The 45,455-nt window shown below is 66.1% G+C and carries 53 protein-coding genes, 1 tRNA gene and 1 pseudogene; 36 read left to right on the top strand and 19 right to left on the bottom strand.

All coding sequences use genetic code 11. The features are described from left to right. The 13 genes from AC3A84_RS06575 to AC3A84_RS06515 all read left to right on the top strand — a co-directional run. A partial coding sequence (locus AC3A84_RS06575; RefSeq protein ID WP_198556962.1) for an EF-Tu C-terminal domain-related protein occupies window positions 1–76 on the top strand: 76 nt, incomplete at its 5' end. A 24-nt stretch (window positions 77–100) separates the two neighbouring features. After that, window positions 101–412, top strand: a complete 312-nt coding sequence (rpsJ, locus tag AC3A84_RS06570) for a 30S ribosomal protein S10 (RefSeq protein ID WP_005796953.1) — start codon at window positions 101–103, stop codon at window positions 410–412. A 265-nt stretch (window positions 413–677) separates the two neighbouring features. Next, a complete protein-coding gene (gene rplC, locus AC3A84_RS06565) occupies window positions 678–1,352 on the top strand; it encodes a 50S ribosomal protein L3 (RefSeq protein WP_092940981.1) in 675 nt (224 codons plus the stop codon). Continuing rightward, the gene (gene rplD, locus AC3A84_RS06560; protein WP_092940980.1) at window positions 1,352–1,972 is read left to right on the top strand and encodes a 50S ribosomal protein L4; all 621 of its coding nucleotides are present in this window, start codon (window positions 1,352–1,354) and stop codon (window positions 1,970–1,972) included. Before rplC ends, rplD begins: the two co-directional genes overlap by 1 nt. Continuing rightward, window positions 1,969–2,283, top strand: coding sequence for a 50S ribosomal protein L23 (gene rplW / locus AC3A84_RS06555; RefSeq protein WP_056662449.1), 315 nt, complete (start codon window positions 1,969–1,971; stop codon window positions 2,281–2,283). Before rplD ends, rplW begins: the two co-directional genes overlap by 4 nt. Further along, window positions 2,284–3,108, top strand: coding sequence for a 50S ribosomal protein L2 (gene rplB, locus AC3A84_RS06550; protein WP_092940979.1), 825 nt, complete (start codon window positions 2,284–2,286; stop codon window positions 3,106–3,108). 10 nt (window positions 3,109–3,118) lie between these two features. Next, window positions 3,119–3,397, top strand: a complete 279-nt coding sequence (gene rpsS / locus AC3A84_RS06545; RefSeq protein ID WP_024813777.1) for a 30S ribosomal protein S19 — start codon at window positions 3,119–3,121, stop codon at window positions 3,395–3,397. 9 nt (window positions 3,398–3,406) lie between these two features. Next, a complete protein-coding gene (gene rplV, locus AC3A84_RS06540) occupies window positions 3,407–3,739 on the top strand; it encodes a 50S ribosomal protein L22 (RefSeq protein WP_005796970.1) in 333 nt (110 codons plus the stop codon). Window positions 3,740–3,753: 14 nt separating this feature from the next. Then, a complete protein-coding gene (rpsC, locus tag AC3A84_RS06535) occupies window positions 3,754–4,635 on the top strand; it encodes a 30S ribosomal protein S3 (protein ID WP_092940978.1) in 882 nt (293 codons plus the stop codon). A gap of 2 nt (window positions 4,636–4,637) precedes the next feature. Beyond that, window positions 4,638–5,054, top strand: a complete 417-nt coding sequence (rplP, locus tag AC3A84_RS06530) for a 50S ribosomal protein L16 (RefSeq protein ID WP_056662458.1) — start codon at window positions 4,638–4,640, stop codon at window positions 5,052–5,054. A 14-nt stretch (window positions 5,055–5,068) separates the two neighbouring features. Continuing rightward, window positions 5,069–5,266 carry a 50S ribosomal protein L29 gene (gene rpmC / locus AC3A84_RS06525; RefSeq protein ID WP_056662461.1) on the top strand — a complete coding sequence of 66 codons (198 nt, stop codon included), beginning with the start codon at window positions 5,069–5,071 and terminating at the stop codon, window positions 5,264–5,266. Window positions 5,267–5,275: 9 nt separating this feature from the next. Next, window positions 5,276–5,545 (top strand): 30S ribosomal protein S17, encoded by a 270-nt coding sequence (gene rpsQ, locus AC3A84_RS06520; protein ID WP_487968797.1) that lies wholly within the window; start codon window positions 5,276–5,278, stop codon window positions 5,543–5,545. Between the two features lie 254 nt (window positions 5,546–5,799). Further along, window positions 5,800–6,306 carry a redoxin family protein gene (locus tag AC3A84_RS06515; protein WP_487968796.1) on the top strand — a complete coding sequence of 169 codons (507 nt, stop codon included), beginning with the start codon at window positions 5,800–5,802 and terminating at the stop codon, window positions 6,304–6,306. A gap of 287 nt (window positions 6,307–6,593) precedes the next feature. Here AC3A84_RS06515 and AC3A84_RS06510 read toward each other — a convergent pair whose 3' ends face one another. Together AC3A84_RS06510 and AC3A84_RS06505 are read right to left on the bottom strand one after the other, a co-directional pair. Then, on the bottom strand, window positions 6,594–7,037 hold the full coding sequence (locus AC3A84_RS06510; RefSeq protein WP_487968799.1) for a GNAT family N-acetyltransferase: 444 nt from the start codon (window positions 7,035–7,037) through the stop codon (window positions 6,594–6,596). Window positions 7,038–7,185: 148 nt separating this feature from the next. Beyond that, the gene (locus tag AC3A84_RS06505) at window positions 7,186–7,689 is read right to left on the bottom strand and encodes a peroxiredoxin family protein (RefSeq protein WP_487968795.1); all 504 of its coding nucleotides are present in this window, start codon (window positions 7,687–7,689) and stop codon (window positions 7,186–7,188) included. A 269-nt stretch (window positions 7,690–7,958) separates the two neighbouring features. Here AC3A84_RS06505 and AC3A84_RS06500 point away from each other — a divergent pair, with 269 nt between their 5' ends. From AC3A84_RS06500 to AC3A84_RS06460, 9 genes are all read left to right on the top strand, one after another. After that, window positions 7,959–8,510, top strand: coding sequence for a hypothetical protein (locus tag AC3A84_RS06500; RefSeq protein WP_487968794.1), 552 nt, complete (start codon window positions 7,959–7,961; stop codon window positions 8,508–8,510). Between the two features lie 93 nt (window positions 8,511–8,603). Beyond that, the gene (locus AC3A84_RS06495; RefSeq protein WP_487968793.1) at window positions 8,604–9,059 is read left to right on the top strand and encodes a PTS sugar transporter subunit IIA; all 456 of its coding nucleotides are present in this window, start codon (window positions 8,604–8,606) and stop codon (window positions 9,057–9,059) included. Beyond that, window positions 9,028–9,297: an HPr family phosphocarrier protein gene (locus AC3A84_RS06490; RefSeq protein WP_487968792.1), complete on the top strand. Its 270-nt coding sequence runs from the start codon at window positions 9,028–9,030 to the stop codon at window positions 9,295–9,297. The genes AC3A84_RS06495 and AC3A84_RS06490 overlap by 32 nt, the downstream gene beginning before the upstream one ends. Window positions 9,298–9,376: 79 nt before the next feature. Then, window positions 9,377–11,140, top strand: coding sequence for a phosphoenolpyruvate--protein phosphotransferase (ptsP, locus tag AC3A84_RS06485; protein ID WP_487968791.1), 1,764 nt, complete (start codon window positions 9,377–9,379; stop codon window positions 11,138–11,140). Window positions 11,141–11,397: 257 nt separating this feature from the next. After that, a complete protein-coding gene (locus tag AC3A84_RS06480; protein ID WP_487968790.1) occupies window positions 11,398–12,555 on the top strand; it encodes a SpoIIE family protein phosphatase in 1,158 nt (385 codons plus the stop codon). A gap of 18 nt (window positions 12,556–12,573) precedes the next feature. Continuing rightward, window positions 12,574–13,146: a SiaB family protein kinase gene (locus tag AC3A84_RS06475; RefSeq protein ID WP_487968789.1), complete on the top strand. Its 573-nt coding sequence runs from the start codon at window positions 12,574–12,576 to the stop codon at window positions 13,144–13,146. A 31-nt stretch (window positions 13,147–13,177) separates the two neighbouring features. Continuing rightward, the gene (locus tag AC3A84_RS06470; RefSeq protein WP_487968788.1) at window positions 13,178–13,567 is read left to right on the top strand and encodes a DUF1987 domain-containing protein; all 390 of its coding nucleotides are present in this window, start codon (window positions 13,178–13,180) and stop codon (window positions 13,565–13,567) included. Beyond that, window positions 13,567–14,325, top strand: a complete 759-nt coding sequence (locus tag AC3A84_RS06465) for a GGDEF domain-containing protein (protein WP_487968787.1) — start codon at window positions 13,567–13,569, stop codon at window positions 14,323–14,325. The genes AC3A84_RS06470 and AC3A84_RS06465 overlap by 1 nt, the downstream gene beginning before the upstream one ends. Beyond that, window positions 14,322–16,565, top strand: coding sequence for a putative bifunctional diguanylate cyclase/phosphodiesterase (locus AC3A84_RS06460; protein WP_487968786.1), 2,244 nt, complete (start codon window positions 14,322–14,324; stop codon window positions 16,563–16,565). Before AC3A84_RS06465 ends, AC3A84_RS06460 begins: the two co-directional genes overlap by 4 nt. Window positions 16,566–16,589: 24 nt before the next feature. Here the strand turns inward: AC3A84_RS06460 and lipA are convergent, their stop codons facing one another. From lipA to AC3A84_RS06445, 3 genes are read right to left on the bottom strand one after another with little or no spacing between them, the layout of a single operon-like run. After that, window positions 16,590–17,579: a lipoyl synthase gene (gene lipA / locus AC3A84_RS06455; protein WP_487968785.1), complete on the bottom strand. Its 990-nt coding sequence runs from the start codon at window positions 17,577–17,579 to the stop codon at window positions 16,590–16,592. A gap of 15 nt (window positions 17,580–17,594) precedes the next feature. Further along, window positions 17,595–18,287: a lipoyl(octanoyl) transferase LipB gene (gene lipB, locus AC3A84_RS06450; protein ID WP_487968798.1), complete on the bottom strand. Its 693-nt coding sequence runs from the start codon at window positions 18,285–18,287 to the stop codon at window positions 17,595–17,597. Window positions 18,288–18,325: 38 nt separating this feature from the next. After that, the gene (locus AC3A84_RS06445; protein WP_487968784.1) at window positions 18,326–18,655 is read right to left on the bottom strand and encodes a YbeD family protein; all 330 of its coding nucleotides are present in this window, start codon (window positions 18,653–18,655) and stop codon (window positions 18,326–18,328) included. A 313-nt stretch (window positions 18,656–18,968) separates the two neighbouring features. On the opposite strand from AC3A84_RS06445, the gene AC3A84_RS06440 reads away from it, so the two are divergent. The 9 genes from AC3A84_RS06440 (at window position 18,969) to AC3A84_RS06400 (ending at window position 26,204) form a co-directional block, all read left to right on the top strand. Beyond that, a complete protein-coding gene (locus AC3A84_RS06440) occupies window positions 18,969–19,442 on the top strand; it encodes an ATP synthase subunit I (protein ID WP_487968783.1) in 474 nt (157 codons plus the stop codon). Window positions 19,443–19,457: 15 nt separating this feature from the next. Beyond that, window positions 19,458–20,336 (top strand): F0F1 ATP synthase subunit A, encoded by an 879-nt coding sequence (gene atpB / locus AC3A84_RS06435; protein WP_487968782.1) that lies wholly within the window; start codon window positions 19,458–19,460, stop codon window positions 20,334–20,336. Between the two features lie 64 nt (window positions 20,337–20,400). Continuing rightward, complete coding sequence (gene atpE / locus AC3A84_RS06430) at window positions 20,401–20,649, top strand: F0F1 ATP synthase subunit C (protein WP_091458130.1); 249 nt, start codon at window positions 20,401–20,403, stop codon at window positions 20,647–20,649. Window positions 20,650–20,683: 34 nt separating this feature from the next. Then, on the top strand, window positions 20,684–21,154 hold the full coding sequence (locus AC3A84_RS06425; RefSeq protein ID WP_092940961.1) for a F0F1 ATP synthase subunit B: 471 nt from the start codon (window positions 20,684–20,686) through the stop codon (window positions 21,152–21,154). Between the two features lie 13 nt (window positions 21,155–21,167). Beyond that, on the top strand, window positions 21,168–21,716 hold the full coding sequence (locus tag AC3A84_RS06420; RefSeq protein ID WP_487968781.1) for a F0F1 ATP synthase subunit delta: 549 nt from the start codon (window positions 21,168–21,170) through the stop codon (window positions 21,714–21,716). 43 nt (window positions 21,717–21,759) lie between these two features. Beyond that, window positions 21,760–23,313: a F0F1 ATP synthase subunit alpha gene (gene atpA, locus AC3A84_RS06415; RefSeq protein ID WP_092940959.1), complete on the top strand. Its 1,554-nt coding sequence runs from the start codon at window positions 21,760–21,762 to the stop codon at window positions 23,311–23,313. Window positions 23,314–23,331: 18 nt separating this feature from the next. Further along, a complete protein-coding gene (gene atpG, locus AC3A84_RS06410; RefSeq protein ID WP_487968780.1) occupies window positions 23,332–24,201 on the top strand; it encodes a F0F1 ATP synthase subunit gamma in 870 nt (289 codons plus the stop codon). Window positions 24,202–24,235: 34 nt separating this feature from the next. After that, complete coding sequence (gene atpD, locus AC3A84_RS06405) at window positions 24,236–25,645, top strand: F0F1 ATP synthase subunit beta (RefSeq protein ID WP_487968779.1); 1,410 nt, start codon at window positions 24,236–24,238, stop codon at window positions 25,643–25,645. A gap of 139 nt (window positions 25,646–25,784) precedes the next feature. Next, window positions 25,785–26,204, top strand: coding sequence for a F0F1 ATP synthase subunit epsilon (locus tag AC3A84_RS06400; RefSeq protein ID WP_092940956.1), 420 nt, complete (start codon window positions 25,785–25,787; stop codon window positions 26,202–26,204). Window positions 26,205–26,323: 119 nt separating this feature from the next. Here the strand turns inward: AC3A84_RS06400 and AC3A84_RS06395 are convergent, their stop codons facing one another. From AC3A84_RS06395 to AC3A84_RS06385, 3 genes are read right to left on the bottom strand one after another with little or no spacing between them, the layout of a single operon-like run. Further along, complete coding sequence (locus AC3A84_RS06395; protein WP_487968778.1) at window positions 26,324–26,989, bottom strand: TPM domain-containing protein; 666 nt, start codon at window positions 26,987–26,989, stop codon at window positions 26,324–26,326. A gap of 43 nt (window positions 26,990–27,032) precedes the next feature. Further along, window positions 27,033–27,956, bottom strand: coding sequence for a TPM domain-containing protein (locus tag AC3A84_RS06390; protein WP_487968777.1), 924 nt, complete (start codon window positions 27,954–27,956; stop codon window positions 27,033–27,035). Window positions 27,957–28,010: 54 nt separating this feature from the next. Continuing rightward, window positions 28,011–28,613, bottom strand: coding sequence for a LemA family protein (locus AC3A84_RS06385; RefSeq protein ID WP_343593730.1), 603 nt, complete (start codon window positions 28,611–28,613; stop codon window positions 28,011–28,013). A 203-nt stretch (window positions 28,614–28,816) separates the two neighbouring features. Here AC3A84_RS06385 and AC3A84_RS06380 point away from each other — a divergent pair, with 203 nt between their 5' ends. The 3 genes from AC3A84_RS06380 (at window position 28,817) to AC3A84_RS06370 (ending at window position 30,947) form a co-directional block, all read left to right on the top strand. Further along, entirely contained in the window at window positions 28,817–29,281 is a 465-nt protein-coding gene (locus AC3A84_RS06380) for a YybH family protein (protein WP_487968776.1), read from the top strand. 87 nt (window positions 29,282–29,368) lie between these two features. Then, window positions 29,369–30,418: a YheT family hydrolase gene (locus tag AC3A84_RS06375; RefSeq protein WP_487968775.1), complete on the top strand. Its 1,050-nt coding sequence runs from the start codon at window positions 29,369–29,371 to the stop codon at window positions 30,416–30,418. Continuing rightward, window positions 30,411–30,947: a DUF2946 family protein gene (locus AC3A84_RS06370; protein WP_487968774.1), complete on the top strand. Its 537-nt coding sequence runs from the start codon at window positions 30,411–30,413 to the stop codon at window positions 30,945–30,947. The genes AC3A84_RS06375 and AC3A84_RS06370 overlap by 8 nt, the downstream gene beginning before the upstream one ends. 73 nt (window positions 30,948–31,020) lie before the next feature. On the opposite strand, the gene AC3A84_RS06365 is transcribed toward AC3A84_RS06370, so the two are convergent. The 4 genes from AC3A84_RS06365 to AC3A84_RS06350 form a co-directional block, all read right to left on the bottom strand. Beyond that, window positions 31,021–31,602 (bottom strand): c-type cytochrome, encoded by a 582-nt coding sequence (locus AC3A84_RS06365; RefSeq protein WP_487968773.1) that lies wholly within the window; start codon window positions 31,600–31,602, stop codon window positions 31,021–31,023. 114 nt (window positions 31,603–31,716) lie between these two features. Beyond that, on the bottom strand, window positions 31,717–33,168 hold the full coding sequence (locus AC3A84_RS06360) for an efflux transporter outer membrane subunit (protein ID WP_487968772.1): 1,452 nt from the start codon (window positions 33,166–33,168) through the stop codon (window positions 31,717–31,719). Window positions 33,169–33,212: 44 nt separating this feature from the next. Then, window positions 33,213–36,371: an efflux RND transporter permease subunit gene (locus AC3A84_RS06355; RefSeq protein ID WP_487968771.1), complete on the bottom strand. Its 3,159-nt coding sequence runs from the start codon at window positions 36,369–36,371 to the stop codon at window positions 33,213–33,215. A gap of 18 nt (window positions 36,372–36,389) precedes the next feature. Then, window positions 36,390–37,676, bottom strand: a complete 1,287-nt coding sequence (locus tag AC3A84_RS06350; RefSeq protein ID WP_487968770.1) for an efflux RND transporter periplasmic adaptor subunit — start codon at window positions 37,674–37,676, stop codon at window positions 36,390–36,392. Between the two features lie 188 nt (window positions 37,677–37,864). Between AC3A84_RS06350 and AC3A84_RS06345 the strand changes: the two genes are divergently transcribed. Together AC3A84_RS06345 and AC3A84_RS06340 are read left to right on the top strand one after the other, a co-directional pair. After that, a complete protein-coding gene (locus tag AC3A84_RS06345; RefSeq protein WP_487968769.1) occupies window positions 37,865–38,485 on the top strand; it encodes a TetR family transcriptional regulator in 621 nt (206 codons plus the stop codon). A 52-nt stretch (window positions 38,486–38,537) separates the two neighbouring features. Then, window positions 38,538–38,613, top strand: a tRNA-Arg gene (locus AC3A84_RS06340). 220 nt (window positions 38,614–38,833) lie between these two features. Here the strand turns inward: AC3A84_RS06340 and AC3A84_RS06335 are convergent. The 7 genes and pseudogenes from AC3A84_RS06335 to AC3A84_RS06305 form a co-directional block, all read right to left on the bottom strand. Then, complete coding sequence (locus tag AC3A84_RS06335) at window positions 38,834–39,802, bottom strand: PDR/VanB family oxidoreductase (protein WP_487968768.1); 969 nt, start codon at window positions 39,800–39,802, stop codon at window positions 38,834–38,836. Next, on the bottom strand, window positions 39,799–40,887 hold the full coding sequence (locus AC3A84_RS06330; protein ID WP_487968767.1) for a Rieske 2Fe-2S domain-containing protein: 1,089 nt from the start codon (window positions 40,885–40,887) through the stop codon (window positions 39,799–39,801). Before AC3A84_RS06330 ends, AC3A84_RS06335 begins: the two co-directional genes overlap by 4 nt. Before the next feature lie 88 nt (window positions 40,888–40,975). Next, a complete protein-coding gene (locus tag AC3A84_RS06325; protein ID WP_487968766.1) occupies window positions 40,976–41,419 on the bottom strand; it encodes a MarR family winged helix-turn-helix transcriptional regulator in 444 nt (147 codons plus the stop codon). Between the two features lie 95 nt (window positions 41,420–41,514). Then, window positions 41,515–42,777, bottom strand: coding sequence for a class I SAM-dependent methyltransferase (locus AC3A84_RS06320; RefSeq protein WP_487968765.1), 1,263 nt, complete (start codon window positions 42,775–42,777; stop codon window positions 41,515–41,517). 37 nt (window positions 42,778–42,814) lie between these two features. After that, window positions 42,815–43,621: a DUF1365 domain-containing protein gene (locus tag AC3A84_RS06315; RefSeq protein WP_487968764.1), complete on the bottom strand. Its 807-nt coding sequence runs from the start codon at window positions 43,619–43,621 to the stop codon at window positions 42,815–42,817. Beyond that, on the bottom strand, window positions 43,618–45,000 hold the full coding sequence (locus AC3A84_RS06310; protein ID WP_487968763.1) for an NAD(P)/FAD-dependent oxidoreductase: 1,383 nt from the start codon (window positions 44,998–45,000) through the stop codon (window positions 43,618–43,620). The genes AC3A84_RS06315 and AC3A84_RS06310 overlap by 4 nt, the downstream gene beginning before the upstream one ends. 182 nt (window positions 45,001–45,182) lie before the next feature. Continuing rightward, window positions 45,183–45,455, bottom strand: a pseudogene (locus AC3A84_RS06305) (methyl-accepting chemotaxis protein); the annotation flags it as partial.

The following is a 45,455-nucleotide window of genomic DNA, read 5'->3' as shown; positions in this document are numbered from 1 at the left end:
AGAAGGTCTGCGCTTCGCCATCCGTGAAGGCGGCCGTACCGTCGGCGCCGGCGTCGTGGCCAAGATCATTGCTTAATCGTTGAGCAAGAAGGAATCAGCCATGTCCAAGCAAAAGATCCGTATCCGCCTGAAGGCTTTCGATTACAAGCTGATCGACCAGTCCGCCGCCGAAATCGTTGACACCGCCAAGCGCACCGGCGCCATCGTCAAGGGCCCCGTGCCCCTGCCGACCCGCATGAAGCGCTTCGACATCCTGCGCTCGCCGCACGTCAACAAGACCTCGCGCGACCAGCTGGAAATCCGCACCCACCAGCGTCTGATGGACATCGTGGACCCGACCGACAAGACGGTTGACGCCCTGATGAAGCTCGACCTGCCGGCTGGCGTGGACGTCGAGATCAAGCTGCAGTAATCCATTGCAGCACAGGTGCCGCAAGGCGCCTGCGGCCGCCGCCGCAGCGATGCGTGGGGCGGTCATCCAACGCGGACTTGCCTGAAAAGGCAGTCCGCGTTATACTTTGTGGCTTCGCTTTTTCTGGCTCCTTTTGAGGGGCGGATAGGCGGAGTTTTATCAACCTTCTTTCGCGCACGCCGGTCAAGCCCGCAAGGTGCTTTTTCGCCCGTGCAAACGCTTTGGCCAATTGAAGTCGGAGCGGTGAAAGTTTTGGAGAAAACCAATGAGTCTGAGCAACTCCCTGGGGTTGCTGGGCCGCAAGGTGGGCATGATGCGTCTGTTCACCGATGACGGGGACGCAGTGCCCGTCACGGTGGTGGATGTGTCCAACAACCGCGTGACCCAGATCAAAACCCAAGAGAACGATGGCTACGTGTCCCTGCAGGTCACGTTCGGTTCGCGCAAGGCATCTCGCGTGACCAAGCCCGAAGCCGGTCACCTCGCCAAGGCGGGTGTGGAAGCCGGTGAAATCATCCGCGAATTCCGCGTCACCGCTGAAACCGCCGGCAAGTACGCCGCCGGTGCCGCCGTGCCCGTGGCTGACGTGTTCGCAGTGGGCCAGAAGGTCGATGTGCAAGGCACCTCGATCGGTAAGGGCTACGCCGGCACGATCAAGCGCCACAACATGGCTTCCCAGCGCGCATCGCACGGTAACAGCCGTTCGCACAATGTCCCCGGCTCCATCGGTATGGCACAAGACCCCGGTCGCGTGTTCCCCGGCAAGCGCATGACGGGTCATCTGGGCGACGTCACTGTCACCACGCAAAATCTCGACGTGATTCGTATCGACGAAGCACGCCAACTGCTCTTGATCAAGGGCGCTGTTCCGGGCTCCAAGGGTGGCTTCGTGACGGTGCGTCCCGCAGTCAAGGCCAAAGCCGCTGAAGGAGCGAACTAATGCAGCTCGAACTCCTGAATGACCAAGGCCAGGCCGCGTCGAAGTTCGATGCGCCCGAGACCGTGTTCGGCCGCGAGTACAACGAAGACCTGGTTCACCAGATCGTCGTCGCCTACCAGGCCAACGGCCGCCAAGGCACCCGCGCCCAGAAGGACCGCGAACAGGTCAAGCACTCGACCAAGAAGCCGTTCAAGCAAAAGGGCACCGGCCGCGCTCGCGCCGGTATGACCTCCTCGCCTCTGTGGCGTGGGGGCGGTCGCATCTTCCCGAACCTGCCTGAAGAAAACTTCACGCAGAAGATCAACAAGAAGATGTACCGCGCCGGCATGGCCGCCATCCTGTCGCAGCTGGCCCGCGAAGGCCGTCTGGCCGTGGTGGACTCGCTGAAGCTGGAAAGCCCGAAGACCAAGGTGCTCGCCGACAAGTTCAAGGCGATGAACCTGCAATCGGTGATGGTGATCGCCGATGAAGTGGACGAAAACCTGTACCTCGCCTCGCGCAATCTGAAGAACGTGTTCATCGTCGAACCGCGTTATGCAGATCCCGTGTCGCTGGTTCACTACAAGAAAGTGCTCGTCACCAAGGGTGCTATCGACAAACTCAAGGAGATGTTCGCATGAGCACGATCCAGTTTGACGAAGGCCGTCTGATGCAGGTGCTGGTTGCTCCCATCGTGTCCGAAAAGGCCACCATGGTTGCCGAGAAGTCCAACGCTGTGACGTTCAAGGTGCTGCAGAACGCTACCAAGCCCGAAATCAAGGCCGCTGTGGAATTGATGTTCAAGGTCGAGGTCAAGGGCGTCTCTGTGGTGAACACCAAAGGCAAGGCCAAGCGCTTTGGCAAGACGATGGGTCGCCGCGACAACGTGCGCAAGGCCTACGTGACGCTGAAGGAAGGCCAAGAGCTGAACCTGTCCGGGGAGGCCGCATAAATGGCAGTCATCAAGATGAAACCGACCTCGCCTGGCCAACGTGCCGTGGTGAAGGTCACGCGTGACCACCTGTACAAGGGTGATGCGTACGCTCCCCTGCTGGAACCCCAGTTCCAGAAGGCCGGCCGCAACAACAACGGTCACATCACCACCCGTCACAAGGGCGGTGGTCACAAGCACCACTACCGTGTGGTGGACTTCAAGCGCAACAAGGATGCGATCCCCGCCAAGGTCGAACGCATCGAGTACGACCCGAACCGTACGGCCCACATCGCTCTGGTGTGCTATGCCGACGGCGAGCGTCGCTACATCATCGCTCCGCGTGGCCTGGAAGTCGGCGCAACGCTGCTGTCCGGTTCGGAAGCCCCGATCCGCGCCGGCAACACGCTGCCGATCCGCAACATCCCCGTGGGTTCGACGATCCACTGCATCGAGCTCAAGCCCGGTGCCGGTGCTCAGATCGCCCGCTCGGCTGGTGCTTCCGCCACGCTGCTGGCTCGTGAAGGCACGTACGCCCAGGTGCGTATGCGCTCCGGCGAAGTGCGCAAGATCCACATCGAGTGCCGCGCCACGATCGGCGAAGTCGCCAACGAAGAACACAGCCTGCGCCAACTGGGCAAGGCCGGTGTGAAGCGCTGGATGGGTATTCGTCCCACGGTTCGCGGCGTCGCCATGAACCCGGTGGATCACCCGCACGGTGGCGGCGAAGGCCGTACCGGCGAAGGCCGCCATGCTGTCGATCCTTGGGGCAATCTGACCAAGGGTTATCGCACCCGCAACAACAAGCGCACACAGGTCATGATCGTGTCGCGCCGCAAGAAGTAAGGGATAACAAATGACTCGTTCTCTCAAAAAGGGTCCGTTTGTTGACCACCACTTGCTGGCTAAGGTCGAGAAGGCCATCGCCACCAAGGACAAGAAGCCAGTCAAGACCTGGTCGCGTCGCTCCATGGTTCTGCCCGAGTTCATCGGTCTGACCATCGCCGTTCACAACGGCAAGCAACACGTGCCGGTGTACGTCACCGACCAGATGGTGGGCCACAAGCTGGGCGAATTCGCCCTGACGCGCACCTTCAAGGGTCACCCCGCGGACAAGAAAGTCCAGAAGAAGTAAGGAACGACCATGTCTGAAACACGTGCAGTCCTCCGGGGCGTCCGTCTGTCGGTCGACAAGGGCCGTCTGGTCGCAGATCTGATCCGCGGCAAGAAGGTTGACCAAGCCCTGAACATCCTGACGTTCACGCAGAAAAAAGCTGCTGGCATCGTCAAGAAGGTTCTGGAATCCGCCATCGCCAACGCCGAGCACAACGACGGCGCCGATATCGACGAACTGAAGGTCAAGACCATCTACGTCGAGCAAGGCACCACGCTCAAGCGCTTCACCGCGCGTGCCAAGGGTCGCGGCAATCGCATCAGCAAGCCCACGTGCCATGTGTACGTGACGGTCGGCAACTAAGGGCTCGGAAGACTATGGGACAGAAAATCCATCCTACCGGCTTCCGCCTGGCGGTCAGCCGCAACTGGGCCAGCCGCTGGTACGCAAGCAACCGTGACTTCGCCGGCATGCTGGCCGAAGACATCAAGGTGCGCGAGTACCTGAAGGCTAAGCTCAAGAACGCCGCCGTCTCGCGCATCCTGATCGAGCGCCCGGCCAAGAACGCCCGCATCACCATCTACTCGGCACGTCCGGGCGTGGTGATCGGCAAGAAGGGCGAGGACATCGAGAACCTGAAGAAGGAACTCGCCTCCCGCCTGGGCGTGCCGGTCGCAGTCAACATCGAAGAAGTGCGCAAGCCCGAAATCGATGCCAAGCTGATCGCCGACAGCATCACGCAGCAGCTGGAAAAGCGGATCATGTTCCGCCGTGCCATGAAACGTGCGATGCAGAACGCCATGCGTCTGGGTGCCCAAGGCATCAAGATCATGTCTTCCGGCCGTCTGAACGGTATCGAAATCGCTCGTACCGAGTGGTACCGCGAAGGCCGTGTGCCACTGCACACCCTGCGCGCCGACATCGACTACGGCACCTCCGAAGCCAAGACCACCTACGGTGTGATCGGCGTGAAGGTGTGGGTCTACAAGGGCGACACGCTGGGCCGCAACGATCTGCCGGCTGCTGAGACGCCGCGCCCTGAAGAAGAGCGCCGTCCCCGCGGTCCGCGCCGTGACGGCCGCCCGGGTGGCGACCGTGCCGGTGCAGGCCGTGGCCCTCGCCGTCCCGTGGGTGCCAATGCGGCTCCCGCTGACGGCAGCGACAAGCCCGCCGGTGCCGGTGGCGCCGATAACACCGCCGTTAAGCGCGTTCGCAAGGTTGACGCGCCCGCTACAGCAGCGGACGGCAAAGGAGAATAAAGATGCTGCAACCCGCTCGCCGCAAGTACCGCAAAGAGCAGAAGGGCCGTAACACCGGCGTTGCCACTCGTGGCAACTCGGTCGCCTTCGGCGACTTCGGCCTGAAATGCACGGACCGTGGCCGCCTGACGGCCCGCCAGATCGAGGCCGCACGTCGTGCGATCTCCCGTCACGTCAAGCGTGGCGGCCGTATCTGGATCCGCGTGTTCCCGGACAAGCCGATCTCTACCAAGCCCGCAGAAGTGCGTATGGGTAACGGTAAGGGCAACCCCGAGTATTACGTGGCTGAAATCCAGCCCGGCAAGGTGGTGTTCGAGATCGTCGGTGTTCCCGAAGAACTCGCCCGCGAAGCGTTCCGCCTGGCTGCCGCCAAGCTGCCGCTGCGCACCACTTTTGTTGCCCGTCAGATCGGCGCTTGATCAGGAGAATTGAAATGACCAAAGCTGCTGAACTGCGCCAAAAAGACGTTGCCGGCATCGAAGCCGAAATCAAGTCCTTGCAAAAGGCTCATTTCGGTCTGCGTATGCAGAAAGCCACGCAACAACTGGCCAACACCAACACGCTGCGTATCACCCGTCGTGATATCGCCCGCGCTAAGACCATCCTTGCTGAAAAGCAAGCCGCCAAGTAAGGAGCGAACATGACGGAAGCTAAAAAATCCCTCAAGCGCACCTTGATCGGCAAGGTGGTCAGCGACAAGCGTCAGAAGACTGTGACCGTGCTGGTCGAGCGTCGTGTGAAGCACGAGCTCTACGGCAAGATCGTGGCCAAGTCGAGCAAGTACCACGCCCATGACGAAAAGGGCGAGTACAAGCTGGGCGACACGATCGAGATCACGGAAAGCCGTCCTCTGTCCAAGACCAAGAACTGGGTTGCGACCCGTCTGGTGCAAAAGGCCGGTCTGCTCTGATCCATCGCCGGCCCACAAGGCCCGATGGCTGCAAGGCCCCTGGAAACGACCCACAATGTGGGTCGTTTTTTCGTTTCTGGACGCCCTCTTTTCACGGCCTGCTTTTCTGACCTCCCGAACGTCTGTCGTCTTGGCTTCAGCCGGAGCGGTCGAGACGGGCAGCCGTGAAGACGGACTTCCGATGGCCCAGCCCTTGCGGCCCGGCGCTGCGTTTCTTTCGTGTGCTTCCCATTCCTCAACTCAAGGAGATTGCAATGATCAAAGTCGGTGACACCCTGCCCAGCGCCACGCTGATGGAATATTCCGAAGTCGAAGGCGGCGGCTGCAGCCTGGGCCCGAACCCGGTCGATGTGTCCCAGGCCGCTGCCGGCAAGACGATCGCGCTGTTCGCCGTGCCCGGCGCCTTCACGCCCACCTGCTCGGCCAAGCACGTGCCCGGCTACGTGGAGCAGGCCGAAGCCTTCAAGGCCGCTGGCGTGGATGAGATCTGGTGCCTGAGCGTGAACGACGCCTTTGTGATGGGCGCGTGGGCGCGTGACCAGAAGACTGACGGCAAGGTGCGCATGCTGGCCGACGGTGACGCTGCATTTGCCAAGGCCACGGGTCTCACGCTGGACCTGACGGGCCGTGGCCTGGGCCTGCGCAGCAACCGCTATTCGATGCTGGTCAAGGACGGCAAGGTGGCGGCGCTGAACATCGAAGCCCCGGGCAAGTTCGAGGTGAGCGACGCTGGCACGCTGCTGGCCCAAGCGAAGGGCTGATGGATCGCCAGCCTCTGGCATTGAAACCAAAAGCCCCGGCGCGCTTGATAGGTGCGTCGGGGCTTTTGTCTTTTTTCGCTTCGGTCCCCAAGGCGGGTCTGGGCCTCAAGGCGGTCCGGCGATGGGCGATCAGCCCACCTGTTGATGGATTTGCTATGAAGTTAATAGCTTCATGCGCTTGACCGAAAGGGGCTACAGCCTTGTTTGAGTGCGCATCGCCTGTTGTGGGCTGAAACGGTGTCAGGGCATCCGCACGCCGTGGCGCTGTCCGCTCCTGCGCGGAAATCTCAGTCGATGTCCGCCTTGAGATAGTGCGAGCCCTCCAATGGGCTGTGGTAATAGGGCGGAATTTCCTCGAAGCCCAGATCCGCATACAGCGCGCGGGCCGATTCCATGCCGTCCAGGGTGTCGAGCAGCACGCAGGCGTAGCCCGCCTGGCGCGCGGCGTCCAGCGCCGCTTCGGCCAACTGGCGGCCCAGGCCGAAGCCGCGGAAGGCCTTGCGCACGTAGAGTCGCTTCATTTCGCTGGCGTTGGGATAGTCCGCCGTGTCGAGCGGGCGCAGCGCGCAGCAGCCGGCGATGCTGCCGCCGACTTCGGCCAGAAGGAGTTGACCGCGGGGCGGAGCGTAATCGCCGGGCAGCGCAGCGAGTTCGGTCTCGAAGTCCTGGAAGGCCAGGTCCACGCCCAGGGACTCGGCATATTCACGGAAGATGTCCCGAACGACGTCCATGTGTTCGGGCAGGCTGGGTGTGATCAGGGAAACGTCAGGCGTCTGGTCCACGGGGAGCGAGCGGGCCGCAGCAGGCCCGCGTGCGTCGGAGAAAGAAGCTGCCAGTGTAGCGGCAGGGCCTGGCGAGGCCTGGCGGCGCCCGCCGGACTCAGGTCTCGGCCAGCAGACGTTCGATCAGCTTGTGCAGTTCGGGGAAATCGGGCGCGCCCACGTAGCTCTTCACGATCTCGCCGCGCTTGTTGACGATGAAGGTGGAGGGTGTGAGCTTGATGTCGCCCCAGGCCTGGGCGATCGCGCCAGTGTTATCAATGGCGACCTTGAAGGGTAGCTTGCGGCTGTCGGCGAAGTTCACGACGTAGCTGGGCGGGTCATAGCTCATGGCCACGGCCAGTGTGTCGTAGCCCTGGGCCTTGTATTTGTCGTGGGTGGCGATCAGCTCCGGCATTTCCCCCACGCAGGTCACGCAGCTGGTGGCCCAGAAGTTGACCAGTGTGACCTTGCCGCGCAGGTCGGCCATGGTCTGGCGCGTGCCGTCCAGCAACACGAAGGTCGAGGCCGGTGCGGCAGACGTGCCGGTGCCCAGAACGATCCAGCCCGCAACGGCGGCGCTGGCCGCCAGCGCGGCGCCTGCCAGCCAATGTGTGATGCGCATGTTCTTGACTCTCCCGTGGATGGTGGCGGATGAGCGGCCTGTGCCGCGGGTGCCGCTTCGCACCGCATGGCCGTCGATTGTGCCGCAGGGGCGCGGCTGGCTTTCGAGGCACAAGCGGCTCTGATTGGATGACATCGTGCGCTGCGAGTTCAATGCAGCGTGCGGGCGCAGGGCCTTCGGGTTGATCTGCATCAGGCGGCTGCCTTGCGGCGCGACCCGTGGGTTTTCACGCGGCTGCCGGCGTGGGGCTGCTGCTGATAATCCGGAGCATGCCCGGAAGCCGCGTCGTTGCCCTGTTCTGTCTGCTGCTGGCTGCCTGCAGCCCGGCGCTGAACTGGCGCGAGGTGCGGCTCAGTGGGGCCGCGATGTCTGCCCTGCTGCCTTGTAAGCCCGAGCATGCGGTCCGCGCAGTGGAGCTGGGTGCCGGCCGTCAATCCGATCTCGCACTGTGGAGCTGCGATGCTGACGGCGCGACCTTCGCCGTTTCGCACATGGCCGCGCCGGAGGCTGCCCGTGCCGATGCGTCCCTGCAGCAGTGGCGCGCTGCCGTGCTGGCCCGCCTGCGGGTGGCCCAGACCGCTGCGGCGGCCGCAGAGGCCACTGCGGCGCCCTTCGTGCCTGCGGGCTCGCTGGCGCTGCCCGCATCGCTGCGGATGCAGGTGGCCGGGCTGCGCGCCGATGGCCGCTCCGTCGTGGCCGATGCGGTATGGTTCGCCCGGCCGGAGGGCGGTGCGGTGCGGCTCTACCATGCCGTGGTTTACACCCCCGACGCGCGTCCACAGGCCGCCGACGCGTTCTTTGCAGGGTTGCAGGGGCGATGAGGGCGGCAGCGCGCGGGCTCCCGCAGGTAGATGCCGCGGCACCCCGCTGCGAGCGGTGGTGCGGCGCCATAATGCGTGTCACTCCCGCCTGCCATGAAAACGACGACGCGCATCTTTCTTATCGCCCATGCACCCCTGGCACACGCGCTGCGCGAATGCGCTTTGCATGTGTTCGCCGACTGCGCGGACGACGTGGTGGCCCTGGACGTCCATCCCAATGCGCCTCCCGAGGAGTCGCTGGCATCGGCACGCATCCTGATGGATCAGCAGGCCGAGCGTCCCACGCTGGTGCTCGCCGACGTGTTTGGCGCCACGCCTTGCAATGTGGCTCAGCGGCTGGTGGACGGCCAGCTTTCGCGGCTGGTCTGCGGGGTGAACCTGCCCATGCTGCTGCGCGCGGTCTGCTATCGCAACGAGGCGTTGGACGCGCTGGTGTCGCGCGCCGTGGTGGGGGGTACTCAGGGTGTCATGCAGGTGGCCATCTCGGCGCCCCAGAATCAGATTCGACGGTCTCACAATGATCAAGAAACCTATCACCATCAGCAATAAGCTCGGCCTGCACGCCCGGGCATCGGCCAAGCTCACCAAGCTGGCGGGGAGCTTTCCGTGCGATGTCTGGCTGTCCAAGGGCGAGCGGCGCATCAATGCCAAGAGCATCATGGGCGTGATGATGCTGGCCGCGGGCCTGGGTTCGGTGGTCGAGCTGGAGACTGATGGGCCGAGTGAGGCAGAGGCCATGGATGCGCTGGTCGCGCTGATCGACGGCAAGTTCGGCGAAGGCGAATGATGCGCAGGCAGCGGGCCTTGCGAACTGGGGTGCCACCCGCGGAGGCCCGCGCGGAGGGCGCAGCCGGCAGGGCAGCTGCATGACCTTTTCCATCCACGGCCTTCCCGTCTCGCGCGGCATCGCCATTGGCCGCGCGGTGCTGGTGGCGTCCAGCCGCGTCGATGTGGTGCATTACTTCATTGATGCCGACCAGGTGGCGGCCGAGATCGTGCGCGTGCGCAATGGGCGCAACGCGGTGATCGAGGAGCTGCAGCGCCTGCAGGCCGAGATGCCGCCCGATGCCCCGCACGAGCTGGGGGCGCTACTGGACGTGCACCTGATGCTGCTGCAGGACGAGGCGCTGGTCAGCGGCGTCAAGCACTGGATCACGCAGCGGCTCTACAACGCCGAGTGGGCACTGACCACGCAGCTGGAGATCATCTCGCGCCAGTTCGACGAGATGGAGGACGAGTACTTGCGCGAGCGCAAGGCCGATCTGGAGCAGGTGGTCGATCGCATCCTGCGCCACATGAAGGGCGTCGCGGCCAGCCCCGTTGCCGCGCCGCCGGTGGCCGCACGCCGCCAGCCGGCGCAGGATCTGCTGCTGGACGACAAGGTGGACGTGCCCCTGGTGCTGGTGGCGCACGACCTCTCGCCCGCCGACATGCTGCAGTTCAAGCGCAGCGTGTTCGCGGGTTTCGTGACCGATGTGGGGGGCAAGACATCGCACACCGCCATCGTCGCGCGCAGTATGGACATTCCTGCCGTGGTGGGCGCGCGCGCCGCCAGCCAGCTGGTGCGGCAGGACGACTGGGTCATCATCGACGGCGATGCGGGGGTGGTCATCGTCGATCCCTCGCCGATCATCCTGGCCGAATACGGATTCCGGCAGCGCCAGGGATCGCTGGAACGCGAGCGCCTTTCGCGCCTGCGGCACACGCCGGCGGTCACGCTCGATGGCCAGGCGATCGAGTTGCTGGCCAATATCGAACAACCCGCGGATGCGGCGGTCGCGGTGCGCGCCGGCGCCGCAGGCGTGGGACTCTTTCGCAGCGAATTCATGTTCATGGACCGCTCGGGCCCGCTGCCCGACGAAGAGGCCCAATACCAGGCCTACCGCGAAGCCGTGGAGGGCATGCAGGGCCTGCCCGTCACGCTGCGCACCATCGACGTGGGCGCCGACAAGCCGCTGGACAAGAGCCACAAAGACACTCACCTGAACCCCGCGCTCGGACTGCGCGCCATCCGCTGGAGCTTGGCTGATCCGGCCATGTTCCGCACCCAACTGCGGGCGGTGCTGCGTGCCGCTGCGCACGGGCCGGTGAACCTGCTCTTTCCCATGCTCGCGCATGTCAGCGAGATCCGCCAGACGCTCGCGCAGGTGGAGCTGGCGCGCGCCGAGCTGGACGCGAGAGGCACGCCTTACGGTCCAGTGCAACTGGGCGCCATGATCGAAGTGCCGGCGGCCGCGCTGATCGTGCGCAGCTTCCTGCAGTACTTCGACTTTCTCTCCATCGGCACCAACGACCTGATCCAGTACACCCTGGCCATCGACCGGGTGGACGAGGCGGTGGCGCATCTCTATGACCCGTTGCATCCAGCCGTGCTGCGTTTGGTGGCCGACGTGATCGCCGCAGGCCGCGCGCAGGGCAAGAGCGTTTGCGTCTGCGGTGAGACAGCCGGTGATGTGACGATGACGCGCCTGCTGCTGGGCCTGGGCCTGCGAAGCTTCTCCATGCACCCGGCGCAGATCCTGGCCGTCAAGCAGGAGGTGCTGCGCGCAGACACCCGCAAGCTGGCCGTCTGGGCCGAGCAGGTGCTGGCGTCCGACGACCCTGCGGCCCTGCTTCAGGCATCTGCCTGATGCTATACATTGGATAGCATCAGGCGATTGACCTGCAAGGGCTTAAGGCCCATTGGGTCTTAGGCGCCGCTGGCTTTGGCGTGGGGGTGTGCGCCAGATCGAGTGCCTGGCGATGTCATGTGACTGTCACGAACATGCCATGAACGGTAGTTAACATTTGCTGACACTACCTGCTGCCCTCTATGTCCGCAAACTCCGAGTACCTGAGCAGCTTCCGGCCCCGGTTTCGTCAACCCAGTGCGGCGGATCTGTGCAGCATGGTTCCTTGTATGACTGCCGACCAGACCAACGAACAGGTCATGGACGTCTTCGGCAAGCACCGGGATCTGGTCAGTCTGCCGGTCGTCGAGGGCGCGCAGCCGATCGGCCTCATCAACCGCAACATCTTCCTCTCCCAGATGAGCAAGCCGTTCCGCATGGAGCTGTACGGCCGCAAGAGCTGCATCGCCTTCATGGACAAGGAGCCGCTGATCGTCGATGCCGCCCTGGACATTGAAGCGCTGACCTTCCGCACCGTCGAGTGCGGTGAAAAGGCCATGTCCGACGGCTTCATCATCACCGACCGCGGCGCTTATGCCGGCGTGGGGCACGGGCTGCAGCTGATGCGTGTGGTGGCCGACATGCAGGCCGCGCGCAACCGGCAGATCATGCACAGCATCGAATACGCGAGCGTCATCCAGCGCTCCACGCTGCGCAGCTCGCTCGACGCCCTGGCGCGCGTCTGCCCCGGCGCCCACCTGGTCTGGGAGCCGCGCGACGTGGTGGGCGGCGACTTCTACCAATTCAGCACCGAAGCCGACGGCTGGAGCGCGACCGTGGCCGACTGCACGGGGCACGGCGTGCCGGGCGCGTTCATGACGCTCATCGCCTCGACCAATCTCAGCCAGGCGATCAAGCAGCACGGCCCGCGCGATCCGGCGGTGCTGCTGGGCAGTGTCAACCGCAGCATCAAGCAGATGCTCGGCCAGCTCGACGACAAGGATTCCACGCCCGGCTCCGACGACGGCATGGACGCCGCCTGCTTCTGGTTCGAGCCTGCGCAGGGCCGGCTGGTGTTCGCTGGTGCGCGCCTCTCGCTCATGCTGGTTCGCCCGGGTGCCGACACGGTGGAGTTCGTGGAGGGTCAACGCAAGGGCATCGGCTATGTGGACAGCGACTTCGACTATGTCTGGAGCAATCAGGAACTGATCTTGCCCCCCGGGACGCTGGTCTTCATCTGCACTGACGGTCTGATCGACCAGGTGGGCGGACCGCGTGCGATCGCGCTCGGCAAGCGCCGGGTGCGCGAGGTGCTGTTCGAGCACCGCGCCCGCACGCCCGCAGAGATCAATGGCGCCGTGCTCGACGCACTGACGGCCTGGCAGGGCGAGCACCACCGCCGCGACGACCTGACTTTTTTCTGCTTTCGTACTTGATTGAGACGGACACTTGACATGCCCTCCAACCAGATCGCCGACAAATACGGCTCCTTTTTCCAGCTGGCCCGCCAGCACCAGGTCATCTTCTATTACGTGGGCTACTTTTCCCAGCACATCATCGCCGCCATGGCCGATGCGGTGAAGCTGCAGCTGGAAGTGGCCGGCGTGGCCGGGCCCACGCGCCGCAAGCTCTTCTCTTCGTTCGTGGAAATGGCGCAGAACATCGTCCACTATTCCGCCGACGCGCTCACGCCCGCCACGCAGGACAACGCCGAGTTGCGCCATGGCTCGGTCTGCATCCGCCGCGAGGCTGACGGCAGCTTCACGGTGGTGTGCGCGAATCCGGTCGAGCCCCGCATCGCCGATGAACTGCAGGGCAAGCTGGATACGCTGCGCAGCATGACGCTCGATGAGATCAAGCAGGCCTACCGCCAGACCCTGCGCGACGAGACCCCCGAGGGCAGCAAGGGGGCGGGCATGGGCTTTCTCACCATGGCGCGTGACGCCCGCCAGCCCCTGGAGTTCGACTTCGACCCTGCTCAGGAGCCCGGACAGACCCCCGTGTTCTATTTGAAGGCCGCAATCTGACCGTGCCCGCCGGGCTCGTATCGAGACACAGATGGACAACCTCTACATTGCCCCGACTCCCAGTTCACCCGAGGTCGACTTCAAGTTCGACGCCCATTCCCTGAGCCTGCGCGGCGAGTCGTATCCCGAAAACGCTGCGGCGTTCTACGGCGGCATCCTCACGCAGCTCAAGACCTATCTGGCGGAGCAGTCAGGCAGCAAGATCGAGGTGAGCATTGCGCTGGCCTACTTCAACAGCTCCAGCACGAAAATGCTCTTCAACCTGATCGAAGCGTTGAACGATGCGGCCAGCGAGGGCAACGAAGTGGTGGTGCACTGGTACCACGACGAAGAGGACGACACCATCCTCGAATTCGGCCAGGAGCTCAGCGAAGACTTTCCCGCCCTGCGCTTCACGACCCATCCCGTGAGCGCGGCTTGATGCACACCCCCGCTGCCGCGCCGCCGGATCTGTTCGACGCGGAACACCAGGCCCTGGAGGCCGCGCGCAGGGCCCATCAGGCCCATGACGCATGCCAGCCCACCTCGTGCCACCAGGCGCTGGGCGATTTGCTGGTGGCGTATGAAAAGCTGCTGCGCGAGACGCGCCGACTGGTGCGCCGCAGCGACCGTGCCGAGCTGGAGATGAATCGGCTGAACATGCGCCTGCAGGACTTGGCGGCGCAGCTGGAATTTCGCGCCAACCACGATCCCCTGACCGGCGTGCTCAACCGCGCGGCCATCATCGAGCAGGTCAACGGCCAGCTGCGGACCCGGTCGCTCGCGCTGATCGTCCTCGACATCGACTTTTTCAAACGCATCAACGACAGCTTCGGCCACCCGGTGGGCGATCGTGTCATCCTCGGCGTGGTGGCCTGCCTGAAGGCCATCGTGCCGCCTGCCGCGCAGGTCGGCCGCGTTGGAGGGGAGGAGTTCACCGTGGCGCTGCCGGGTGAAAGCCGGGAGCTGGGCATGCACGTCGCCGAGTCGCTGCGCCGTGCCATCGAGATGCACCCCTTCGATCTGCCTGATGGCAGCAGCGTCACGGCCAGCTTCGGCCTGAGCTGCGTGCCTGCGGGCAGCAGCTTTGACAGTGCCTATGGACAGGCCGACGAGGCCCTCTACGCGGCCAAGCGCAGCGGGCGCAACCGGGTGTGTTTCTGTGCTGCAGATGCAGTGCAGACCGGCGTCGCGGCATGAGACATCAGCCTCCTGTCGGCTGGCCGGCGGCGGAGGTCTGCTCCCCGCTCGCAGCGGGCGAACCCGGCGAGGCGCAGGGCTGGTGCGTCCTCGTCGTCGATCGCGACCCCGAGGTGCATGGCGCAGTGCGCGGCGCGTTGCAGGGGCGGCATATCCGGGGCCGCGCGCTCGCCTCCCTGCATGCTCATTCTCTGGCCGAGGCGTACGCGTTGTTGCCGGGCCTGCAGGCGGGGCGCCGCGCGCAGGGGCTGGTGTTGGTGCTGCTCGACGCTACCCTGCAGGCGTCGGAACACCAGCCGGACGCGCATGGCCCTGCCGAACCCTCCGTGCTAGCCCTGGCCGACCGACTCCGTTTCATGGCGGGCCTGGAGCACATTCGTATCGTGCTGCGCACGGCGGGTTTCGATCAGACGCCGGACGCCGAAACGCTGCTGCGCCATGGCATCCATGATGACCGTTCCAAGCCCGAGCTCACGCGCGAGCGGCTACTGGCGCTCGTCGCCAACGCACTGCATGCGCGCCAGCAACTGCAACTGGCCCATTTCAGCTGCCGTAGCCTGGAACGGGTGGTGCGGGCCAGCGCGTCTTTGCTGGAGGCCGCCAGCCCGGGCGACTTCGCCGAGGGCGTGATCGACCAGCTCGCCACTGTGCTGGGCTGCCCCCCCGATGGCGTGGCCTGCGTGCAGGCCAGCGCGCAGGCTGAGCCGCTGGTGCTGGCCGCGACCGGGCGTTTCGCCTGCGCGGCGCTGGGCCACCCGGAGCTGGCACTGGTGCGCGAGTCGCTGGAGCGTGGTGCGCATATCCAGCGCGGCGACGGCGCGCGGGTGTTCTACATCGGCCGCCGGAGTGCGCCGGGCATGGCCGTATTCATGCACCCGGGCGCCGATGTGCCGACCCAGGCCGGCACCGCACTGCTCGATGCTTTCTGCGCGCACCTGTGCATCCTGCTACACAAGCATGGCCTACTCACGCGGCTGCACGAGCAGGCGTATTACGACCCCCTGGTAGGCCTGCCCAACCGCGTGCGCTTCGTCGAAAAGGTGGACGAATGCGCGCGTCAGGGGGTGCGCAACCACGTTCTCGCGCTGTTCGACATCGACGACTTCAGTGCCACCAACGACGTCATGGGCCACCGCTTCGGCGATCGGCTGCTGCAGCAGGTGGCGGACCGCCTCACGCAGGCGCTGCCTTCGGACGTGCTGCTGGCACGGCTGGGCGCTGACACGTTCGGCGTGCTGGGCAGCGCGCAGCAGGTGTTGCCCGAGCGGGTGCTGGAGGGCGTACGCCAGCCGCTCACCGTGGATGGCCTGACCCACAAGGTGTCGCTCACCTGCGGCTACGTGCGCCTGCCGGAGGCGCCGCAGGCGGGCACCGATCTGGTCAAGGACGCGACCATCGCCCTCAAGCGCGCCAAGCGGGACCACCGGGGCCACCATCTCGAGTATTCGGAGCACATGGGGGCGGAAGCGCGCGCCCGGGCGCTGTTGGTATCGGACCTCCGGGCGGCGATCGACCAGGAGCAGCTGTTTCTCGTCTATCAGCCGCAGCTGGATCTGACGACCCGCGCGCTGGTGGGACTGGAGGCCCTGCTCCGCTGGCGCACGGAAGACGGCACCCTGGTGCCGCCCGACCGTTTCATTCCGGTGGCCGAGCATTCGGGCCTCATCGTCACCCTGGGCCAGTGGGTACTGTCCAACGCCTGCGCCGCGATGCGCGAGCTGCTGGATGCGGGGCTCGCGCCGCGTCGCATGGCCGTGAACGTGTCTGCCGTGCAGCTGCAGGACCCCGGCTTCTTCGACATGGTGCGCGCAGCGCTCGCGCGCAGCGGGCTGCAGGGCGTGCATCTGGAGCTGGAGATCACCGAGTCCGTCGCCGCTCTGCCGACGCAGCTGCTCGAAGCGACCCTGTCGCGGCTGCGTGCCAGCGGCGTGTCCATCGCCATCGACGATTTCGGCACCGGGTATTCGTCGCTCAGCTACCTGGAGCGCCTGCCGCTGGACCGCATCAAGATCGACCGCGCGTTCGTGCGCAACCTGGGCCAGTCCCATGGCGCGCGTATCGCTGAAATGGTGGCGCAGCTCGGCCGCAAGCTCGGGCTGCAGGTGCTGGCAGAAGGCATCGAGGACACTGCCGCGTGGCAGGCCATGATGGAGATGGAGTGCCACGAAGGGCAGGGCTATTACATCGCCCGGCCCATGGAAAAAAGCCAGCTCTTCAGCTGGCTTCGTCTGCGGCAATAGGGGCTGCGGGAGGCGCTTGGCTCCTCAGCTGGCCGTGACCCCGGCGGCGTGAGCCTGCTGGTCGGCGTGGTAGCTCGATCGCACCATCGCGCCCACGGCAGCGTGGGTGAAGCCCATCTTGTAGGCCTCTTCCTCATACATCTTGAAGGTATCGGGATGCACGTAGCGGCGCACGGGCAGGTGGCTGTTGGAGGGCGCCAGGTACTGGCCGATGGTCAGCATGTCGATGTCGTGCGCGCGCATGTCGCGCATCACCTGCAGGATCTCCTCGTCCGTCTCGCCCAGGCCGACCATGATGCCGCTCTTGGTCGGCACGCCGGGGTGCAGCGCCTTGAACTTCTTGAGCAGGTTCAGGCTGAACTGGTAGTCAGAGCCCGGCCGGGCCTCCTTGTAGAGGCGCGGCGCGGTTTCCAGGTTGTGGTTCATCACGTCGGGCGGCGCGGCCTTGAGAATTTCCAGCGCGCGGTCGTCGCGGCCGCGGAAGTCGGGCACCAGGATCTCGATCTGCGTCTGGGGCGAGAGCTCGCGGATGTTCTGGATGCATTCCACGAAGTGGCCGCTGCCGCCGTCGCGCAGGTCGTCGCGGTCCACGCTGGTGATGACCACGTACTTCAGGCGCAGCGCGGCGATGGTGCGGGCCAGGTTCAGCGGCTCGTCCTTGTCGAGAGGGTCCGGGCGTCCATGGCCCACGTCGCAGAACGGGCAGCGGCGCGTGCACTTGTCGCCCATGATCATGAACGTCGCCGTGCCCTTGCCGAAGCACTCGCCAATGTTGGGGCAGGAGGCTTCCTCGCAGACCGTGTGCAGCTTGTGCTCGCGCAGGATGTCCTTGATCTCGTAGAAGCGCGTGGTGGGCGAGCCCGCCTTCACGCGGATCCATTTCGGCTTCTTGAGCACCTCGCCCTGCTCCACCTTGATCGGGATGCGCGACAGCTTGGCCGCGGCCTTCTGCTTGGCCAGTGGGTTGTAGGTGGCAGAGGATTGCGCTTCGCGCACGACTTCGGGAGTGCTCATGGCAGGTCTTGGAGATCAGGGCGCGAGGCGCGTGGCAAGCTGCCCCGCCAGCACGGCGGCGGCTTCGTCCCAGGTGGTTTGGACCCCGATTGTAGAAAGGTCCACCGTGGCCAGGCCCGCGTAGCCGCAAGGGTTGATGCGGGAGAAGGGCTCCAGATCCATGTCCACGTTCAGCGCGACGCCGTGGTAGGTGCAGTGCCGGGTCACCTTGATGCCCAGCGCGGCGATCTTTCCCAGGCCGGTGAAATCGGGCGCCGGCGCTGCGCCAGGTGCGCCCACATGCTGGGGGCGCTGCGGCAGCAGCGCATGGCTGGCAGGGTCGTCCAACCGCACGTAGATGCCGGGCGCTCCCGCCACGCGGTGGCCCGTCACGCCGAAGTGGGCCAGCGTACGGATGACGGCCTCTTCGATGCGATAGACGTATTCCTTGACGAAATAGCCCGCACGCCGCAGGTCGATCAGTGGATAGGCGACGACCTGACCGGGGCCGTGGAAAGTCACCTGGCCGCCGCGATTTGTGGCGATGACGGGGATGTCAGCGGGTGCCAGAATGTGATCTGATTTGCCTGCTAGCCCTTGTGTGTAGAGCGCAGGGTGCTCGCAAATCCATAGCGTGTCGGGCGTGCCCCCGTCGCGCTCCTGCGTGAAGCGTTGCATGGCCTGCAGCGTCGCGTGGTAATCGACGCGACCCAGCTGCCGCAACTCCATGGGCATGGAGGGCATGGCCTGGGGGCTGCCGGGGTATGTCAGAGCACCACCTTGACCATGGGGTGCGACGAGAGCGCGCGGTACAGGTCGTCGAGCTGCTCTCGGCTGGTGGCCGTTACGGTGATGGTGACGCCCAGGTAGTTGCCCGCCCGGCTGTCGCGCAGCTCAATGGTGGAGGCGTCAAAGTAGGGGTCGAAGCGCTTTGCGATCTCGGTCACCGCATGCACGAAGCCATCGACCTTCTGGCCCATGACCTTGATAGGGAACTGCGAGGGGTATTCGATCAGCGAGTCCTTGCGGCTGTCGCCGGGGCTAACGGCCTCGGACGGGGGGCTGGAAGGTGCGGGTGGGTTGGAAGGCTGGTTCATATCGAAAAGTGTTCTGCAGGCGCGCGCTGGCTGGGCAGGGCCACAAAGGCCCTGCACTGCACCGGGATTGTGCGGCAGCCGACAGCGTGACGCGTCACCATGCGGGGCTGTCATGGTCGCTCGGGTTACTGTGGCGGGGGGTGTCGCGGGAGAGAATGCCCGCCAGTGATTCAAACTGCGCCGGCCCGCCGCTTGGCGAGGCCAAGCCGGGCAAGCATCAGCATCGCGGGGCATTGCGGACCTGCGTGGGTTTCTACTTATAATCAGGGGCTTTGTAAAAAGTTTCAGTCTCCAGCTCGGGCGCCAATCAAAGATGAAAACAAACGCTCCCGAAACCGAAGCTGAGGTTGATGGCGCCGAGTTCAAGCCCCTGACCGCCCTTGAGGCGCAGCAGTGGCGGCAGCGCAATCCTCCGGTGTCCATCTGGCGGATCGTGTTTCTGCAGGCGCTGGTCGGGCTGGTCGTTGCTCTGGTGGCGTGGCTCATGTCCGGCAGGTCTCATGTGGCATGGTCGGCCGCCTATGGCGCGTTGGCCGTCGTCGTTCCGGCAGCCCTGTTCGCGCGGGGCATGGCGCGTCAGCGGGTATCCGCGGGTGCTGCGCTGGTCGGCATGTTCGGTTGGGAGTTGGTGAAGATTGCATTGACCGTCGCCATGCTGGCGGCGGCGCCGCGGCTGGTGCCGGGGCTCAGCTGGCTGGCCTTGCTGGTCAGCATGGTGGTGACGATGAAAACGTACTGGATCGCACTCATGGTGCGGCCCGGTGTCCGCAAACCGGTTGATATTTGAGAGAAGAGTTGTCCGATGGCCGCAGAAGCGCACGCCCCGACTGCCAGTGAATACATCGTTCACCACTTGCAGCATCTCCAGAACATCAAGCAGAAATCCATCGTCGATTTCGGCGTGGTGAACTACGACTCCGTCATCGTGGGGTTGGTTCTCGGTTGTCTGGCTCTGTTCGTTTTCTGGCTGGCAGCCCGCAAAGCGACGTCGGGCGTGCCCGGCCGCTTCCAGGCCGCCGTGGAAATCCTGGTCGAAATGGCTGACAACCAAGCCAAGGCCAACATCCACAACGCCGAAAGCCGCAAGTTCATCGCCCCGCTGGCGCTCACCATCTTCGTCTGGATCTTCCTGATGAATGCCATGGACATGCTGCCGGTCGATCTGCTGCCCGCCATCTGGGCCCAGATCTACGGTGCGGCCGGTCACGATCCGCATCACGCCTATCTGCGCGTCGTGCCCACGGCTGATCTGTCCACCACGCTGGGCCTTTCCTTCGCCGTGCTGATCCTGTGCCTGTACTACAGCGTCAAGATCAAGGGCCTGGGTGGCTGGGCTCACGAACTGGTCACCGCTCCGTTTGGTACCAGCAAGAATCCTGTCTTCGCCCTGATCCTGGGCGTGGTCAATCTGCTCATGCAGATCATTGAATACGTTGCCAAGACGGTTTCGCACGGTATGCGACTGTTCGGCAATATGTACGCTGGTGAGTTGGTGTTCATGCTGATTGCCCTGATGGGCGGTGCTGCTGCCATGTCGCTTTCCGGTGTGTTGCTCCCCGTGGGGCACATCATTGCAGGCTCGATCTGGGCGATCTTCCACATCCTGGTGATCACCCTGCAGGCCTTCATCTTCATGATGCTTGCGCTGATTTACCTCGGCCAGGCGCATGACGCTCACTGAGTCGTTTGTCTCTTTCTCTTTCTCTTTCCTTTAACTTTTCTTTCTTTTCATCCTAGGAGTCATCATGGAAAACATTCTCGGTCTCGTCGCTCTGGCTTGTGGTCTGATCGTGGGTTTGGGCGCTATTGGCGCTTCGATCGGTATCGCTCTGATGGGTGGCAAGTTCCTCGAAGCTTCTGCTCGCCAGCCCGAACTGATCAACGAACTGCAAACCAAGATGTTTATCTTGGCCGGTCTGATCGACGCTGCCTTCCTGATCGGCGTGGCCATTGCTCTGCTGTTCGCTTTCGCCAACCCCTTCGTCCTGGCCTAAGCTCCGTTCAACGCCCAAATAGAAAGGTGTTGCCGTGAGTATCAACGCGACCCTGTTCGTTCAGGCCATCGTCTTCCTGATCCTGGTGCTGTTCACGATGAAGTTCGTGTGGCCCCCGATCGCGAAGGCGCTGGATGAGCGAGCCCAGAAAATCGCCGATGGCCTCGCTGCCGCCGACCGCGCCAAGTCCGAGCTCACCGCTGTGAACCAGCGCGTGGAGAAGGAACTGGCCCAGACGCGCAACGAGACGGCATCGCGGATTGCGGACGCCGACCGCCGCGCTCAGGCCATCATCGAAGAAGCCAAGGCCCGGGCCACGGAAGAAGGCAACAAGATCCTTGCCGCCGCCCGTGCCGACGCCGAGCAGCAAACCATCCAGGCCCGCGAAGCCCTGCGCGAGCAGGTGGCGACCCTGGCCGTGAAGGGTGCCGAGCAGATCCTCCGCAAGGAAGTCAATGCCGGCGTCCATGCTGATCTGCTGAACCGCCTGAAGACCGAGCTGTAAGGAGCGCGCAACCATGGCAGAACTCGCCACCATTGCCCGCCCCTACGCGGAAGCGCTCTTCAAGGCCTGCACTTCCTCCACGTCCGGTGCCGACCTGAGCAGCACCGTGGCCTGGGTGGAAGAAGTGGCGGCGATTGCCGCCAACCCGCAACTGCGCCAGCTCGCAGACAACCCCAAGGTGACGGACGACCAAGTGTTCGACGTCATCGCGGGTGTCGCTCGCAGCCCGCTGTCCGATGCCGCCCGCAACTTCCTGCGCGTGGTCATCGACAACGGCCGTGTGGACGCCTTGCCCGAAGTGGCGGCGCAGTTTCGCGCGCTGGTCAATCAGCGCAACGGTTCTTCCGATGCCGTCGTGTACAGCGCATTTCCGCTGAATTCCGACGCATTGGCAGGCCTGGATGCAGCGCTGGAAAAGCGCTTCGGCCGCAAGCTGAGTGTCGCCTCGGTCCAGCTGGATGAGTCCCTGATCGGCGGCATTCGCGTAGTGGTGGGTGACGAGGTGCTGGACACCTCCGTCAAAGCCCGTCTGGAACAAATGAAAGCGGCCCTCACTGCGTAAGCGGCTTGAGGTCTAGGCTAACCAAAGAAAGAAGGAAAGAGTCATGCAACTCAATCCCGCAGAAATTTCTGAACTGATCAAGAGCCGCATCGAAGGTCTGGCAGCGAGCAGCGACATTCGCAACCAGGGCACCGTGGTGTCGGTGTCGGATGGCATCGTGCGCGTGCATGGCCTGTCGGACGTGATGCAGGGCGAAATGCTCGAATTCCCCGCCACCAAGGACGGTCAGCCCTCCTACGGTCTGGCGCTGAACCTCGAGCGCGACTCCGTCGGCGCCGTGATTCTGGGCGAGTACGAGCACATCTCCGAAGGCGACACCGTCAAGTGCACGGGCCGCATCCTGGAAGTGCCCGTGGGCCCCGAACTGGTGGGCCGCGTGGTGAACGCCCTGGGCCAGCCGATCGACGGCAAGGGCCCGATCAACGCCAAGCTGACCGACGTGATCGAAAAGGTCGCTCCCGGCGTGATCGCACGGAAGTCCGTGGACCAGCCGCTGCAGACCGGTATCAAGTCCATCGACGCGATGGTGCCCGTGGGCCGTGGTCAGCGCGAGCTGATCATCGGTGACCGCCAGACCGGCAAGACGGCTGTTGCCATTGACGCCATCATTGCCCAGAAGGGTCAGGGCGTGACGTGTATCTACGTCGCCATCGGCCAGAAGGCTTCCTCCATCAAGAACGTCGTGCGTGCCCTGGAGCAAGCCGGCGCGATGGAATACACGATCGTGGTGGCCGCATCGGCCTCCGAATCGGCTGCCATGCAGTACGTGTCGGCCTACTCCGGCTGCACGATGGGCGAGTACTTCCGCGACCGCGGCGAAGACGCCCTGATCGTTTATGACGACCTGTCCAAGCAAGCCGTGGCCTACCGCCAGGTATCGCTGCTGCTGCGCCGCCCGCCAGGCCGCGAAGCCTACCCCGGCGACGTGTTCTATCTCCACAGCCGCCTGCTGGAGCGTGCCGCCCGCGTGAACGCCGACTACGTCGAAGCCTTCACCAAGGGTGAAGTCAAGGGCAAGACCGGTTCGCTGACGGCTCTGCCGATCATCGAAACGCAAGCCGGCGACGTGTCCGCCTTCGTTCCTACCAACGTGATCTCGATCACGGACGGCCAGATCTTCCTGGAAACCAGCCTGTTCAACGCTGGTATCCGCCCCGCCATCAACGCCGGTATCTCGGTGTCGCGCGTCGGTGGTGCAGCCCAGACGAAGATCATCAAGAGCCTGTCCGGCGGTATCCGTACCGACCTGGCCCAATACCGTGAGCTGGCTGCGTTCGCGCAGTTCGCCTCCGACCTGGACGAAGCCACCCGCAAGCAGCTGGATCGCGGTGCCCGCGTGACCGAACTGCTCAAGCAAGCCCAGTACAGCCCCCTGCCCATCTCGCTGATGGGTGCCACGCTGTTCGCGGTGAACAAGGGCTTCATGGACGACATCGAAGTGAAGAAAGTGCTCGAGTTCGAACACGGTCTGCACCAGTTCCTGAAGACCAGCCATGGCGCTTTGCTCGCCAAGCTGGAACAGGCCAAGGCGATGGACAAGGATGCTGAAGCCGAGATGTCGGCTGCCGTTACCGCGTTCAAGAAGTCGTTCGCCTAAACCGGACGAGGAAACCTCATGGCAGCAGGCAAGGAAATACGCGGCAAGATCAAATCGGTGGAGAACACCAAGAAGATCACCAAGGCCATGGAAATGGTGGCCGCATCCAAGATGCGCAAGGCGCAGGACCGGATGCGCGCTGCCCGTCCCTACAGCGACAAGATCCGCAACATCGCGGCCAACCTCGGCAAGGCCAACCCGGAATACGTGCATCCCTTCATGAAGGAGAACACGGAAGCCAAGGTGGCCGGCATGATCGTCGTGACCACCGACAAGGGCCTCTGCGGCGGCATGAACACCAACGTGCTGCGCGCCGTGACGACCCAGTTGCGCGAGCTGCAGTCCGCTGGCGTGTCGGCCGAGGCCGTGGCCATCGGCAACAAGGGTCTGGGCTTCCTGAACCGTGTCGGCGCCAAGGTGGTTTCCCATGTCACCGGGCTGGGCGATACGCCGCATCTCGACAAGCTGATCGGCCCCGTCAAGGTGCTGCTGGACGCTTATGCCGAAGGCAAGATCAACGCGGTGTACCTGTGCTACACCAAGTTCATCAACACCATGAAGCAGGAGTCGGTGGTGGAGCGATTGCTCCCCCTGTCTTCAGCGCAGATGCAGGCCGACTCCACCGAGCACGGCTGGGATTACATCTACGAGCCCGATGCGCAGAGCGTCATCGATGAGCTGCTGGTTCGCTACGTCGAATCGCTGATCTATCAGGCCGTGGCAGAAAACATGGCGTCCGAGCAGTCTGCTCGGATGGTTGCCATGAAGGCCGCCACCGACAACGCTGGCAGCGTCATCGGCGAGTTGAAGCTGGTCTACAACAAGACGCGCCAAGCTGCGATCACGAAGGAACTGTCCGAGATCGTGGCCGGTGCCGCCGCTGTGTAAGCAGCTCGACAGACAAACATTTTTGGAGCAACAAATGGCTCAAGTGCAAGGCAAGATTGTTCAATGTATCGGTGCCGTGGTGGACGTGGAGTTCCCCCGTGACCAGATGCCCAAGGTTTACGACGCCCTGAAGCTCGAAGGCTCCCCGCTGACGCTGGAAGTACAGCAGCAGCTGGGCGACGGCGTGGTGCGTACCATCGCGCTGGGCTCGTCCGACGGCCTGCGCCGCGGCATCATGGTGTCCAACACCGGCAACCCCATCAGCGTGCCCGTCGGCAAGGCGACCCTGGGCCGCATCATGGACGTGCTGGGCACGCCCATCGACGAGCGCGGTCCTGTGGACCAGTCCCTCACGGCATCCATCCACCGCAAGGCCCCCGCTTATGACGAGCTGTCGCCCTCGCAGGAACTGCTCGAAACCGGCATCAAGGTGATCGACTTGGTCTGCCCGTTCGCCAAGGGCGGCAAGGTGGGTCTGTTCGGTGGCGCCGGCGTGGGCAAGACCGTGAACATGATGGAACTCATCAATAACATCGCCAAGGCCCACAGCGGTCTGTCGGTGTTCGCTGGTGTGGGCGAACGTACCCGCGAAGGCAACGACTTCTATCACGAAATGGCCGACTCCGGCGTCGTGAACCTGGAGAAGCTCGAAGAGTCCAAGGTTGCCATGGTCTACGGCCAGATGAACGAGCCCCCGGGCAACCGTCTGCGCGTGGCGCTGACCGGTCTGACCATCGCCGAATCCTTCCGCGACGAAGGCCGCGACGTTCTGTTCTTCGTGGACAACATCTACCGCTACACGCTGGCCGGTACCGAAGTGTCCGCTCTGCTGGGGCGTATGCCTTCCGCCGTGGGCTACCAGCCTACGCTGGCCGAGGAAATGGGCCGTCTGCAGGAGCGCATCACCTCGACCAAGGTCGGATCGATCACCTCCATCCAGGCCGTGTACGTGCCTGCGGATGACTTGACCGACCCGTCGCCTGCCACGACCTTCGCCCACTTGGACTCCACCGTGGTGCTGTCGCGTGACATCGCCTCGCTGGGTATCTACCCCGCTGTCGACCCGCTGGACTCCACCAGCCGCCAGCTGGACCCGCAAGTCGTCGGCGAAGAGCACTACCAAGTGGCTCGTGGCGTGCAAGGCACGCTGCAGCGCTACAAGGAGCTGCGCGACATCATCGCCATCCTGGGCATGGACGAACTGGCTCCCGAAGACAAGCTGGCCGTGGCCCGTGCCCGGAAGATCCAGCGTTTCCTGTCGCAGCCGTTCCACGTGGCCGAAGTGTTCACCGGCGCGCCCGGCAAGTACGTGCCGCTGTCGGAAACCATCCGTGGCTTCAAGATGATCGTGGCCGGCGAGTGCGATCACCTGCCGGAGCAGGCCTTCTACATGGTCGGCACGATCGACGAAGCCTTCGAAAAGGCCAAGAAGCTGGCAGCCTGAGGCCACTGAAGCGCCGTCCGGGGCGCGCTGACGTCCTATCCGCCGTGCCCTGAGGCATGGCAGGTAGCAGACAGTGCACCTCGTGGCGGCTCTTGCCGTGTCCCCATAGCCCCTTCTTGAACAAACCTAGGAACGATCCATGGCCAACACCATTCACGTCGATGTCGTCAGCGCCGAAGAGTCCATCTTCTCCGGCGAGGCACGCTTCGTGGCGCTGCCGGGCGAGGCTGGCGAACTGGGCATTCTGCCCAAGCACACGCCGCTCATCACCCGCATCAAGCCGGGTTCGGTGCGCATCGAACTGGCCGATGGCAACGAGGAATTCGTCTTCGTGGCCGGTGGCCTGCTGGAAGTGCAGCCCGACCGTGTGACCGTGCTGTCCGACACCGCCATCCGCGGCAAGGACCTGGACGATGAAAAGGCGAACGCCGCCCGCGCGGCCGCAGAGGAAGCGCTGAAGAACGCCAAGAGCGATCTGGACCTGGCCAAGGCCCAGTCCGAGCTGGCCGTGATGGCCGCTCAGATCGCTGCGCTGCGCCGTTTCCGCCAGAAGCGCTGAACGAGCGATCCCCCGAGTCGGGCGTGCGATGCACCCCGGCATCGGAAATGAAGAAGCCGCCCATCGGGCGGCTTTTTTTTGGGCGCGGGGCGCGTACGGGCGACGGGGAATGCCTCAGGCTAGTCCCCGCCATTGCGCAGCAGCACCGGGGCGTCCGGCAACTCGTTTGCGTGGGCTGCACCTGTAGCGTCGTCATGTGCAGCCGTGCCGTCGGTGGGAAAGTGCGCCACCAGCAGTGAGGAAACCTCTGCGAGCGCCTGTGTGAGCCCGTCCTCGTATCGCTCTTCGCGAAACGCAGCGCGCATCTGCGCGATGAGGGCTTGCCAGGCCTGAGGCGTGATGGTGCGGGCGAGAGCCCGGTCCGCCACGATCTCGATCGCGTGGTCTGCCAGCAGCAGATAGATCAACACGCCGTTGTTGTGCTCTGTGTCCCAGACCCGCAGCTTGCCGAACAGGGTGATGGCGCGCTCGCGGGGTGCGGCGCCGCGCAGCAAATAGGACCAGGGCAGGCCGCCTTCGATGCACAGGCGGATCTGCCCGGTGTGGCGCCGCTCGCTGGCCGCCACGCGGCGCGTCAGGCGCTCCAGCAGGTCGGCGGGAATGGCCTTGCGCGCCGCGCCATCCGACCAGCGGTGCCGCACCAGACGCGTCAGCTGGCGCAATAGCGGAGGGCGGCGCCCGTGGCCTTGGGGGGGGAGGGGCGGTGGTGGGTGCGCGGCCTTTGCGCTGGAAACGGCCACCGCGGGCGTGCCTGCGGTGTCGCCTGTCGGGAGGGGGGGATTCATGCGGGGTGCCTCATGTGCCCTGACTCACTTTGCCAGTCATAAGTTACCAGTCGCCGGAGGCACCGCCCCCGCCGAAATCGCCGCCGCCACCCGAGCTGAATCCGCCGCCGCTGGATCCGCCCCAGCTGCCGCCGGATGACGATCCGCCGGACCAGCCGCCTGGAACTCCGCCTCCGCCGCCGTGCCAGACGATGGGAAGGCCTTTGGCAGCGAAGAGCCAGGTGTAGAGCAGCGCCAGCACGCCCACCACCGCCGCGACCAGCACGCTGGAGGTAAGCAGCAGTGCCAGCCCACCCGCGCCGCCGCCTAGCAGCAGGCCGCCCCACCGCCCGCCGAAGAGGCTGCGTGCCAGTGGCCCGGCCACCATCACGCCGAAGAAGAGAAACACCGCGAGGTCGGTCCAGTCGAACCCGTCGTCATGGGGCTTGGCACCGGGGCGCTGTTCGGCTGCGGGCGCAGGCAGGGCCTCGCCTGCGATGCGCGCGCCGATCTGGTCCACCGCCGCCATCAGGCCGCCGGCGTAGTCGTTGTCGCGAAAGCGCGGCTTCATCGCCTGGTCAATGATGCGCGCGGCTGCGATGTCGGGGATGGCGCCTTCGAGCGTCTTGGCGACCTCGATGCGCATCTTGCGGTCCTGCAGCGCAACGAGCACCAGCACGCCGTCGCCCACGTCGCGCCGCCCGATCTTCCACGCGTTGCCTACGCGGTTGGCGTAGGCGGCAATGTCTTCGGGCTGCGTGGTCGGCACCATCAGCACCGCGACCTGCGAGCCATTGCGTTGCTCGATGGCGGCCAGCCGCGCTTCGAGCGCCTGCCGGTCGGCGGGCTGCAGGGTGCCGGTCTCGTCGATCACCCTGGCCGAGAGAGCCGGAACGGGGCGCAGCGTTTGGGCCACCACCGCCTGCCAGGGTGTTAGCGCTATGAAAAAAATAGCTATCAGCGCTTGCAGTGCGCGCGCCAGGGGCATATTCGACTCGATCGTTGGGTCGGCTGGGCTGGGCTGGGCTGGGCTGGGCTGGGTTCAGGGCCGTGACGCGGCGGGTCGGTTGAAATCGACAACCGGCGGGGTGCTGATCTGCGCCTCGTTCTGCACGCTGAAGGCCGGCTTGGGCGGATAGCCGAAGACCTTGGCCGTGAGATTGGTGGGGAAGCTGCGGGCCAGCACGTTGTATTCCTGCACGGTCTGGATGTAGCGGTTGCGTGCCACGGTGATGCGGTTCTCGGTACCCTCCAGCGTCACGCGCAGGTCGCGGAAGCCCTGGTTGGCCTGCAGGGTGGGGTAGCGCTCGGCCACTACCATCAGGCGCGACAGCGCGCTGGAGAGCTCACCCTGGGCCTGCTGGAACTTGTTGAAGGCCTCGGGGTTGTTCAGCGTTTCGGGCGTGACCTGGATCGAGGTGGCCTTTGCGCGCGCCTCGACCACGCGGGTCAGCGTGTCCTGCTCGAACGTGGCTTCGCCCTTGACGGTGGCGACGATGTTGGGCACCAGGTCGGCGCGGCGTTGGTACTGGTTCAGCACCTCGCTCCACGCGGCCTTGGACTGCTCGTCCAGCCGCTGGAAGTCGTTGTAGCCGCAGCCCGTGAGGGAGAGGGCCAGGCCGATCAGGAGGAGAAGACGTTTCATGGTGATGCCGCCCCGGCGCCGTGAGCCGGCGACACTGCCAAGGCCACCGGGGCAAGCCGCATTGTGCCTGCAGCGACGCTAGCGATGCCCTCCGCGCGCGGCCGACGCAGTGACAAGCCCCGCCGGGCCACGGACAATGCGGCCGTTCGCCGCCTTCGCGCGTCCTCTTTCTTTCTTGCTCGACGTATCCCGGAAGCCTTGCCATGACACGACCTTCCTTGCGAGCCGCCACCGTCGGCGGCTCGCCCGATGACACCGAAGCCGCCTTTTACGAGGCCCTGCAGGCCGGCGACATCGAACGGCTGATGGCCTGCTGGGCAGACGACGACGAGATCGTCTGCGTCCACCCCGGGGGGCCGCGCTTGCTGGGGCCGGGTGCCATCCGCGCCGCCTTCAGCGCCATGTTCGAGCACGGCACGCTGCGTGCGCGGCCCACGCAGGTCCACCGTGTACAGGCGTTGGCCAGCGCGGTCCACAGCGTGGTCGAGCATGTCGAGGTGATGCTGCCTGACGGTCCGCGCGAAGCCGTCGTGCAGGCCACCAACGTCTATCACAAGACCGCTCAGGGCTGGCGCCTGGTGGCACACCACGCCAGCCCGGGCACCGTGCGGGACGCTCAGGGCGCGCAGGCGCCTGGCGCGGGACACGCCGCCACGGTGCTGCACTGAGTACATCCGCCCGGGGTTTCGCGAGTGGGCGCTGACTTGTACACGCCTTTAGGGCCGCAGGCCCAGGAAAATCCTGAACGGAATGCTATGAATTACGTAGCGCCTGCCTGGCTGCCCGGCGGGAATGCGCAGACTCTCTGGCCCGCGGTGTTCTCGCGCCGCACGCTGGGGCCGCGGCCGTCGTACCGCCGCGAACGCTGGACCACGCCCGACGGCGACTTCGTGGAGGTGGATTTCCTGCAGGACGCACCTGCCACCGGGCCGCGCCCGCTGCTGGTGCTCTTCCACGGCCTGGAAGGCTCATCCCGCAGCCACTATGCCGAGGCCTTTGCCGACGTGGCGCGGCGGCGGGGCTGGCGCTTTGCGGTGCCGCATTTCCGCGGCTGCAGCGGTCCACTCAACCAGGGGCCGCGCGCCTACCATTCGGGCGACCATGCCGAGATCGACTGGATGCTGCGCCGGCTGGCGGAGCCGGAGGCCGGGGGCGATGGGACGGCGCACCCGCCCGCGCCGGTCTGGGCCGTCGGCGTGTCGCTGGGCGGTAATGCCCTCATGCGCTGGGCCGGTGAGGCGGGGCGGGCGGCGGCGGGCACGGTGGCGGCCGTCGCGTCGGTGAGCGCGCCCCTCGATCTGGCCGCCAGCGGCGCAGCCATCGGCCGCGGGTTCAACCGGCAGGTCTATACGCGCATCTTCCTGCGCACCATGGTGCCCAAGGCGCTGGCCAAGCTCGCGCAGCATCCCGGCCTCTTCCATCGGGAGGCCCTGCTGGCCGCGCGTGACCTGCATGCCTTCGACGATGTGTTCACCGCTCCGCTGCATGGCTTCGCCGATGCCGACGACTACTGGCGCCGCGCGTCGGCCAAGCCGGTGCTGCCGGACATCCGTGTGCCGGCACTGGTGCTGAATGCGCTGAACGATCCGTTCGTGCCGGCCGCCAGCCTCCCGCGGCCGGCCGAGGTGGGCTCGCACGTCACGCTGTGGCAGCCCGCAGGCGGCGGTCATGTGGGCTTTCCGGCGGGGGCCTTTCCCGGCCATGTGCGGCGCATGCCCGAGGCCGTGGCCGGCTGGCTGGCGGCGCAAGGCTCCGCCGCCTACGCGGCCGCGCCGCCGGCCGTTGCAGAATCGGCGCATGGATGACATCGTCAGACAGGCCATCGCCAAGTGGCCCCACGTTCCCGATTGCTACGGCTGGCTGGGCCTCGATGCGCGCGGCCACTGGTACATGCGCGACGACGCCACGCAGGCCCAGGGCCCGTTCCCGCAGGCGCGGGGCGCGCGTCTGCAGCATGAGAAGCTGATCGACTTCATCCACCGCAACTACGAGTGCGACGCCGACGGCCGCTGGTTCTTCCAGAACGGGCCGCAGCGCGTGTACGTGGAATTGGAGGTGACGCCGCTCGTCTGGCGCCTCGATGACGCGGAAAGCGTTCCCGTGGCCCACACCGGCCTCACCATGCCCGATCCAGGCACCTGCCTGCTGGACGAGGCCGGGCGCGTCTATCTGGCCAGCAGCGCCGGGCTGGGGCTGGTCCACACGCTGGACGTGCCGCTGGTGGCCGACGCCATCGAGCGGGGCCGCTGGACGCCGCAGGACGTGCTCTCGGCCGATCTGCCGCAGCGCTATGGCTTCGTGCCTAGCCCCGCCCAGCACCAGTCGCAGACGTAAAAAAGCCGGCGTGGACGCCGGCTTTTCTGTGGGGTCGCGGGCCTGCTGGGAGGACGGCCTCGCCCTCGGGCCCTCAGCTCCCGGAAGCGGCTGCCGCTGGAGCGGTCGCAGTACCGGAGGCCGCGCCCTCCGCAGGCGCCGCAGCACCGCCTTCGGCAGCGCCCGGGCGGTTGGGCTCGGCGAACTTGGCGCCGGCCGCATTGGCCATGTAGGCCACGCCGCGGGCGATCTCGGTGTCGTCGAAGTCTCCGCCGCCCTGCGGCGCCATGGCCCCCTTGCCCTTGAGCGCTGAATGCACCAGGGTCTCGAAGCCCTGCTGGATGCGGGGTGCCCAGGCGGCTGCATCGCCCAGCTTGGGCGCGCCGGCCGCGCCGGTGGCGTGGCAGGCCGCGCACTGGCCCTTGAAGACTTCCTCGCCGCTACGCAAGGGGCGGTTGGCATCGCGGATCTCCACCATGCCGACCTTCTGGATGCGTTCGGCTACGGCCTTCTCGGGATTGGCCACGCCCTGCGCCGGCTTGTTGCCGGAGGTCACGAACGTGACGAGCCCGATGATGGCGAACACCGGCAGCACAAAGGAGAAAAGCACCGTCACCAGCAACTGGCGTGGGTTCTTGATGGGGCCGGTGTGCGCTTCTTCGTGCGTGTCGCTCATGACGTCCTCTTGGCGGCTCGGGGGCCTGTTGTCGGGGGGGTGTTTTTCATTATAGGAGTCGCTCTGCGTGCGAAACCCTGGGGAAAACGGCCCCCCGCGCCCCCTTGCGCTACATCAAGAAGCGGGTGCCGGCTGGGGCGGTTTTTCGGTCCAGCCGCCGCCCAGCACGCGGTAGAGCGCGACCTGGTTCTGCAGCGAGAGCAGCTGCACCTGCACCAGACTCTGCTCGGTGAGGAACAACGAACGCTGCGCATCCAGCAGGTCCAGGTAGCTCGCCACCCCGTTGCGGTAACGCAGGTCGGAGAGCTCGAAGCGCTTGTTGTCGGCGCGTGCCTGCGTCCGCAGCGCGCGCAGCTGGTCCTGCAGCGTGGCCTGGCCGGCCAGGGCATCGGCCACCTCGCGGAAGGCCGACTGGATCGAGCGTTCGTACTGCGCCACGGCGATCTCGCGGCCGACGCGGGCAGCGTCCAAAGTGGCTTGGTTGCGGCCGGCATCGAAGATCGGCAGCGTGAGCTGCGGCGCCAGCGAGAACGCCCAGGTGCCGCTCTTGAAGAGGCCGGAGAGTTCGTTGCTGACCGAGCCCACGCTGGCGGTGAGTGCGATCCGGGGGAAGAAGTTGGCCCGCGCCGCGCCGATGTTGGCGTTGGCGGCGATCAGCTGCTCCTCGGCCTGGCGGATGTCCGGGCGGCTGATCAGCAGATCCGAAGGCAGGCCGGCCGGCAACGGCTGCATGGGGGCGGCGTCGGCCAGGCGTGCCGATGACAGGCCAGCGAGAATCTCGCCCGGCACCGGCTGGCCCAGCAGCAGCGCCAGGGTGTTTTCATCCTGCAGGCGCTGGCGGCGTTGCTGCGCGAAGGTGGCCCGCGCGGTTTCGGCCAGGCTGATGGCCTGGCTGTTGTCCAGCTCGGAGCTCACGCCGTTTTCCAGCCGCAGGCGCGTCAGCTGCACCGATTCCTCGCGGGTCGCCAGCGTGCGGCGGGAGATGTCGAGCAGTTCCTCGTCGGCCTGAAGGTTGAACCAGGCCGTGGCCACGGAAGAAATCAGGCTGATCTGCGCCGCCTTGCGCGCTTCTTCGGTGGCCAGGTACTGCGCCAGCGCCTGCTCCTTCAGGCTGGCGATGCGGCCGAAGAAGTCCAGCTCCCATGCCGATACGCCCAGCCCCACCTGGAACTGGTTGGCGTACTTGCCGGTGACGGTGCTCGGCTGCCGCGTGCCGCTGGCGATGCCGCTCACGGCCGGAAACTGTGCGGAACGCTGGATCTGGAACTGCGCCCGGGCCTGCTCGATGTTCAGCACTGAAACGCGCAAGTCGCGGTTGTTCTGCAGCGCGATGTCGATCAGCGACTGCAAGCGCGGATCGGTGAAGTACTCCTTCCAGTCGATGTCGGCCGCCGCGCGGGCGGCGCCCTTCGGCGCGCTGGCGGCCGCCGCATCGGCGGAGGCACCGAAGGTGGCGGGCACCGGCGCTGCCGGGCGCTCGTAGGTCGGAATGAAGCTGCAGCCCGCCAGCAGCGCGGCCAGTGCCACGGCGGTCAGCGCGGGCCGCGCGAACGGGGTGGAATGCATGGGTCGTGGCTCCTGGGTTGGGGTGGCGTTCACGGGCATCGTCCTCATGGCGCATCTCCCGCGTGCAGGTGTTGCTGGGCCTCGCGCATGGCGTGCTCCTGCTGGCGCTTGCTGCCCTTGAAGAAGGTGCGTACCAGCACGAAGAACACGGGCACGAAGATCACGGCCAGCACGGTGCCAGTGATCATCCCGCCGATCACGCCGGTACCGATGGCACGCTGGCTGGCCGAGCTCGCGCCCGTGGCGATGAAGAGCGGCACCACGCCGAGGGTGAAGGCCAGCGAGGTCATGACGATGGGGCGGAAGCGCATGTGAGCGGCTTGCAGCGCCGCTTCGAGCACGCTCTTGCCCTCGGCCTGCAGGTCCTTGGCGAATTCCACGATCAGGATGGCGTTCTTGGCCGAGAGGCCGATGATGGTCACCAGACCGATCTGGAAGTAAACGTCGTTGGACATGCCGCGCAGCAGCGTGGCCAGCAGTACCCCGAGCACACCCAGGGGCACCACCAGCATCACGGAGAACGGGATCGACCAGCTCTCATACAGAGCCGCCAGACAGAGGAACACTGCCAGCAGCGAGAACGCGTACAGCACGGTGGCCTGCGAGCCGGCGAGCTTTTCCTCGCGCGACTGGCCGGTCCACTCGAAGCCGAAGCCCGGTGGCAGCTGGCTGGCGAGACGCTCCATCTCCTGCATGGCATCCCCGGTCGAATAGCCGGGCGCGGCGTCGCCGGCGATCTTCATCGACGGATAGCCGTTGTAGCGCACGGTCTGCATGGCGCCGGTGATCCATCGCGTCTTGGCGAAGGTGGACAGGGGCAGGGTCTGGCCCTTGTTGTTGATCACCGGAAGGTCCAGCACCGACTCCGGCCGCATGCGGGCGGCGGCGTCGGCCTGCACGACCACGCGTTGCAGACGGCCCTGGTTCGGGAAGTCGTTGACGTAGGCCGAGCCCAGACCCGTGGAGAGCGCGGTGCTGATGCTGTCGAACCCGACGCCCAGGGCGTTGGCCTTGTCGCGGTCGATGTCGATCTGCATCTGGGGCGCGTCTTCCATGCCGTCGGGGCGCACGCCTGCCAGGATCTTGCTCTGCGAGGCCATGCCCAGCAGCTGGTTGCGTGCGCTCACCAGGGCGTCATGTCCCTGCGCGGCCCGGTCCTGCAGCCGGAAGTTGAAACCCGTGCCGGTGCCCAGTTCAGGGATGGGCGGAGGGCTCAGCGCGAAGATGAAGGCGTCGCGGATGCCCGAGAGCGCCATGAAGGCCCGTCCGGCAATGGCGCTGGCCGCATGCTCTGCACCGGCGCGTTCGCTCCAGTCCTTCAGGATCACGAAGGCCAGGCCCGCGTTCTGACCTTGGCCCGAGAACGAGAAGCCCGCGACGGTGACGATGTTCTCGACCTCCGGCTGCTTGAGCATGTAGTCCTCGACCTGATGCAGCACGGCGTTGGTGCGCGACTGGGCCGCGCCCGGGGGCAGCTGGATGTTGGTGATGATGTAGCCCTGGTCTTCGTTCGGCAGGAACGAGGTGGGCAGGCGCGTATAGACCAGCGCCACAGCGCCCACCAGCACGGCGTAGATGATCATCATGCGGCCGCCGCGGCGCAGCAGCGTGCCCATCCAACCCTCGTAGCGGTGGGTGGTGCGCTTGAACGAGCGGTTGAACCAGCCGAAGAAGCCTTTCTTCTCGGCATGGTGCTCGGGGTCGATCGGCTTGAGCAGCGTGGCGCACAGCGCCGGCGTGAGCGACAGCGCCAGGAAGGCCGAGAAGGCGATCGAGGTCGCCATCGTCGCGGCGAACTGGCGGTAGATGTTGCCGGTGGAGCCTGCAAAGAACGCCAGCGGCACGAACACCGAGATCAGCACCACGGTCACGCCGATCACGGCGCCCGAGATCTGGCCCATGGCCTTGCGTGTGGCCTGCAGCGGCGGCAGGCCTTCCTCGGCCATGATCCGCTCCACGTTCTCCACCACCACGATGGCGTCGTCCACCACGATACCGATCACCAGCACCATGCCGAACATGGTCAGCACGTTGATCGAGAAGCCCATCGCCAGCAGCGCGCCAAAGGTGCCCAGCAGGGCTACCGGCACCACGATGGTCGGGATGATGGTGTAGCGGAAGTTCTGCAGGAACAGGAACATCACGATGAACACCAGCACCACGGCTTCGATCAGCGTATGCACCACTTTCTCGATGGAGACCGATACGAACTTGGAGGTGTCATACGGCACCACGTAGTTCACCCCTTGCGGAAAGAACTTCTTGAGCTCATCCAGCTTGGCGCGCACGGCCTTGGCCGTGGCCAGCGCGTTGGCCGACGGTGTGGGCTGCACCCCCAGGCCCACGGCAGGCTTGCCGTTCAGCCGGGCGCTGGTGCTGTAGCTTTGCGAGCCCAGCTCGATGCGGGCCACGTCACGCAGGCGCACGGAAGAGCCGTCGGTGTTGGCACGCAGCACCACGTTGCCGAACTGCTCGGCCGTGGTGAGCTGCCCCTTCACGACGATCGTGGCCGACACAGGCTGTCCTTTTTCGGCGGGAAGGTCGCCCAGGTTGCCTGCGGAGACCTGCACGTTTTGTGCGCGGATGGCTGCGGTCACCTGGTCCAGCGAGAGGTTGAAGCCCTTGAGCTTGGCCGGATCCACCCAGACGCGCATGGCGCGCTCTGCACCGAACTGCGTCAGCGTGCCGACGCCTGCGACGCGCTGCAGTTCGGGCACCACGTTGCGCGCGGCATAGTCGTTGAGCGCCTCAATGCTCACGTCCGGGTTCTCGGTCGTGAGCATGGCGAACATCAGGAAGTTCGAGCGCGATTGCTCCACACGCACGCCCTGCTGCGTCACGGCGGCGGGCAGCCGGGGCGTGGCGCGAGACAGGCGGTTCTGCACGTCCACCTGCGCCAGGTCGGCGTTGGTGCCGGGTTCGAAACTCAGCGTGATCGAGCCGGTGCCGTTGGCCTGGCTGGTGGTCTCGACGTAGGCCAGACCGGACGCGCCGTTCATTTCCCGCTCGATGACCGCAAGCACGCTGTCTTCCAGCGTCTGGGCGTTGGCGCCGGGGTAGGCCACCGACACCTGGATGGTCGGCGGTGCCACGGCGGGGTACTGCGCCACGGGCAGTTGCTTGATGGAGATCGCCCCCATCACGATGATGAAGATCGTGATGACCCATGCAAAGATGGGCCGTTCGATGAAGAACTTGGCCATGTGCCGCGCTCCTTGTGCTTATGGCTTGGCCGGAGCGGCGGCGGGGGTGGAGGCCGGCGCCGATGCAGGCGCAGCGGCGGGCTGGGCGCCTTGCGGCTGCCACGGCACGGGGGTTACGACGATCGGGTCGCCGGGCTTGCCGCGCGGCAGTTTCTGGAACCCGTCCACCATCACCTTCTCACCGGCCTTGAGGCCATCGATCACCACCCAGTTGGTGCCCTGCGAGGGGCCCAGCTTGACCGGGCGGGGCGTGAGGTGGTTGTCGGGGCCGACGACCATAACGACGTCGCCCTTGGCCGAGCGCGTCACCGCCTGTTGGGGCAGCAGCACGCCGTTGTCCAGCTGGGCTTGCTCCAACCGCACGCGCACGTACAGGCCCGGCAGCAGCATGCGCTCGGGGTTGGGGATCTCGGCGCGCAGAGTCACCTGGCCGCTGGTGGGGTCCACCGTGAGTTCGGTGAACAGCAGCCGGCCCTTGTGGCCGTAGGTGGAGCCGTCTTCCAGCACCACGCTCACGCCGGCGGCGCTCTTGCCGACTTGCTTGTACTTGCCGCTGGTCAGTGCTTCCTTGAGCTTGAGCGCATCGGAGGCCGACTGCGTGAAATTCACATAGAGCGGGTCGATCTGCTGGATGACGGCCATCTCGGTGGCACTGCCCTGGCCGACCAGTGCCCCCTCGGTCACCAGCGCACGGCCAATGCGGCCCGAAATCGGCGCCGTCACCGTGGCGTAGCCCAGGTTGATGCGCGCCGTGGTCACGCTGGCGCGGGCTGCGGCCAGATTGGCTTCGGCCGTCTTCTGCGCAGCCACGGCGTTGTCGTATTCCTGCTTGCTGACGGCATTGACCGCCACCAGGGGGCGGTAACGCTCGGCCAGAGCGCGGGCCTGGCCCACATTGGCTTCGGCCTGGGCCACGCTGGCCTGTGCGCTTTCCAGCGTGGCCTGGTAGGGGGCGCTGTCGATCAGGAACAGTCGCTGGCCGGCCTTGACGTCGCTGCCTTCGGTGAACAGGCGCTTTTGCAGGATGCCTGCCGCGCGGGCGCGGATCTCGGCGATGCGCGAGGCTTCCAGGCGGCCGGGCAACTCGGTCACCAGGCCCACGTCACCGGGCTGGACGGTGACCACGCCGACTTGGGCGGGCGGTTGCTGTCGCGCCGGACCAGGGGCTGCGGCCTCTTCTTTCTTGCCGCAGGCACTGAGCAGCAGCACGCCGGCAACGACGGCAGCGGCAACCGCGCAGGAACCCAGGCGAAAGCCAGAGGCGGGAGGGGGGGGCGAGGGGAGGTCGTCGGTCAGGCGCTGCATGGAAGTCCTTTGGAGAAAGGCAAGGGCTACAAACGAAAGTAATGCGAGGTCATCTGCGGCGATCCGCAGAGCGGCCCTGGTGTGTGCCGCGCGATGCGGCTCCTGCTGGGCGAAGCGCGAATTGTACATACAGACATGAATGTATAATTGAGCCAGGCGCTTTTGTTGCCGGTAGGAGACAAGTTTTCATGGCTCGAAGAACCAAGCAGGATACAGATGCTACGCGTTCGCGTTTGCTGGACGCTGCTGAACTGGTGTTTTACGAGAAGGGCGTGTCACGCGCATCGCTGAACGACATCGCCTGCGCTGCGGGGCTCACCCGGGGCGCGATTTATTGGCATTTCAAGGACAAGGGCGATCTGTTCAACGCCATGATGGATCGCGTGACCTCGCCGCTGCAGGAGGCGAGTTGCGAAAGTTCCGCCATGGGCTGCGTGAGCCCGCTGCAGCACCTGCGTGAGCGGGTGGAGCTGGTGCAGCGCAGCATCGCCACCGATGAGCGCATGTGGCGGGTGTTCGAGATCGCGCTCTTTCGCGTCGAGTACGTGGACGAGATGGCGGTTGCGCGCGACCGGCATATCGAGGAGTGCACGACCTTTCAGGCGAAGTTGGAGCTCGATCTGCAGGCCGCGGCCGCACATGAAGGCGTCACGCTTGCGCAGGGATCGCTCGCTGCGGTGATCGGCCTGCGTGCGGTGTTCGAGGGACTCATGCACTCTTGGCTGCTGAACAAGGATCAGTTCGACCTCGTCGCGGTCAGCCGGGTGGCGGTGGACACCTATCTGAACGGCCTGGGGTTCAAGCTGTAGCGGCCGTGCGATAATCCGCAGCTGTCTCCGCGCTCTGGCGCGGACGACGAAAGCGGCTGTAGCTCAGTGGATAGAGTATTGGCCTCCGAAGCCAAGGGTCGTGGGTTCGATCCCCGCCAGCCGCACCAGAATTTCCCGCAAGCCTGTCCCGGTTCACCCGGGACTGAATGGCGCAGACCGTGTCTTGGTGTGCTGCTTCTTTTCTAGCCCATTTGCCAGGCGCACGCCTGCGGCGCGATCTTCATCGCGACCCTGCACTTTCCCCCTTTGTCATTCCTGGGGCTGGTTCGTCTCCAGCGTCCGTGGTCGTGCTGATGGGGCCGTCCCCTTCGGTCGCCTTCTCCCGTCCTATAGCTCTACGACCAGGCGTGCGCAGCGTGCGCGGGAGCAGCAGGGCAGGAACTGGTCGTTGGCGGCCTGTTCCTCGGGCGTGAGGTACTGGTCACGATGGTCCGGCGTGCCGCTGATCACGCGCGTGAGGCATGTGCCGCACACGCCCTGTTCGCAGGACGTATAGAGCGGCAGGCCTGCGTCCTGCAATGCCTTGGCAGCAGTGCAGCCCGCGGGCACGGGCACGATCTGGCCGGTGCCGGCGATCTCGATCTCGAAGGCGCTGTCTGCGCCCTCGGCCGCCGCCGCGGGCGCCGCGCCGAACAGTTCGCGATGCAGGCGGGAGGCGTCCCAGCCGCGCTGGGTGGCGGCCTCGAACACGGCATCCATGAACCCTAGCGGCCCGCACACGTAGAGCTCGGTCCCTTGGGGCTGCGCGTCGAGAAGCGCACCCAGGTCCAGCGGGCCCTGCGTATCCGCGGCATGCACGCGGGTGTGAGCGGCCAGGGCTCCGCTGCCCAGCTCGTCGATGAAGGCCATCCGCTCGCGCGAGCGTCCGGCGTAGATCAGCTGGAATGGCCGGTTCTCGCGCACCAGTTGGCGCGCCATGCTCAGCACCGGCGTGATGCCGATGCCGCCGGCCAGCAGCAGCTTGTGCGCGGGCGTGGGTTGCAGCGCGAAATGGTTGCGCGGCTGGCTGGCGGCCAGCGTCTGGCCGACCTGCAGCGCGTCGTGCACGGCGGCGGAGCCACCGCGCGACGTCTCTTCGCGCAGCACGCCCAGCATGTAGCGGTGCGTTTCAGCAGGGTCATTGCACAGGGAATAGGGCCGCACCAGGCCACCGGGCAGGTGCAGGTCCAGGTGCGAGCCGGCGGCGAAGGCGGGCAGGCTGTGGCCGGGCAGCGGCTCCAGCGTCAGCTCCACGATGCCCTGCGCGGCCGGGCGCTTGGCCGCCACGCGCAGCTGCAGCAGCTCGGGCGCGCTCATGCGGCCACTCCGGCAGGCGCTGCGGCTCCTGCGACTGCGCCCGCACCAGGACCTGCGCCGGCCTCGGCAGCCATCACGCGATCGATGATCTTGCGCGACTGCACGCCACCGCTGTCGATGTTCAGCATCAGGAGCTTGCGGTCGGGGTAGGCCAGCAGGTTGGCCTGTTGGCGTTCCAGCATTTCCTGGTCTTCCGCGAAGATGCGGCCCTGGCCTTCGCGGATCTGCGCCGTGAGGCTCTCGTCCTGCGGCTTGAAGCGACGGGCCATGCCCCAGAAGTAGTGGATCGAGGTGTCCGTTTCGGGCGTGATGAAGTCCACCACCCAGCTGGCGGCCTTGCGGTCGTCTGGGGCGCTGTGGCCGCCGTGGCCCTGCAGCGCCACGCCGACTTCGATCATCACGTGGCTGGGCGGCGTGAAGTGGCAGATCTGCCAGCGGTCCACCGGCTGGTCGTCGGGCAGGCCGTTCATGCGCAGCGCCATCTTCCAGAAGGGTGGCGCCTCGATGCCTTCCATGTGCCGCTGGGTGATGACGTGGTCGCCCTCGACCTTGGTCTGGCAGGGCACTTCGTCGATCTCCTTCTGGCCGATGCTGGTGGAGTGCACGTAGGTCTCGTGCGTCAGGTCCATCAGGTTGTCGATCATCAGGCGGTAGTCGCAGGCGATGTGATAGAGCCCGCCGCCGTAGCCGAAGGCCGGATTGCCCATCCATTCGAAGTGCGGCAGCTTGTCCAGGTCGGCCTGGGCCTGGTCACCCGGCCAGACCCAGACGAAGCCGTGCGCCTCGTGCACGGCGAAGCTGCGCACGGCCGGAAAGCCGCGCACGCGCTGGCAGGGCATGGACACGGGCTTGCCATCGCAGCCCATGGCCAGACCGTGATAGCCGCAGACCAATGTATCGCCCTCCACCTTGCCCAGCGACAGCGGCGCGCCGCGGTGCGGGCAGAAGTCCTCCACCGAAGCGACTACGCCCTGGCTGTTGCGGAAGAACGCCATGGGGACGTTGCAAATGCGGCGGCCCAGCGGGCGATCGTTGGGGATCTCTTCGCTGCGCGCAGCGACGTACCAGGTGTTGAGCGGGAACATGGGGCGTCTCCTGTGGGTTTTGATCTACGTCATTCAGTATGCTGAATGATCCGGATTCTGGCCCTTGGCGCGCATCAAGGGAAGGGGTTCAGGATGCGGGCTTTCCCTTGGTTTCCGCTGTTTCTTCGAGTCCCACGAGCTTGCGCAGCAGGCGCAGGAGCTCGGCGCGCTCCTCGGGCGTAAGGGCTGCCATCAGTGCGTGCTGCATCGGCTGCACGCGGGGCTGCATCTGCGCGAGCACGGCTTCGCCTTCGGCCGTGAGGTGCAGGGCGCGCTGGCGCCGCGCAAGCAGCTCGCGCACGATCCAGCCCTTGGCTTCGAGGCGGGTGGCGATGTCGGCGGTGGTGGAGGTATCCAGCGCGACCTTGCCGGCCAGCGTCACCTGGTCGATGCCCGGCGCGTCTTCCAGCGCGCGCAGCAGCGCGTACTGCACGGGAGTGACCTCGCGGCCATGGGTTTCGTGGAAGGTGGCCACGGCCAGCTGGTGGGCGCGGCGGATCAGATGGCCGGCTTCGTCGTAAGGAGCGCTCATGCGGTGGTGGGATTCCTGTGCTGTCGAGGGCACAGGTTATAGCGGCTTGGGCGCCGCCTACGCCCTGTGGCGTGCGTTCCGAGGCAGCGTGCGCCTCAGTCCGCGTGGGCCAGGGTGTAGAGGCCCACGTCCACGCGCCCGGTCTTGAAGCCGGCCTCGCAGTAGCAGAGGTAGTACACCCAGAGGCGGCGGAAACGTTCGTCGAAGCCCAGGGCCTCGATGCGGTGCCAGGCGCGCAGAAAACGGTGGCGCCATTCGGCCAGCGTGAGTGCGTAGCTGGCGCCGAAGGTCTCGCTCTGCACCAGCCGCAGCCCGGCGCGTTCGGCCTGCGTGCGGATGATGTCGTGCGTGAGCAGCATGCCGCCCGGGAAGATGAAGCGCTGGATGAAGTCCGGCTCGACGCGGTAGCGCGCGAACTGGTCCTGCGCGATGGTGATGGCCTGCACCACCGCCACGCCGCCGGTGCGCAGGCGGCTCTTGAGGGTGTCGAAGTACGTAGGCCAGTAGGCTTCCCCCACGGCCTCGATCATCTCGATGGAGACGATGCGGTCGTACTCGCCCTGTTCGTCGCGGTAGTCCTGCAGGCGCAAATCCACCCGGCGGCCCACGCCGGCCGACTGCACGCGCTGCTGGGCGTGGCGCAGCTGTTCGGTGGAGAGCGTCAGGCCGCGGACGTGGCCGCGCGGCGCTTCGTGCGCGATGCGCTCGGCCAGGGCGCCCCAGCCGCAGCCGATCTCCAGCACGCGGGAGTCGCCCTGCAGCGCCAGCAGTTCGACGATGCGGCGCAGCTTGGCCTCCTGCGCGGCTTCCAGCGACTCGGTGCCCGTCGGGTGGATGCCGCTGGAATAGAGCATGCTCGCGTCCAGCCATTCGGCGTAGAAGTCGTTGCCCAGGTCGTAATGGAAGGAGATGTTGTCGCGGCTGCCGCTGCGGGTGTTGCGGCGCAGCGCGTGCGCCACGCGGTGCAGCAGGCGGGCCGGGGCGCTGGCATGCAGGGCCTTGCCCCAGGCGGCTTCGTTGCGAATGCCCACTTCCAGCAGGGCCGTGAGGTCGGGCGTGGACCAGTCGCCGTCGCGGTAGGCCCGGGCCAGGCCGATGTCGCCGCTGGTCAGCATGCGCCACACCGGGCGCCAGCGGTGCAGCGTCATCAGGCCGCGCGGGCCGGGCGTTGCGCCATGCGCTTCCAGCGTAGCGCCGTTGGGCAGGGTGATGGCGAGCGTGCCGATCTGCAGGTGGCGCAGCAGCTTCTCGAGCAGGCCACGCAGCGGTAAGGCCAGCCCGTCGCTCAGCGCGCCCAGCAGGCGTGCTCGCGGCTGCGAGGTGTCGAGCTCGGAGGGGGGGGGCGAGGGAAGTTGCATGGCAGTCTGCGGCTCTATGGGGCGTGGGGGGCGGCGCTCACACCTTACCGGTGCTGACGGGATGGGCGGGTGGCGGCGGCTTGCGGTGCAGCTTGATGCCCTTGGCCACCAGCTTGAGCGCTTCCCAGTGAATGGCCGCGATGACCTTCAGCGTGAGCAGGGGGTGCGTGAAGAAGGCGCGCAGCAGGGCTGCGTCGGTCAGGGGTTGCCGCCGGGCTTGCAGGGTGGCGGTCAGCATGACGCCCTCGGGGCTGCGCGCGTCGATGTGCAGGTGCAGGTCGGGCCGGTGCGGGGCGGGCGGCAGCACGCGGAAGTCGTAGTGCATGTCCATGCCCAGGAAGGGCGAGACGTGGAAGTCCTTAGCGCATGTCTGCCGGACCACGTCAGAGGCGGCTTGGGCTTCGCCTGCCACGGGCAGCAGGTAGCTGTGGCGCTCGCCGAAGGTGTTGTTGACCTCGTAGAAGATGGCCTCGAGCCGCCCGTCGCCGGGCGCATGGCAGAAATAGACGCTGAGAGGATTGAAGGCATACCCCAGGATGCGCGGCATGGTCAGCAGCTGGACCTTTCCGCCAGCGCGACATCCTGCCGCTTGCAACTGCGCATCGATGTAGGCGCGCAGCCCTCCTCGTTTCCCGTCGCCGTGGTCGCGCTCATGCCAGCTGAAGAGATTGAATCGGCCCACCGAAAACCATCGCAGGCGCTGGTCCAGCGCCGCCAGCTCGTCCAGATCCAGCAGCAGCGAATAGACCCGGTAGCGCAGCCGGTGGCGCCGCGGCTGCAGCCGCTGATGCGTGACCGGACCGCTGTAGAGGGCCGACAGGCTGGTTCCGGTGTCCGTCGTCATGCGGCTCGCAGCCCCGTGGGCGCCAGATGGATGCGGCCAGATTCTTCCGGCACGTTCCAGGGGCGGCGCACGCCGCCCAGGGCTTCAGCCACCGCCAGCCCGGCCTGCAGCCCGTCTTCATGGAAGCCGGAGCCGAAATAAGCGCCGCAGAACCAGGTGCGCTGGCGACCCTGCAGCGACCAGAGCTCGCGCTGGGCGCTCATGGCCTGCGCGTCGAAAAGCGGGTGCTCGTAGCTCTGCGAGTGCACCAGATGTCCGGCGCGCGGCTCGCGCAGCGGGTTCAGGGTCAGAAACCAGTCACGGCCTGCGGGCAGGGGCTGCAGGCGGTTCATCCAGTAGCTCACGCAGAGGCCGTCGTCCTGGCCCCGTTCGGCCAGATAGTTCCAGCTGGACCACACGGCACGGCGGCCCGGCATCAGGCCGGGGTCGGTATGCAGCACGGCGCGGTTGTGGCTGTATCGGAAGGCGCCGAGCAGGCGGGCCTCGTGCGCGCTCGCCTGCGGAAGCAGGCGCAGCGCCTGGTCGGCGTGGGTGGCGATGACGACCTGGTCAAAGCGTCGCGACTCGACGGCATCGGCCGTGCGCACGAACACTCCATCGGCGCTGCGGCGCACTTCCACGGCTGCGTTGCCCAGTTGCAGGCCTTTGGAGCCCAGCGCGGCCGTCAGGCGCCGCACGTAGTTGCGGCTGCCGCCTCGCACCGTGCGCCAAGCGGGGCGCGCGCCGAGGTTCAAGAGATGGTGGTTCTCGCAAAAGCGCACGAAGGCCTCTACGGGGTAGTCGCCCACGCGTTGCGCGGCGGTGGACCAGATGGCCGCGGCCATGGGGTAGAGGTGATCTTCGCGGAAGGCCCGGCTGTACCCGTGGCGGTCCAGGAAGGCGTCGAGCGATAGCAGCCCCTGCTGCGGCGCCAGGCGCGGCGCCTGCCGGTAAAAGCGCACCAGATCGGCCAGCATGCGCCAAAAGCGCGGGCTCGCCAGGTTGCGGCGCTGGGCGAACAGCCCCTGCAGGCCGGTGCCGCTGTATTCCAGCGCGCCGCGGTCCAGGCTGACCGCGAACGACATGTCGGTCGCCACGGTGTCCACGTCCAGGTGCTTGAACAGCGCCGTCAGGTTCGGGTAGGCCGATTCGTTATAGACGATGAAACCGGTGTCGATGGGGACGGGGCTGCCGTCGGGACCGGGCACGTCCACCGTGTGGCTGTGTCCGCCCGGGCGGCCGTCGGCCTCGAACAGGGTGACTCGGTGGCGGCGCGACAGCAGCCAGGCAGCCGAAAGGCCCGAGATGCCGCTGCCGATGACGGCCACATCAAGCGCTTCCGTGGGGGGGGGATGGCCGGAGGGCTGGGGTGTGGAGAGATGCGGTTCCGGATGCGGCATGGCTGTTGTACGAAGGCTGCGCCATTTTGGATTGGTGGGGCTGCATCACGCCATCCAACCCTGCCCGGATGCCCGTGGCCGGCACCGCCTGCCGACCGCTGCATTGTGGCTGGTTTCGCCGTGTTTCGCGCTCACCGGCTGGGCGGCGCGACGCGGCTGTCGTCGAGGCTCCGAGCGGCGACTCAGAAGCTCTCCCAGTCGTCGCGTATTTCGGCTGCCGCCGGCTGCGCGGCGGCAGGAGCCGGGGCGGCGATGGACGGCGCAACGCGGCGAGAGGGCGCCGACGCCGCAGCCCTGGCCTGCGGCCGCACGGCTGATGCGGCGCTGGCGGTGTCCCGGCTGCGGGGCGGCGGCGGGGCGATGATGGCCTGTGAGGTGGCTGCATCCACCTGGAACACGCTCACCAGTTGCACCAGGCGGTTGGCCTGCGCGCTCAGGCTGCCGGCCGCAGCGGC

The organism is Paracidovorax sp. (assembly GCF_057642795.1).
The sequence above is the reverse complement of the archived record's forward strand: the minus strand, read 5'-3'. Positions and strand labels throughout refer to the sequence as shown.

Coding starts and splice junctions, on each gene's coding strand:
- ptsP (WP_487968791.1), top strand. CDS start 9,377: ATGACCTTTTCCATCCACGGCCTTCCCGTCTCGCGCGGCATCGCCATT.
- lipB (WP_487968798.1), bottom strand. CDS start 18,287: ATGGAGTTGCGGCAGCTGGGTCGCGTCGATTACCACGCGACGCTGCAG.
- AC3A84_RS06310 (WP_487968763.1), bottom strand. CDS start 45,000: ATGCCGCATCCGGAACCGCATCTCTCCACACCCCAGCCCTCCGGCCAT.
- AC3A84_RS06490 (WP_487968792.1), top strand. CDS start 9,028: ATGATCAAGAAACCTATCACCATCAGCAATAAGCTCGGCCTGCACGCC.
- AC3A84_RS06360 (WP_487968772.1), bottom strand. CDS start 33,168: ATGCATTCCACCCCGTTCGCGCGGCCCGCGCTGACCGCCGTGGCACTG.
- AC3A84_RS06365 (WP_487968773.1), bottom strand. CDS start 31,602: ATGAGCGACACGCACGAAGAAGCGCACACCGGCCCCATCAAGAACCCA.
- AC3A84_RS06495 (WP_487968793.1), top strand. CDS start 8,604: ATGAAAACGACGACGCGCATCTTTCTTATCGCCCATGCACCCCTGGCA.
- rplD (WP_092940980.1), top strand. CDS start 1,352: ATGCAGCTCGAACTCCTGAATGACCAAGGCCAGGCCGCGTCGAAGTTC.
- AC3A84_RS06315 (WP_487968764.1), bottom strand. CDS start 43,621: ATGACGACGGACACCGGAACCAGCCTGTCGGCCCTCTACAGCGGTCCG.
- AC3A84_RS06320 (WP_487968765.1), bottom strand. CDS start 42,777: ATGCAACTTCCCTCGCCCCCCCCCTCCGAGCTCGACACCTCGCAGCCG.
- rplP (WP_056662458.1), top strand. CDS start 4,638: ATGCTGCAACCCGCTCGCCGCAAGTACCGCAAAGAGCAGAAGGGCCGT.
- AC3A84_RS06515 (WP_487968796.1), top strand. CDS start 5,800: ATGATCAAAGTCGGTGACACCCTGCCCAGCGCCACGCTGATGGAATAT.
- AC3A84_RS06325 (WP_487968766.1), bottom strand. CDS start 41,419: ATGAGCGCTCCTTACGACGAAGCCGGCCATCTGATCCGCCGCGCCCAC.
- AC3A84_RS06420 (WP_487968781.1), top strand. CDS start 21,168: ATGGCAGAACTCGCCACCATTGCCCGCCCCTACGCGGAAGCGCTCTTC.
- rplC (WP_092940981.1), top strand. CDS start 678: ATGAGTCTGAGCAACTCCCTGGGGTTGCTGGGCCGCAAGGTGGGCATG.
- AC3A84_RS06355 (WP_487968771.1), bottom strand. CDS start 36,371: ATGGCCAAGTTCTTCATCGAACGGCCCATCTTTGCATGGGTCATCACG.
- AC3A84_RS06470 (WP_487968788.1), top strand. CDS start 13,178: ATGGACAACCTCTACATTGCCCCGACTCCCAGTTCACCCGAGGTCGAC.
- atpD (WP_487968779.1), top strand. CDS start 24,236: ATGGCTCAAGTGCAAGGCAAGATTGTTCAATGTATCGGTGCCGTGGTG.
- atpA (WP_092940959.1), top strand. CDS start 21,760: ATGCAACTCAATCCCGCAGAAATTTCTGAACTGATCAAGAGCCGCATC.
- AC3A84_RS06390 (WP_487968777.1), bottom strand. CDS start 27,956: ATGCCCCTGGCGCGCGCACTGCAAGCGCTGATAGCTATTTTTTTCATA.
- AC3A84_RS06505 (WP_487968795.1), bottom strand. CDS start 7,689: ATGCGCATCACACATTGGCTGGCAGGCGCCGCGCTGGCGGCCAGCGCC.
- rpsQ (WP_487968797.1), top strand. CDS start 5,276: ATGACGGAAGCTAAAAAATCCCTCAAGCGCACCTTGATCGGCAAGGTG.
- AC3A84_RS06395 (WP_487968778.1), bottom strand. CDS start 26,989: ATGAATCCCCCCCTCCCGACAGGCGACACCGCAGGCACGCCCGCGGTG.
- rpsC (WP_092940978.1), top strand. CDS start 3,754: ATGGGACAGAAAATCCATCCTACCGGCTTCCGCCTGGCGGTCAGCCGC.
- AC3A84_RS06335 (WP_487968768.1), bottom strand. CDS start 39,802: ATGAGCGCGCCCGAGCTGCTGCAGCTGCGCGTGGCGGCCAAGCGCCCG.
- AC3A84_RS06465 (WP_487968787.1), top strand. CDS start 13,567: ATGCACACCCCCGCTGCCGCGCCGCCGGATCTGTTCGACGCGGAACAC.
- rpsJ (WP_005796953.1), top strand. CDS start 101: ATGTCCAAGCAAAAGATCCGTATCCGCCTGAAGGCTTTCGATTACAAG.
- AC3A84_RS06400 (WP_092940956.1), top strand. CDS start 25,785: ATGGCCAACACCATTCACGTCGATGTCGTCAGCGCCGAAGAGTCCATC.
- AC3A84_RS06370 (WP_487968774.1), top strand. CDS start 30,411: ATGGATGACATCGTCAGACAGGCCATCGCCAAGTGGCCCCACGTTCCC.
- rplB (WP_092940979.1), top strand. CDS start 2,284: ATGGCAGTCATCAAGATGAAACCGACCTCGCCTGGCCAACGTGCCGTG.
- atpB (WP_487968782.1), top strand. CDS start 19,458: ATGGCCGCAGAAGCGCACGCCCCGACTGCCAGTGAATACATCGTTCAC.
- lipA (WP_487968785.1), bottom strand. CDS start 17,579: ATGAGCACTCCCGAAGTCGTGCGCGAAGCGCAATCCTCTGCCACCTAC.
- AC3A84_RS06460 (WP_487968786.1), top strand. CDS start 14,322: ATGAGACATCAGCCTCCTGTCGGCTGGCCGGCGGCGGAGGTCTGCTCC.
- atpG (WP_487968780.1), top strand. CDS start 23,332: ATGGCAGCAGGCAAGGAAATACGCGGCAAGATCAAATCGGTGGAGAAC.
- AC3A84_RS06375 (WP_487968775.1), top strand. CDS start 29,369: ATGAATTACGTAGCGCCTGCCTGGCTGCCCGGCGGGAATGCGCAGACT.
- atpE (WP_091458130.1), top strand. CDS start 20,401: ATGGAAAACATTCTCGGTCTCGTCGCTCTGGCTTGTGGTCTGATCGTG.
- AC3A84_RS06440 (WP_487968783.1), top strand. CDS start 18,969: ATGAAAACAAACGCTCCCGAAACCGAAGCTGAGGTTGATGGCGCCGAG.
- AC3A84_RS06445 (WP_487968784.1), bottom strand. CDS start 18,655: ATGAACCAGCCTTCCAACCCACCCGCACCTTCCAGCCCCCCGTCCGAG.
- AC3A84_RS06345 (WP_487968769.1), top strand. CDS start 37,865: ATGGCTCGAAGAACCAAGCAGGATACAGATGCTACGCGTTCGCGTTTG.
- rpsS (WP_024813777.1), top strand. CDS start 3,119: ATGACTCGTTCTCTCAAAAAGGGTCCGTTTGTTGACCACCACTTGCTG.
- rpmC (WP_056662461.1), top strand. CDS start 5,069: ATGACCAAAGCTGCTGAACTGCGCCAAAAAGACGTTGCCGGCATCGAA.
- AC3A84_RS06480 (WP_487968790.1), top strand. CDS start 11,398: ATGGTTCCTTGTATGACTGCCGACCAGACCAACGAACAGGTCATGGAC.
- AC3A84_RS06500 (WP_487968794.1), top strand. CDS start 7,959: ATGCCCGGAAGCCGCGTCGTTGCCCTGTTCTGTCTGCTGCTGGCTGCC.
- rplV (WP_005796970.1), top strand. CDS start 3,407: ATGTCTGAAACACGTGCAGTCCTCCGGGGCGTCCGTCTGTCGGTCGAC.
- AC3A84_RS06330 (WP_487968767.1), bottom strand. CDS start 40,887: ATGTTCCCGCTCAACACCTGGTACGTCGCTGCGCGCAGCGAAGAGATC.
- AC3A84_RS06475 (WP_487968789.1), top strand. CDS start 12,574: ATGCCCTCCAACCAGATCGCCGACAAATACGGCTCCTTTTTCCAGCTG.
- AC3A84_RS06380 (WP_487968776.1), top strand. CDS start 28,817: ATGACACGACCTTCCTTGCGAGCCGCCACCGTCGGCGGCTCGCCCGAT.
- AC3A84_RS06510 (WP_487968799.1), bottom strand. CDS start 7,037: ATGGACGTCGTTCGGGACATCTTCCGTGAATATGCCGAGTCCCTGGGC.
- AC3A84_RS06350 (WP_487968770.1), bottom strand. CDS start 37,676: ATGCAGCGCCTGACCGACGACCTCCCCTCGCCCCCCCCTCCCGCCTCT.
- AC3A84_RS06385 (WP_343593730.1), bottom strand. CDS start 28,613: ATGAAACGTCTTCTCCTCCTGATCGGCCTGGCCCTCTCCCTCACGGGC.
- rplW (WP_056662449.1), top strand. CDS start 1,969: ATGAGCACGATCCAGTTTGACGAAGGCCGTCTGATGCAGGTGCTGGTT.